We start from the raw sequence: 57,671 nt of genomic DNA, 5'->3' as shown, positions 1-57,671 counted from the left end.
GAGGTGGACTCGGAGGAGCTTGCAGGCCGCTTGGCAGCGGACGGCTGGGAGCTCGTCGAGGAAGCCTCCGACGCGGATGTCGCAGTCGTCAACACCTGCGGATTCGTCGAGGCCGCCAAGAAGGACTCCGTCGACGCCCTTCTCGAAGCCAACGATCTCAAGGACCACGGGCGGACGCAGGCCGTGGTCGCCGTCGGCTGCATGGCCGAGCGGTACGGCAAGGAACTGGCCGAGGCGCTGCCCGAGGCCGACGGTGTGCTCGGTTTCGACGACTACGCCGACATCTCCGACCGCCTGCAGACGATCCTGAACGGCGGCATCCACGCCTCGCACACCCCGCGCGACCGCCGCAAGCTGCTGCCGCTGAGCCCGGTCGAGCGCCAGGAGGCAGGCACGGATGTGGCGCTGCCGGGACACGGCGCACCGGCGGATCTCCCGGCAGGCGTCGCGCCCGCCTCCGGGCCGCGCGCCCCGCTGCGCCGACGGCTCGACACCAGCCCCGTCGCCTCGGTGAAGCTGGCATCCGGCTGCGACCGGCGCTGCTCCTTCTGCGCCATCCCGTCCTTCCGCGGCTCCTTCATCTCGCGGCGGCCGAGCGATGTGCTCGGTGAGACGCGCTGGCTGGCCGAGCAGGGCGTCAAGGAGGTCATGCTCGTCTCCGAGAACAACACCTCCTACGGCAAGGACCTGGGCGACATCCGCCTGCTGGAGACTCTGCTGCCCGAACTCGCCGAAGTCGACGGCATCGAGCGGGTGCGGGTCAGCTATCTGCAGCCCGCCGAGATGCGGCCGGGGCTGATCGACGTCCTCACCTCGACCCCGAAGATCGCCCCCTACTTCGACCTGTCCTTCCAGCACTCCGCGCCCGACGTGCTGCGTGCGATGCGGCGCTTCGGCGACACCGAGCGCTTCCTGGAACTGCTCGAGACCATCCGCGGCAAGGCTCCGCAGGCGGGTGTGCGGTCCAACTTCATCGTCGGCTTCCCCGGTGAGAGCGAGGCGGACTTCGCCGAACTGGAACGCTTCCTCACCGAGGCTCGCCTGGACGCCATCGGCGTCTTCGGCTACTCCGACGAGGACGGCACCGAGGCGGTCTCGTACGACAACAAGCTCGACGCCGACGTCATCGCCGAGCGCCTCGACCACCTGTCCCGGCTCGCCGAGGAGCTGACCGCCCAGCGCGCCGAGGAGCGTCTCGGGGAGACGCTCGAAGTGCTCGTGGAATCGGTGGACGGCGAGGACGGTGCGGTCGGCCGTGCGCTGCACCAGGCTCCCGAGACCGACGGCCAGGTCGTCTTCACCACGAGCGAGGGGCTTGTGCCCGGCCGTATCGTCATGGCCAAGGCAGTGGATACGGAAGGCGTCGACCTGGTGGCCGAACGTCTTCCCGAGGAGGCAGGCAGGTGACCGGAGTGCCGGCATCCGCGGGGGGCGGCACGAAAAGGCCGGCGCCCGGCGGCAAGCTGGGCGCTGCGGCCGTGAATCAGGCCAGCCTCTGGAACATCGCCAACATCCTCACGATGGTGCGGCTGGTGCTCGTGCCCGCCTTCGTCGTGCTGCTGCTCCAGGACGGCGGCTACGACCCGGCCTGGCGGGCCTGGGCGTGGGCGGCATTCGCCGTCGCCATGATCACCGACATCTTCGACGGCCACCTGGCGCGGACGTACAACCTCGTCACCGACTTCGGGAAGATCGCCGACCCGATCGCCGACAAGGCGATCATGGCGGCCGGGCTCATCTGCCTGTCCGCGCTCGGCGATCTGCCGTGGTGGGTGACCGGAGTGATCCTCTTCCGGGAGCTCGGCGTCACCCTGATGCGGTTCTGGGTGATCCGGCATGGAGTAATTCCCGCCAGTCGCGGTGGCAAAATGAAGACCCTCGCGCAGGGTACGGCCGTCGGAATGTATGTGCTGGCACTGACCGGAGCGCTGGCCACACTCCGCTTCTGGGTGATGGCAGTGGCGGTGGTGCTGACGGTGCTCACCGGCCTCGACTATGTGCGACAGGCGATTGTTCTGAGGCGCAGGGGACTGGCGGCGGAACGGGCCGCGGCGCTGGAGGCGCGGTGACGACCGCGGCTCGGCTGCTGGCTCTGCTGGCGGAGCGTGGCGAGACGCTGGCTGTCGCCGAATCGCTCACCGGCGGTCTGGTGGCCGCCGAGCTCACTGCCGTACCCGGAGCCTCGAAGACCTTCCGCGGCTCCGTGACGGCGTACGCAACCACTCTGAAGAGGGATGTTCTCGGCGTCGACGGGACCCTCCTGGCGGAGCGCGGCGCGGTGGATCCCGAGGTCGCGCGGCAGATGGCGGCCGGTGTGCGGGAGGTGCTGGGCGCTTCCTGGGGCATCGCGACGACGGGTGTGGCGGGCCCCGAACCGCAGGACGGGCAGCCCGTCGGGACGGTCTATGTGGCGGTCGCGGGACCGGAGGGCACCGGGAAGGTGGCCGCTCTGCGATTGAACGGTGACCGGGTGGACATCCGTAGAGAGAGTGTGCGGAGCGTGCTCGAACTGCTCTCCGGCGAACTGCACGAAAATGCGCGGACACAGGATACGGAACAGAACGGGGGGACTTGATGTTTGCAGCCCTGAGTGAACACGACATCGCTCCCCGCACGGCCGCGGCACGAGGCGGTACGGTGGGGCGTGAAGGATGCGGCTACGCGGTCCGAGGAGGGAGCCACCGATGATCCTGCTCCGTCGCCTGCTGGGTGACGTGCTGCGTCGGCAGCGCCAGCGCCAGGGCCGTACTCTGCGCGAAGTCTCCTCGTCCGCCCGAGTATCGCTCGGCTATCTCTCCGAGGTGGAGCGGGGGCAGAAGGAGGCTTCCTCCGAGCTGCTCTCCGCGATCTGCGACGCGCTTGACGTACGGATGTCCGAGCTCATGCGAGAAGTGAGCGACGAGCTGTCGTTGGCCGAGCTGGCCGAGTCGGCAGTGGCCAGTGAGCCGGTGCCTGCGCCAGTACGCCCGATGCTCAATTCCGTCTCCGTTACGTCGGTGGCGGGTGTGCCGACGGAGCGGGTGACGATCAAGACGCCTGCGGAGGCGGTCGACGTGGTCGCCGCCTGATCCGTACGGCTCTGTACGGCTTGGTTTGGGCTGAGCCCCGACTGGTACTCGAGTGCCGGTCGGGGCTTTTGCTTGCCCCGGATGTCCCGTTTGCGGGGCTGTGCCATCGTGAGCGGGTAGCTGCGAACCGAGTGGAGGACATGGATGTCTGTCGTGAAGAGCACTCTGTCCGAGACGGACCTCAAGACGGTCGGCGATGCTCTCAGGGGCGCGCTCGTCGATCTTGTGGATCTCGCGCTGGTGGCCAAGCAGGTTCACTGGAATGTCGTGGGCCCGCGCTTCAGGTCCGTACATTTGCAGCTCGACGAAGTGGTGGACACCGCGCGGCAGCACTCGGACATAGTGGCCGAGCGTGCCTCGGCGATCGGGGTGACGCCGGACGGGCGGGCCGCGACGGTGGCGGCTCAGAGCGCGATCGGCGCGGTGCCTGAGGGGTGGATCAAGGACGGCGACGCCGTGCGGACGCTGGTGGACGCGCTTGGTGCGGTGATCGGGCGCATGCGGGAGCGGATCGAGGTGACCGCCGATCCGGATCCGGTGAGCCAGGACCTGCTGATCGGACTGACGGCGGATCTGGAGAAGCATGCCTGGATGTTCCAGGCGGAGAGCGCGTAGGGCCGTCCGGCGGGTGGCGGGCGGACCGCGTGCGGCTGCGGACCCTGGCGTCCCGGACGCACCCTGGAGTGAGGCGGTCGATCGGCGCCCCGTGCGCCGGGGTCGGCCTCCGGTGCGCCCTCCCCGAGGGCGAATGCGCCGGTCTAGCGTGGACCGGAGGAGGCAGCCATGGCAGTACGCGGGGTCGCGCCGGTGGTCGCCCTGGGGCTGGCGGCGGGCGGCCTCTGGTGGTGGGCCGTGCTGCGGCTGGTGATCGTGCCGGAGCAGACGGGACTTGTGGAGGGCGCGGTGGCAGCGGGCGGATGGGGGCTGAGCCTGCTGCCCGTGCATGTGACGGCGTCCCGCGGGAGCTCGGCCGGGATCGCCAGGATCGGTACGGTGCGTGATGCCGGGTTCACCAGGGCATCGCGACGCCGCCGTTCGGGCGGAGGATCTGGCCCGTCGTGAAGCTGGACGCGTCCGAGGCCAGATGAAGCACCGTGTGGGCGATGTCCTCGGGCTCGCCCACGCGGCGGAGCGGCGACAGCCGGACCATGGCCGCCTCGGCCTGGTGCTGGAGCGTCGCGTCGTGGCGGTCGGTCATCGGGGTGCGGACCCAGCCGGGCGCGACGGCATTGACCCGGATGGAGTGCGGGCCGAGTTCGGTCGCGAGCGTCCTGGTCAGCTGGACGACGGCCGCCTTGGCCGCGCTGTAGCAGAGCAGACCGGCACTCGCGGCGTCCACGGCGGCGGATGCCATGGTGACGATGGACCCCGGGGTGCCCGCGGCGATCATCACGCGGGCCGACTCCTGGCAGGCGTACAGGATCCCCTTGAAGTTGACCGCGAGGACGCGGTCCAGGTCCTCGTCTCTCGTCTCCAGCACCGTGCTGCTGTGCATGATTCCGGCGACGGCGGCCAGGATGTCCAGCCTGCCGGTGCTCGCGGCGTACTCGATCGCCGACTTCAGCTGGGCGCGCTCGCTGACGTCGAGGGGATGGGTGTGCGCGGTGCCGCCCGCCTCGGAGATCAGGGACGAGGTCTCGTCGAGTCCCTTCTCGTCGATGTCCGCGCAGTGGACGGCGGCTCCCGCCCGGGCCAGCAGGACGGCACAGGCGCGGCCTATGCCGCTCGCCGCGCCGGTGACGAACGCCGTGCGGCCCGTGAGGTCGTACGCGGTGAGGGGCATGCGGGGACCGTACGACTGGATCTGACGGATCGTCAACTGGTGTGACGGGATCAGGGAATGGGGCCTGACTGGCAGCCCGGGCACCAGTAGGTGGGGCGCTCGCGGCTGCCGTCGCCCTGATTGGCCCTGCGGATCGCTGTGCCGCAGCGCAGACAGGGCCGGCCCTCGCGGCCGTACACATGGAGGCGGTCGCCGGGTCGACGGCTCGCCGCGGTCGTGGTGCGGCGGTCGAAGCTGTTCCTGTTCGCTTCAAGGAGGCGGTGGGCGGTGGCCACCAGGCGCGCGGGAGTGTCGGCGGGGAGTTCACCGATGGGCAGCCAGGGCGTCACTCGGGCCAGAAAGGCCAGCTCCGACTTGTAGACATTGCCGATGCCCGCCAGATTGCGCTGGTCGAGCAGAGCCTCGCCGAGGGCGCGGGCCGGGTCGGCGAGCAGGTTGGCGGCGGCGACGTCCGGGTCCCAGTCGGGGCCGAGCAGGTCCGGGCCGAGATGGCCGACCGCTTGGTTCTCGTCGGCTGTACGCAGCAGCTCCAGAACGGGCAGCCGGTATCCGACTGCGGTGTGGGCGGCAGTGCCGAGGACCGCGCGGACCTGATGCGTGGGGCCGCCGCGCCAGCGCTCGCCTGAGCCGTACACCTGCCATGAGCCCTCCATCCCCAGGTGCGAGTGAAGGGTGAGGCCGCCCTCGACGCGAGTGAGCAGATGCTTGCCGCGCGGGGTGACGTCGAGGACGGTCCGCCCGGTGAGATCGGCGGTGGCGAAACGGGGCACGCGGAGGTCGGACCGGGCGAGGGCCTGCCCCGCGAGGGCGGTGTCCAGGCGCTTGGCGGTCTGCCAGACGGTGTCTCCTTCGGGCATGACATCCATGATGCGGGGCGCGGTCGCCTGCGGTGGGCCTTGTCCCCTACCACCGACTCCCAACCCGCACCATGCCCAGCGTCATGGCCGCAGCCGCAACCCCCTCGGCGTCGCGTGGAAGCCCGCCGACTCCAGCGCACGGCCCAGCGGCGACGTCAGCGCCGGTATGCCGTTGGTCCGCTCGACCGTCACCGTCCCCAGCGCACCTGCGCCCGCCGCCTGGGCCAGCGCCCCTGCCGCCGCGTGGAGCGCGGGAGAGTCCGGGTCCGTGGCCCAGGCCAGGAGGGTCTTGCCGCCGCGTTCCATGTACAGGGTCAGCTCGCCGTTGACCAGGACGACCAGGGAGCCCGCCTTCCGGCCGGGCTTGTGGCCGGCGCCGGTCGGCGGTTCCGGCCAGGGCAGCGCGGCGCCGTACGCATTGGCCGGGTCGGCGGCGGCCAGTACCACGGCCTGCGGTGCCGTCTGCGTATCGGCCCGGTCCCTGGCCGTGGCCGCCGCCCGGAGACGGTCGACCGCGCCGTCCATCGCGAACTGTGCCGCGCCCAGCCCCTCCACGACATAGCCGCGCCGCGCCTGACCGCTGTCCTCGAAGGCGGAGAGGATGCGGTACGTCGCGGAGAAGCCGCCCTCCACACCCTCCGCGGCCACCGCCCCCCGGGTCACCACGCCATGGCGGTCCAGGAGCGTGCGGGCGATGGCGTGCGCGCGATGCGTGGGGTCGGGCTCGGCGCCCGGGAGCAGCGACCAGCGGCCGCTGACCGTCGGCGGGCCGGTGCGGGAAGCGGGGCGGGCCGCGGCCGTGATGCTGCCGTACCGCCCCCGGGGTACGGTCCGTCGGGCGCGATGGGCCGTGGATCCGGCGGTGCGGCCAGAGCCGAGCAGTGAACGGAGCGGCGCCAGACTGTCGTTGGTGAGCCGTCCCGACCAGGCGAGGTCCCAGACGGCGTCGGCCAGTTCGGCATCGGCGGCGTCGGGGTGAGTCGTGGCCCTGATCTGGTCGGCGATCTGGCGGAAGAACAGTCCGTACCCGGGGGCAAGGGCGCTGAGGACCGACTCGTGGAGCGCGGTGAGTTCCAGGGGGTGGGGCTGGGGGAGGAGCAGTGGGGCGGCGTCGGAGAGGTAGAGGGACATCCAGCCGTCCTTGCCCGGGAGGGAGCCCGCTCCGGCCCAGATGACTTCGCCGGTCGTGGTCAGTTCGTCAAGCAGGGCCGGGGCGTATCCGGAGACACGCGACGGGAGGATCAGCTTCTCCAGCGCAGAGGCCGGCACCGCGGCACCCTGGAGCTGCTCGATTGCGCGGGCGAGTCCGTCGATACCGCGCAGGCTGTTGCTGCCAAGGTGCTGCCACTGCGGAAGGAAGGTGGCGAGGGCGGCGGGCGGGACCGGCTCGAGTTCCTGGCGCAGCGCGGCCAGCGAACGTCGGCGCAGTCGGCGCAGCACGGCCGCGTCGCACCACTCCTGGCCGATGCCCGAGGGGTGGAACTCGCCCTGGACGACCCGCCCGCTCGCGGCGAGCCGGTGCAGCGCGCCGTCGGTGACCGCCGCGCCGAGGCCGAAGCGGGCCGCAGCCTCAGTCGAGGTGAACGGACCGTGCGTCCGAGCGAACCGGGCCAGCAGATCGCCGAGCGGATCCCTCACCGGCTCGGTGAAGGCCTCCGGAACGCCCACCGGCAGCGCCGTTCCCAGGGCGTCCCGCAGTCTGCCCGCGTCCTCGATCGCCGCCCAGTGGTCCGCGCCCGCGATCCGCACCCGGATCGCCCGTCGGGATGCGGCAAGATCCCGGGGCCACCGTTCATTCCCGCCGCGCTCGGCCAACTCCGCGTCCGTCAGCGGGCCGAGGATCCGCAGCAGGTCGGCGACGCCCTCGACGTCCTTGATCCGGCGGTCCTCGGTGAGCCACTGCAGCTCACGCTCCAGCTCAGCCAGCACCTCGGGGTCGAGCAGCTCACGCAGTTCGGCCTGACCGAGCAGCTCCGCCAGCAGCCTTGAGTCCAGGGAGAGGGCCGCGGCCCTGCGTTCGGCGAGCGGTGAGTCGCCCTCGTACAGGAACTGGGCGACGTATCCGAACAGCAGCGAGCGGGCGAAGGGCGAGGGCTCGGGCGTCGTGACCTCGACGAGGCGGACCCGGCGGGACTCGATGTCGCCCATCAGCTCGGTGAGACCCGGTACGTCGAACACGTCCTGCAGGCACTCGCGGACCGCTTCAAGGACGATGGGGAAGGAACCGAACTCGCTTGCCACCTGGAGGAGTTGGGCCGCGCGCTGGCGCTGCTGCCACAGCGGCGTGCGCCTGCCCGGACTGCGGCGGGGCAGCAGCAGCGCCCGCGCGGCGCACTCGCGGAAGCGGGAGGCGAAGAGCGCGGAGCCGCCCACCTGGTCGGTGACGATCTGATTGATCTCGCCCTTGTCGAACACGGCGTCCGCCGCGCCGACCGGAGCCTGCTCGCTGTCGTAGGTCGTATCGAGATGGACTGGGTCCTGGTCCAGGAGGTCGAGGCCCATCAGATCGGCGTCGGGCAGCCGCAGCACGATGCCGTCGTCGGCGTGCATGACCTGCGTGTCCATTCCGTACCGCTCCGCCAGGCGGGCACCGAGCGCCAGCGCCCAGGGGGCGTGCACCTGGGCGCCGAAGGGGGAGTGGATCACGACCCGCCAGTCGCCGAGCTCGTCGCGGAACCGCTCGACCAGGATCGTCCGGTCGTCGGGGACATGGCCACAGGCACGGCGCTGCTCATCGAGATAGGCGAGGACGTTGTCGGCGGCCCAGGCGTCCAGGCCCGCGGCCAGCAGACGCAGCCGGGCGTCCTCGGGAGTGAGCCCGCCCACCTCGCGCAGGAACGCGCCCACCGCACGGCCCAGTTCGAGCGGGCGCCCCAGCTGGTCGCCCTTCCAGAAGGGGAGCCGGCCCGGAACCCCGGGGGCGGGGGAGACCAGCACCCGGTCACGGGTGATGTCCTCGATCCGCCAGGAGGTGGTGCCGAGGGTGAAGACGTCGCCGACCCGGGACTCGTACACCATCTCCTCGTCGAGCTCGCCGACCCGGCCGCCGCCCTTCTTGGGGTCGGCCCCGGCGAGGAAGACTCCGAACAGTCCGCGGTCCGGGATGGTGCCGCCCGACGTGACCGCGAGCCGCTGCGCACCCGGCCGGCCCGTGACCGTACCGGCGACGCGGTCCCACACCACGCGTGGGCGCAGTTCGGCGAAGGCGTCCGAGGGATAGCGGCCCGCGAGCATGTCGAGGACGGCGGTGAAGGCCGACTCCGGCAGCGAGGCGAAGGGCGCGGCCCTGCGTGCCAGCGCCAGCAGATCGTCGACCTGCCAGGTGTCCAGAGCGACCATCGCGACCAACTGCTGGGCCAGCACGTCCAGCGGGTTGGACGGGATGCGCAGCGCCTCGATGGAACCGCTGCGCATCCGCTCGGTCACCACGGCCGACTGCACCAGATCGCCACGGTACTTGGGGAAGACGACACCCGTGGAGACAGCGCCCACCTGGTGTCCGGCGCGGCCGACCCGCTGCAGACCGGAGGCCACGGACGGGGGCGACTCGACCTGGACCACCAGGTCCACCGAGCCCATGTCGATGCCCAGCTCCAGGCTGGACGTGGCGACAACCGCGGGCAGACGGCCTGCCTTCAGATCCTCCTCGACCAGGGCGCGCTGCTCCTTGGAGACCGAGCCGTGGTGTGCGCGGGCGAGGAGTGCAGGTGCGCCCTGCGCGGCTCCGGACTGCGCCATGATCTCGGCCGGTGGCGGACCGTCGGGCATGGCTTCCCCGGTGGCGCGTTCATACGCGATCTCGTTGAGGCGATTGCACAGTCGCTCCGCCAGGCGCCGGGAGTTGGCGAAAACGATCGTGGAGCGGTGCGCCTGGACCAGGTCGGCGATCTTCTCCTCGACATGCGGCCAGATCGAGGGCTTCTCACCGTTGTCCGACTCGGATGCGGGGGAGCCGCCCAGCTCGCCCAGATCCTCCACCGGCACGACCACCGAGAGGTCGAACTCCTTGCCCGAGGGCGGCTGCACGATCTCCACCTTGCGCTGAGGTGACAGATAGCGCGCCACCTCGTCCACCGGGCGCACCGTCGCCGAGAGCCCGATCCGACGGGCGGGGCGCGGAAGCAGTTCGTCGAGCCGCTCCAGCGATACGGCGAGGTGCGCTCCGCGCTTGGTCCCCGCGACGGCGTGCACCTCGTCCAGGATCACCGTCTCGATGCCCGACAGCGCGTCCCGCGCCGAGGAGGTGAGCATCAGGAACAGCGACTCGGGTGTCGTGATCAGGATGTCCGGCGGCTTGGTGGCCAGCGACCGCCGCTCGGCGGCCGGGGTGTCGCCCGAGCGGATGCCGACCCGTACATCCGGCTCAGGCAGACCAAGACGCACGGATTCATGGCGAATCCCGGTCAGCGGACTGCGGAGATTGCGCTCCACATCGACGGCGAGAGCCTTGAGCGGAGACACGTACAGCACACGGCAGCGCATCTTCGGGTCCGCGGGATGGGGCGTCGACGCGAGACGGTCCAGGGCTGCGAGGAAGGCGGCCAGGGTTTTGCCTGATCCCGTCGGGGCGACCACCAGCACGTCCGACCCTTCGCCGATGGCCTGCCAGGCCCCCTCCTGCGCGGCGGTGGGCGCGCTGAAGGCTCCCGTGAACCAGCTCCTGGTCGCGGGGGAGAAGGTGTCGAGCGCTGAAGCCGTCATGCCCCCCATCGTGCACCGCACCACTGACAACGGGGGCTCCCGCGGCCCTGGCGCTGTGAAATCGGGCACCACAGTCGTTACGGAACACGACTCCTGTCCCTTATGGCACAGAATGCAACCGCAGAGCCGGCGGACGCACGGTCGGCAATTTGAGTATCGCAGCCGGTTTAATTGCAAATGCTTCCAGAACGATATTGGATCTTGCTAAAGTTATCGTGCTGGACTTGTAGGCTTGGAGGGGCGATGGGTCGGGTCTTCATCTCGTACAGTCATGCCGATAAATTGTATGCGGAGCGAGTCATTCGGCAGCTGAGGTCGGCTCGGTTCGACGTTGTCGTGGACCAGGACGCTCTGCAGGCCGGGCAGGAATGGCGTACCGAACTGTTCCGGCTGATCAGGTCGTCGCAGGCAATTCTTGTGATTCTCACCGAATCGGCGCGGAATTCTGAGGAAGTCGCATCGGAATGGGCTTATGCCCTGGGAGTCGGTGTTCCGGTTTTCCCGCTCCGCTTCGAGATGACATCCCGACCGTCCAGGCTGGATCAGCTGCACGGATTCGATTTCCGTCGGCACTCCGCCCCCTGGGGCGACCTGATCAAAACGCTGAACTTTCTGCCGCCTGCCCCTCAGGAGTTCACGGAGGGGCTTGAGGAGGTGCAGAGCACGGCTCAGCAGATTCGCGCGAACCTCGACTTCCAGAGCAACAGATGTTTTCAGCACATCGTCAGTCAGTCGTTACGTGAAATGGGCAGTCAGCTTCAGTCGATCGGGTCCGGTTCGCAGTATATGGTGCCTGCCACCCAGTACCCGTTCTATTTGATTTCTGCTCAGAATGTCCTGAGGGCTCGCGTCAAGGCGCTGGCGCTGGTGGACCAAGAGGAATTATTCTGGCAGCAGGGTGTCGGGAGGGTCATCAACGAGAGCGCCCAACCGGAAAGCGTTCGAGTATTCGCGTTCACTTCGTCCGGCGATTTTCACCGAATGTTCGAGACGCTGACGTACTATGCCGGCATCTATCGGGTGTATGCCATCAGTTATGAGCACTTGGTGGCTAAATTCAGCGCCTTCGGCAAGGATTTCTCGATCATCGAGGCGGATGGTGACCGAGTTCTCGGCAGCTATGCCGGTCCGGTCGGAGAAAAGGTAATACGCTTTTCTGCCGATGTCGACGAAGTCATCGATCATGAACGCGCACTGGATAGGATTGTTGCCGTGGCGCGCCCGATCGCCCCGGATGATCGAGGGAAAGTTGTGGCTGCAAGTAAGCAGATCTTCGAAGACTGGAAGCTCTCACCGCTCATGCTCAAAACGGCAGAGATGTCGCTGTACATTGCGATCGACGACTATGACGAGTTCGAAGAGCGGCATGCCTACTATGTCGAGATGATGGCCGAAATGCTGGCCGTTTTCCGCGCTCGGCGCGGCCGTAGGTATTCACGTGATCATGAACGTTGTCAGGCTCTGGAACTTGGTGCCGGAACAGGGATCTTCACCCGCCGTCTCGCGAACGAACCCGATGTGGAATGCGTCGCGGTCGAGATCGACTTCGCGTGCAGCAATAAGCTGGAGCGCAATCTGCGCGCCCAGTCGAACGCGGTCGCGGTGAATGCCGACAGTCGCACGTACCGGGAGGGTGGCGACGGCGGGCGTTTCCAGTTCATCTTCTCCTCCTTCGCGGATCACCACATCAAGCTGGAAGACAAGAGCCGCTATTTCGAGAACATCAAGAACAATCTGGCGCCCGGCGGCCGGATCGTCATCGGTGACGAGTTCCTGCCGGAATACGACCCGAACGACGACGAAGCTTGGCAGGCAGCCCTGCGCGGGTACCACGGGCACATCATCGAATTCGCCGCCGCCCGTGCTGCCGAACATGAGAGCCGGGGCGAGGATGAGCAGGCCCGTGCGCACCGGGAACTGATCAAGCTGGAATCCGCCGCACTGGAATCCGGCTTGGCCAAGCAAGGCGACTTCAAGCTGTCACGTTCTCTGTACGAGCAGATCCTCAAAGAGCAGGGGTTCCAGTTCCAGGCGAAGAAGATCGGCCCTCTGGACGACGACTCGGTGGGGGGTATCTACGTGTACGAGCTGTGGCTCGACTGAGACGTCATTCAGTCGTCAGTCGATGGCGTGACCGTGCGCGCGGAGGGTTCGGAGCGCCTCGATCGTCACGATCGGCCGCGCCTCCAGCGCCGTGCCCGGCGCCCACTGGCGCCAATTGAGCAGCCAGCCGCCGTCCTCGCGCTGCTCGCTCGCCAGATGCTCCAGCGAGCGCGTCATCTCCTCGTCCGTGAACCAGCGGCGGGCGAGCGACTGCGGCGTTCGGGCGTAGTGATACGGGAAGTGGTGCTCACCCGGCGCATAGCCGGGCGAGACCGGATAGTCCTCGGTCCGTCGCGGGTCGAGGACCGCCAGGCGCTGCTCACGCACCAGCCGTCCCAGCCGGTCCGCCACAATTTCGGCGCGTGAGCGGTCCGGCACCCCGTCGAGGAAGGCGACCGCGGCCTCGATCTCGTACGGATGCGACTTCTCGAGACTCTCGACCGCCGCCCAGCAGAAGTCCGTGGCTCGGAACAGCCATGCGTGCCACACCTGATTGTGGTGCAGCAATCCGACCACCGGACCTGTCGCGAGCAGTTCGCTCGGCGGATCGTCGACGATCGGGATGAACGGTGCGGCCGGATATCCCCGCTGCGAGGGGTGGATCGCGGGCAGCGCACCGTCGGGTGTTGACACCTCGGTGAGGTAGCGGCACATCCGCTCCACGCGCAGTCCGCTGCAGCGTCCGATGGAGTCGAGGATGCGCAGGGCGTGTGCCGTGTGCAGCGGCTGGCTGACCGGGCCGCGCAGATCGGGTTCGAGGGCGTGGCCGTAGCCGCCGTCCTCATTGAGATACGCGGCCAGGGCGGTCTCCACGGGATCCTCGTCACCGCCCAGGAAGTGGTAGGCGAACCTCCGCTGTTCCAGCACGCGGGCGGTCAGCCAGATGAAGTGCTCCGCACGGGCGAGAGGTGACGCGAGCGAGGGCACGGGGGTTGCTCCGGTTCCAGCCATGCTCCGACCGTAGGGCGGAAAGGGCTTTCGTCACGTGGGACGGGCGAGGCTGCACCCCAGGGGCGGGATACTTGCTTCATGCGGTTGACGATTTTCTGGGAGCGCATGGCGGATCACTTCGGTCAGGCCTACGCGGACTCCTTCGCGCGCGACCATGTGATGGCCGAGCTCGGGGGCCGTACGGTGCACGAGGCCCTGGCCGCCGGCTGGGAGGCCAAGGACGTGTGGCGCGGGGTCTGCGCGGCGGTGGGGGTCCCGGCCGAGAAGCAGTGACACCGGCAGGAGCATGGGGGTGGGACGAAGGTTCGGCCCCGGTGCCGGGATTTCGGTCTGGGACCGGGGGGACCTGTAGCGGAGCCCGTAGGCGACACTGACCGGGTGGCCGAGACCGACAAGACCGAGCAGGACATGGCCGAGCCGGATGTGACCGCTGAGGACACCGCCGCTCGGGACGCCGGCGCGCAGGACACGAGCGCCTGTGTTCCGAACCCGCCGCCCCCGGCGCCCGGAGCCGGAGCGCCCGGGCAGGTCGGTATGCCTCGGTGGCTTCCGCGCGCCATGGTGCTCGGGCTGGCGCTCTACGCCTGCTTCCAGCTGGGCAGTTGGGCTTTCCACCAGCTCATTGGGCTGCTGATCAACATCCTGATCGCATTCTTCCTGGCGCTCGCGATCGAGCCCGCGGTCGGCAGAATGTCAGCGCGCGGCATGCGCCGCGGCCTCGCCACTTTCCTGGTCTTCTTCGCGGTGTTCACCGCGGCCGCCGGCTTCGTCTTCCTCCTCGGATCGATGCTGGCCGGCCAGATCGTCGACATGGTCGAGGGATTCCCCAAGTACCTCGACTCGGTGATCCGCTGGATCAACGACACCTTCCACAGCGAACTCTCGCGTGTCGAGATACAGGACAGCCTGCTGCGCTCCGCCTGGCTGCGGAAGTACGTCCAGAACAGCGCGAGCGGAGTACTGGACATCTCCGCCACCGTGCTCGGCGGGCTCTTCAAACTGCTGACGATCTTCCTGTTCTCGTTCTACTTCGCGGCCGACGGGCCCCGCCTGCGCCGCACGCTGTGCTCCGTACTGCCGCCCGCCAAACAGACCGAGGTGCTGCGCGCCTGGGAGATCGCCGTCGACAAGACGGGCGGCTATCTCTACTCGCGCGGCCTGATGGCGCTGATCTCGGGTGTCGCGCACTACATCCTGCTGGAGGTCCTGGGCGTGCCGTACGCCCCGGCCCTCGCCGTCTGGGTCGGGCTGGTCTCGCAGTTCATTCCGACCATCGGCACGTATCTTGCGGGCGCGCTGCCCATGCTGATCGCGTTCACGGTCAATCCCTGGTACGCGGTGTGGGTGCTCGGATTCGTGGTGATCTACCAGCAGTTCGAGAACTATGTGCTGCAGCCCAAGCTCACCTCCAAGACGGTGGACATCCATCCCGCGGTGGCCTTCGGCTCGGTCATCGCGGGAACGGCGCTGCTGGGCGCGGTCGGCGCACTGATCGCGATTCCGGCGGTCGCCACTCTGCAGGCGTTCCTGGGTGCCTATGTGAAGCGGTACGCCGTGACAGACGACCCGCGTGTCCACGGCCACCGGTGGCGTGGTGGCCGGGCGCTCGACCGGCTGGGCGGGCTACCGCGCAGCCGGGACGGGCGCAGCCGGGACGGGGGCAGCCGGGACGGGGGCAGCCGGGACGGGCGCAGCCGGGACGGGGGCGAGGAAGAGGACACCTCCGCCCGGTCCTCCGGATCCTCTGGGGCCTCCGGGACCGACGACCGGCCCTGAGACCCACCCGCGGTGCCTCGAGTGGTGCGCTTGACACCAAAATCGAACATCCATTCTTATGGGATTCCGGCCCGGGTTTCCCAGCGGCTTGCCAGAGTTATCCACAGGCTGGACGGACGTCGGGGCCCATTGTCAGTGGCAGGGGTTAGCGTCTTTGACGTGAAGCGATCGACTCAAGCAAATCGGGTGGAACCCATGGCAGGAACCGACCGCGAGAAGGCGCTCGACGCCGCGCTCGCACAGATTGAACGGCAATTCGGCAAGGGCGCTGTGATGCGCCTCGGCGAGCGGCCGAACGAGCCCGTCGAGGTCATCCCCACCGGGTCGACCGCGCTCGACGTCGCGCTCGGCGTCGGCGGCCTTCCGCGCGGCCGTGTGGTGGAGGTGTACGGCCCGGAGTCCTCCGGTAAGACGACCCTCACCCTGCACGCCGTGGCCAATGCCCAGAAGGCGGGCGGCGCCGTGGCCTTCGTGGACGCCGAGCATGCCCTCGACCCCGAGTACGCGAAGAAGCTGGGCGTCGACATCGACAACCTGATCCTGTCCCAGCCGGACAACGGCGAGCAGGCGCTCGAGATCGTCGACATGCTGGTGCGCTCCGGCGCGCTCGACCTGATCGTCATCGACTCCGTCGCCGCGCTCGTACCGCGCGCGGAGATCGAGGGTGAGATGGGCGACTCGCACGTGGGTCTGCAGGCGCGGCTGATGAGCCAGGCGCTCCGGAAGATCACCAGTGCGCTGAACCAGTCGAAGACCACCGCGATCTTCATCAACCAGCTCCGCGAGAAGATCGGCGTGATGTTCGGCTCGCCGGAGACCACGACCGGTGGTCGCGCGCTGAAGTTCTACGCCTCGGTGCGGCTCGACATCCGCCGCATCGAGACCCTCAAGGACGGCACCGACGCGGTCGGCAACCGTACCCGCGTCAAGGTCGTGAAGAACAAGGTCGCGCCGCCCTTCAAGCAGGCCGAGTTCGACATCCTCTACGGCCAGGGCATCAGCCGTGAGGGCGGTCTGATCGACATGGGCGTGGAGCACGGCTTCGTCCGCAAGGCCGGCGCCTGGTACACGTACGAGGGTGACCAGCTGGGCCAGGGCAAGGAGAACGCCCGCAACTTCCTCAAGGACAACCCCGATCTCGCCAATGAGATCGAGAAGAAGATCAAGGGGAAGCTGGGCGTCGGCGTGAGGCCACAGGCCCCTGCGGCCGAGCCCGGCGCGGACGCCGCCGGCACCGGTGCGGCGGCTCCGGCCGAGGACGCGGCGAAGTCGGTGGCCGCGCCCGCCTCGAAGGCCAAGTCGGCCAAGTCGGCGGCGGCCAAGGGCTGAGCCATGGCCCGGCGAACCGAATGGCCGGGTGACAGCGCCTCCTCGTCGAGGGCCGAGAAGGAGCTGTCGCCCCAGGACCCGGCGGAGCGGGCGCGGGCGATCTGCCTGCGTCTGCTCACCGGGACCCCACGCACCCGTAAGCAGCTCGCGGACGCGCTGCACAAGCGTGAGATCCCCTCGGAGGTGGCCGAGGAGGTTCTCTCGCGCTTCGAGGATGTGGGACTGATCAATGACGCGGCCTTCGCGGACGCGTGGGTGGAGTCCCGGCACCACGGCAGGGGGCTTGCCAGGCGCGCACTTGCGCGGGAGCTGCGCACCAAGGGCGTGGAATCCGCCCTGATCGACGAGGCGGTCGGGCAGCTCGACTCCGATCAGGAGGAGGAGACGGCGCGCGAGCTGGTCGCCCGCAGGCTCGCCTCGACGCGGGGCCTGGACCGCGACCGGCGACTGCGCCGCCTGGCGGGCATGCTGGCCCGCAAGGGCTACCCGGAGGGCATGGCCCTCAGGGTGGTAAAGCGCGCGCTGGAGGAAGAGGGCGAGGACCTGGGGGGCTGGCCGGAGGAGGGCGGGATCTAGAGGTGTCGCTTCGGATCGTGCTGGGGAGAGCCGCCCGGCGGAGCATGCCGGGCTCGCCCGGCCGGAGGGTGAGCAGGGACGGCCCCTTCGGCACGGGGTGACTGGCGGTCCGTCCTCCCCTTCGCACCGGTCGTCACCCGGCTGCCGTCGGGCGAAAGGCCCTTCTCAGATCTGAACCGTCACTGTTCCACCGGGAGGCCGGCCGACTTCCATGCCTGGAAACCGCCGATCAGATCCGTCGCGCGGTGCAGGCCCAACTGGCGCAAGGACGCTGCCGCCAGAGACGAGGCATAGCCCTCGTTGCAGATCACGACGACCCGCAGATCGTGGCTCACCGCCTCCGGTGCGCGGTGGCTGCCCCGGGGGTCAAGGCGCCACTCCAGCTCATTGCGTTCCACGACCAGCGCACCGGGGATCAGGCCGTCCCGCTCGCGCAGGGCCGCGTACCGGATGTCCACCAGGAGCGCGCCGTCCGCGGCCGCCGCATGAGCCTCCTTCGGCTCGACGCGGTCGAGATCCTCGCGGATCCGTTCCAGAAGTTCGTCGATTCCTGTCCGCTCGCTCACTGCCAGTCCTCCGGACGCTCGACCTGCTCAAGGCGGAGCACCGCACCGGACCGGCTGAAGCGGCGGATCAGCGGCAGCGGCGGGTAGTACGCATGCACCGAGACGGCGTGTTCGGTGACCGACTCGTTCAGCACCTCGTGCACATGGTGCTGCCCGAAGGCCCGGCCGCCGCCCGGCCCCAACTGCCTTTCGCGGTCAACCCCTTCGTCCAGCTCCAGAGTCCTCCAGCCGCTCGCGGGCAGGCGTACGGCGAGGGAGTTCTCCTTCAGTTCGCCGGCGGCCGTGGCGAACGCGCCGTGCGACTCGGCATGGTCGTGCCATCCGGTACCCGTGCCCGGGGGCCAGCCGATCAGCCAGGCCTCGCTGCCCCCCGGGCCTTCGAGCCGTACCCAGGTACGCCCTTCCGGGTCGAGGGGGAGCGAGGCGATGAGCTCTTGGTCGGCGGCGGAGCGCCGTACAAAATCGAGCAGCTCAGCGGCCGTCGGCGCGCTCGAGTCACGGGTGGCGACCGGTGGGGAGTCAAAAGGAGCGGAGACAGACTGGGACACGGAAACCGTCCTGGAGGTTCGCGGGAAAGCGCGCCGGCTCAGCGGGTCACAGCGCGCGGGAAAAGCGAATTCAGCAGGACGGACGACACACGCAGCCCGCGTAGCGGACGAGGTCCATATGGACCCTCCGCCACAGGCGCACATCGGTGTCAGTCACGCTCCGGAGTACACCATGTGCGCGTTCGACGGTCAATTGATGTCCGCAGTACGGTCACTGCGCACCGTTGAGGGGGCGCCACCGCGCGCCGTGTCCGCCGCTGAGTACAGCTCGGCGGGCCGCACGCCCGCGAACGACGCGACCAGGTGCCCGTCGGGCCGCACCAGCAGCACTGTGTGGGCCGAAGCCCCTGGGTAGCCCTCCGTGACCAGCAGCTCCGCCCGCACCGGCAGCGCACTGACCGCCGCGGCCAGTCGCGGCATCACGCCCGCGCTCACCCAGTGCCGCCGGTCCCACACTCCCGTTCCGGGTGCGACGAGAATCACCACCAGCTGCCCCTGCCCCAGCCGGTCGCGCAGCCGCGCGCTCGTCCCGTCCGGCACGGTTACCCGCACATCCGCGACGGGCGCGCCCGCCTCCGTACCGACGAGGGTCTGCGAAGGAGCGCGTTCGGGCGCCAGGGGGGAGTGCGTGTATACGGGGGGCGCGCCCAGCGGGCCGTACCCCAGATGGCCGTCAGCAAGCAGGATGTCGTGCCCGCGCGCGGCACCCGGGAGGTACGTACGCAGCGCGCCGCTGCTGCGGAGTATCGGCAGCGACTGGTCGGCGGCGCGCAGCCGCGAGGCCACAGCCGTCCGCCGCTCCGCCTGATAACTGTCGAGCAGCGGCTCGGACGGGCCGTGGTGCCAGCAGTGCGCCAGCTTCCAGGCCAGGTTGTCCGCGTCCCGCAGCCCTTCGTCGAGCCCCTGCGTGCCGAGCGCCCCCAGCAGATGCGCCGCGTCGCCCGCGAGGAAGGCCCGGTCGACCCGCCAGCGCCGCGCGAGCCGGTGGTGGAGGGTGTAGACGCCGGTGTCGAGGAGTTCGTACGCCGGTGCCTGATCGCACCAGCCCGCCAAGGTGTCGCGCAGGCGCGCCACCAGGGAGTCGGGCGTGACCAGTTCGCCGCGGGGCGCCAGCAGCCAGTCCAGCCGCCATACGCTGTCCCGCAGCGGCCGGGCGGTGACCTCCTCGCCGCCTGTGCGCCACGGCGGCTGACGGTGTAGCAACGCCTCGTTGGGCCAGGGGAGTTCGGTGCGCAGGGCGGCGACCGCATGCCGTTCCACGGCCGTACGCCCGGGAAAGCGGATGCCGAGGAGCTTGCGGACCGTCGACCTCGCACCGTCGCACCCGACCAGGTGGCTTCCGCGCCACCATGTCGCCGCGGGCCCACGGGTGTGCACGCTGACGCCGCTCGCGTCCTGCTCCAGCGAGTCGACGCGACTTCCTGTGGCGACCCGGATGAGTTTCTGTCCGGCGGCGGCGTCCCGCAGGCCGCGCGCAAGGGCGTGCTGGGGGATGTGCAGCGGCGCGGGGGCGGCCTCGTCGCCGAGAGGGAGCTGCCGTACGTCCTGGCGCCGGCGCATCGAGCGCCAGCCGGTCCAGCGGGCTCCTTCGTCACGGACGGTGGTGCAGCCGAGCCGTTCCACCATCGCCGCAGTGTCGGAGCGCAGCACAACGGTGCGAGCGGGCCGCGGCTCGTCCTTGCCTGCGCCTTCGTCGAGTACGACGGAGGGCACGTCCTGCTGCGCCAGCGCCAGCGCGAGCGCGAGCCCGACGGGCCCGGCGCCGACGATGATCACCGGGTCCACGGCGTGACTCCTTCTGACTTGCTGACGGAACGAAAGATAGCAAGGGGAGCCCGGTGCACGATCACAGCACGCATGCAACCCACTACACCCGCCCGCGTCAAGCGACGAAGGAACGCGGCGTTGGTCGGCTTTGCGCGGCCGAGGGTGGGTGGTTGCTTGCTGCACCGGGTTCAGTTGCGGTTGCCCACCGAGCTCTAACGGCGACAAGCCCTTTGAAAGCGCGCCTGCCACTGACTACGGCAGACATGCGAGTCGGTGAGCCTTTTCAGCGTTGCCGCTCCAGGGTGGGGATGGCTGCGGCGACTGACGTCATTGGTTTGGGCTGCTGCGTGACCTGCGCAAGATGTGCCAGGACTTCAGCCGTGCCATCCCTCGTTCGACGTGTGCCAGGGCCTGGGCCAGTGCGCGGTTGACCGTGCGCTGGGTCGGGTGAGTTCGCCGCCGGGCGTCAGACCTGCCCGGTCGCGCCCTCTACCAGGCGAGCTCCGCGACCGCATCGAGCGCCAGCCGGCCCAGCGGGCGCCTTCGTCACGGACTGTGGCGCAGCCGAGCCGTTCCACCATGGCCGCCGTGTCGGACCGCAGCACGACGGTGCGAGCGGGCCGCGTCTCGTCCTTGCCGGTGCCTTCGTCGAGTACGACGGAGGGCACCTCCTGCTGCGCCAGGGCCAGCGCGAGCCCGACGGCCCGGCCCCGACGATGATCACCGGGTCCACGGCGTGACTCCTGGGGCCCGAAGGGGCAGGCGGAAAGGTGAGGTGGGGCCCGGTGCGCCCGCCCGCGTCAGCCCGCCGGGGCGGGCATGAAGAAACGGCGGGTGGCAATTACTCTGCCACCCGCCGTCCGTGCTCAGAATTCAATTGTTCTGCTTGTGCTGCCATCGAGCTGGGCCAGGGGCAGGTCCCCAGTGCTGTCAGCTCTCGGCGCCGCCCCCTCCGGCCTCTTCGCCCGCGTGGGGCACGTTGAGCTCATCGACCTCCTCGGCGCCGAGGACCGCGCCGGTGCCCTTCTTGGTGCGGCGCGCCCTGCCCTCCAGCCAGCTCGCAAGCGTGGTGAGCAGGTAATTGAGAGCGATGAAGATCAGCGAGATCACGGTGAGCGTGGCGATGGTGTTCGCGCCGTAGTTCGCCGGGATCGTGCGGGCCTGCGACAGCAGCTCGGCGAGACCGAGCAGCGCGCCGCCCAGTGCGGTGTCCTTGACGATAACGACGAGCTGGCTGACGAGGGCCGGCAGCATCGCTGTGACGGCCTGCGGCAGCAGAACGTGCGAAAGGATCTGGCCTTTGCGCATGCCGACTGCCTTCGCGGCATCGGTCTGCCCCTGCGGCAGCGAGAGGACGCCCGCCCGGACGATCTCGGCGATGACCGAGGCGTTGTAGAGCACGAGACCGGTCACCACGGCGTACATCGGCCGGATCTCCGACTCGATGTCCGTGAACTGCACGAACAGCGCGCTGGCGAAGAACATCAGGATCAGCACCGGGATGGCGCGGAAGAACTCGACCACGGCACCCGCCGGAACGCGGATCCACCTGTGGTCGGACAGCCGACCGATACCGAGCAGCGCGCCGAGCGGCAGCGCGATCACGATGGCGAAGAATGCCGCTTTGACGGTCAGCCAGAGACCGGGCAGCAGATAGGTCGTCCAGACCTGGGAGTCCGTGACGAACGGCTTCCACTTGTCCGCAGTCAGCTGGTCCTTGTCGGCCATGACCGACAGCGCCCACCAGATGGCAAGACCGAGCGCGACGAGGAACACGATCGTGTAGATGATGTTCCGCCGCTTGGCGCGGGGGCCGGGGGCATCGTAGAGAACGGAGGTCATCGCTTCACCGCCACGCGCTTGGCCACCCATCCGAGCAGCAGACCGGTCGGGAGGGTGAGAACGATGAAGCCCAGAGCGAAGATCCCAAAGACGGCGAAGAGCGCGTCGGCCTCGTTCTCGATCATTTCCTTCATCAGCAGTGCTGCTTCCGCCACGCCGATCGCCGCGGCCACCGTGGTGTTTTTCGTCAGTGCGATGAGCACGTTCGCGAGCGGCGCGACGACCGAACGGAACGCCTGGGGGAGGACGATCAGCGTCAGCACCTGGAAGAAGCTCAGCCCCATCGCACGGGCAGCCTCCGCCTGGCCGACGGGCACGGTGTTGATACCGGACCGCAAGGCCTCACAGACGAAGCAGCCGGTGTAGGCGATGAAACCGAGGACGGCCAGCCGGAAGCCGATGTCCTTGAAGTTGTCGCCGCCGAGTGCGAAGCCCAGCGTCTGGTTCAGGACCAGCGAGCAAGCGACGATGATCACCGTCAGCGGGGTGTTGCGGACGAGGTTGATGTAGAGGGTGCCGAAGCCCCGCATCAGCGGAACCGGGCTGACCCGCATGCCCACCAGGATCGTGCCCCAGATGAGGGACCCGACGGCGGAGTAGAGGGTGAGCTGAACCGTCACCCAGAAGGCTCCGAGCACGTCGTACTGCCCGGAATCAAGAAAATCGAACACGTTGCCCCGCGCTCTCCCAGGTTGGCTGGTGGGAACGCGCCGCCAGCCTCGGCCGGCGGCGCGTCACTGCTGACTCAGCTGCCTTCAGTGATTTTCGGGGCAGGCTCTGCCTTGTAGTTGGCCGGACCGAAGTTCGCCTTCACGAACTTGTCCCAGGAACCGTCGTCGACCATCTTCTTGAGGGCCGCGTTGATCTTGGTCTGAAGTTCGGTGTCGCCCTTCTTCAGACCGATGCCGTAGGGCTCGTCGCTCAGGTTGAGGCCCACCAGCTTGAACTTGCCCTGGTGCTCTTTCTGCGCGGCGAAGCCGGCCAGGATGGAGTTGTCGGTGGTGAGTGCGTCGACGGCCTTGTTCTCCAGGCCGGTGATGCACTCCGAGTAGCCGCCGTACTGCTGCAGGTCGGCCTTGGGCGCGAGCTTCTCCTTGACGTTCTGCGCCGAGGTCGAGCCGGTCACCGAGCACAGCTTCTTGGCGTTGAGGTCGGTGGCCTTGGTGATGGAGTTGTCGTCCGCGCGGACCAGCAGGTCCTGGTGGGCCAGGAAGTACGGACCGGCGAAGTCGACTTCGGCCTTGCGCTTGTCGTTGATCGTGTAGGTGGCGGCGACGAACGTGACGTCACCGTTCTTGATCAGGTTCTCGCGCTCGGCGCTGGGGGCCTGCTTGAAAGTGATGTCCTTGGCGTCGTAGCCGAGTTCCTTCGCGATGTACGTGGCGACATCGACGTCGAAACCGGTGAACTTGCCGTCCGGCGTCTTCAGGCCGAGGCCCGGCTGGTCGTACTTGATGCCGACGGTGATCTTCTTGCCGCCGCCGTCGCCCGAGTCGCTGTCGCCACCACAGGCGGTCGCGGTCAGGGAGAGGACGAGGGCCGCGGCGGCCGCGGCGCTTGCCTTGTGCAGCTTCATGATGAACATCCCTTGTGTCGTAAGTCGCCGGTCGTCGGTTGTGCGGGAGCGCCGGTCGTCAGTGGTGCAGGATCTTCGACAGGAAGTCCTTAGCACGGTCGCTGCGCGGATTGCTGAAGAACTCGTCCGGAGTGGCCTCCTCGACGATCCTGCCGTCCGCCATGAAGACGACGCGGTTGGCGGCAGAGCGGGCGAAGCCCATCTCATGGGTGACAACCACCATCGTCATCCCGTCGCGCGCAAGTTGCTGCATGACCTCGAGAACTTCGTTGATCATCTCGGGGTCGAGGGCCGATGTCGGCTCGTCGAAGAGCATGACCTTCGGGCCCATTGCCAGTGCACGGGCGATCGCGACGCGCTGCTGCTGACCACCGGAGAGCTGCGCCGGGTACTTGTCGGCCTGCGAGCCGACCCCCACCCGGTCGAGCAGCGAGCGCGCCTTGTCCTCGGCGGCCTTCTTGTCGGTCTTGCGGACCCTGAGCTGGCCCAGCATCACGTTCTCCAGCACCGTCTTGTGTGCGAAGAGATTGAAGGACTGGAAGACCATTCCGACGTCGGCGCGCAGGCGGGCGAGTTTTTTGCCCTCGGCGGGCAGCGGCTTGCCGTCGATCGAGATCGCGCCGGAGTCGATCGTCTCCAGGCGGTTGATGGTGCGGCACAGCGTGGACTTGCCGGACCCGGAGGGTCCGATGACGACCACGACTTCGCCACGGGCGATTGTCAGGTCGATGTCCTGGAGCACATGCAGCGCGCCGAAGTGCTTGTTGACGTTGCTCAGCACGACCAGGTCGCCCGCGGGTACAGCGTCCTCGACGCCCTTGGTCACTGAAACTCCGCTCATCGGCTTCTTGCTCCGTCCTCCTCGGTTGGGAGGACGTTATTCATGCACTGCGACCAGTGTCATTACATCTGAGCGGAAATTGAGCATAACGATCCGGCTTCAGTCGGACACTATGCGTGAACAGGGTCGTGGACGGCGTACCGGGTGGGTAACGGAAACGGGCAGGTATCGGGTACCCCCTTGACTGGCCGGGTGGGCATCGGCCTTGATTCCCTGGTACATCCTTGACTGCATCCGTGACCGGGATGCCCGACCGTGCGACCGTAGGGGGGCCATGAGGCTGCTGCTCGTCGAGGACGACGACCACGTCGCCGCCGCGTTGTCCGCGGTGCTCGCCAAGCACGGTTTCCAGGTCGTCCACGCCCGCAACGGCGAGGAGGCTCTGCAGGCCGTGCTGCCCGCCACGCATCCCGAAAAGCCGCCGTTCGGAGTCGTACTCCTCGATCTGGGTCTGCCCGACCAGGACGGCTACCAGGTGTGCGGCAAGCTCCGGAAGCTCACCTCCACGCCCGTGATCATGGTGACCGCGCGCGCCGACGTCCGCTCACGGATCCATGGGCTCAACCTCGGGGCCGACGACTACGTCACCAAGCCGTACGACACCGGGGAGCTGCTGGCCCGTATTCACGCCGTCAGCCGCCGCACCGCGAGCGGTGACGACGCCGCCGCGGCCGAGCCCGAGCATGCGCTGCGCCTCGGTCCGGTCACCATCGAGCTGCCCACCCGGCGCGTCAGTGTCGACGGCGAGACCGTATCGCTGACCCGCAAGGAGTTCGACCTGCTGGCGCTGCTCGCGCAGCGGCCCGGCGTCGTCTTCCGCCGGGAGCAGATCATCAGCGAGGTGTGGCGCACCAGCTGGGAAGGGACAGGCCGCACCCTTGAGGTGCATGTGGCGTCCCTGCGTTCCAAGCTGCGGATGCCCGCTCTGATCGAGACCGTGCGCGGAGTCGGATACCGGCTCGTCGCGCCGGCCACCCCGTAAGGCCCGTACACCCCGGTGCGTACCCGACTTCTCCCGCTCCTCATCGTCCTCATGGCGGGCGTGCTGCTCGCGCTCGGCTTCCCGCTCGCCGTGAGCGTCGCGGCCGCGCAGCAGCAGCGGGTCGTCGTGGACCGTATTGACGACACGGTGCGTTTCGCGGCCCTGGCCCAGTACGTCGCCGAAGGTACGGGACCGGACGAGCGGCGCTCCACGCTCCAGGAACAGCTCGACCGCTACCACGGGACGTACGACGTCAGGGGCGGCGTCTTCTACCGCGACGACGGCGTCATGGCCCGCGCACCCGAGACCTGGGCGGTACCGCCGATCGGCCGGGGCCGCGAGGCCTTCGAGGAGGCCCTGTCCGGCCGGCGCAGCCAGGATCCGCCGCAGGTCTGGCCGTGGCAGCAGGGCGCCCGGCTGATCGTCGCCTCTCCGGTCGTACGGGACGGGGACGTCGTCGCCGTCGTGGTCACCGATTCGCCCACCGGCCAGATGCGCTCGCGCGTGCTGAACGCCTGGATGCTGATCGCGGCGGGCGAGTGTGCGGCGATGCTGCTCGCCGTCGGGGCCGCCTTCCGCCTCACGGGATGGGTGCTGCGGCCCGTACGGGTCCTGGACGCGGCCACCCACGACATCGCCACCGGGCAGATGAACTCCCGTGTCGTGGCGGCCGGCGGCCCGCCGGAACTCAGACGCCTGGCCCGCTCGTTCAACGAGATGGCCGACAACGTCGAAGAAGTACTGGAACAGCAGCGGGCGTTCGTCGCCGACGCCTCCCACCAGCTGCGCAACCCGCTGGCCGCACTGCTGCTGCGCATCGAGCTCCTCGCGCTCGAACTCCCCGAAGGCAATGAGGAGATCGCCTCGGTCCGCACCGAGGGCAAGCGCCTGGCCCAGGTCCTCGACGACCTGCTGGACCTGGCGCTGGCCGAGCATGCCTCGGCGGACCTCAAGCTCACCGACATCGGTGCGCTCGCGGCCGAACGGGTCGCCGCCTGGCGTCCCCTGGCCGAGGAGAAGGGGGTGCGGCTCACCGAACACGCTGCTGCGATCACCGCCTGGGCCGACCCGATCGCGCTCTCCAGCGCCCTGGACGCGGTGATCGACAACGCCCTTAAGTTCACGCCCAGCGGGGAGCAGGTCACCGTCTCGGCCGCGTCCAACGGCGGAGCGTCGAGCATCGTGATCACCGACCGCGGCCCGGGCCTGAGCGACGAGGAGCTGACCCGCATCGGTGACCGCTTCTGGCGCAGCGGCCACCACCAGAACGTCAAGGGCTCGGGCCTTGGCCTGTCCATTTCGCGCGCCCTGCTGGCGGCGGGCGGCGGCTCGATTACGTACGCCCATCACGAGCCGCACGGTCTGCGGGTGACCGTGACCGTCCCGCGTACATGCCCTACGGCTTGACCGAGCGGTAGTAGCGCCGGGCTCCTTCGTGCAGGGGCAGCGGATCGGTGTAGACGGCGGTCCGCAGATCCACCAGCTGCGCCGGGTGCACGGTGTTTCCGATCCGGTCCCGGCTCTTGATCACCGTGCGGGTGAAGCCCTCCGCCATCGCCGGGTCGATCCGGTCGGTCGTGACCAGCAGATTCGCCACTGCCACCGTCGGTACCGGCAGTCCGCCCTGGGCTTCCAGATAGGCGTCGGCGGGCATCACGGCCGCGCGGTAGTAGCTCGTTGTGTCGCTGCTGGTGGAGTGCAGCTTCTCGACGAGCGCGGCGTCCAGTGGCACCAATTGGATCTGGAAGCGCTCGGACAACGCCTCGACGGCAGCCGTGGGCAGTCCCCCCGACCAGAAGAAGGCGTCCAGCTCGTGCGCCTCCAGGCGCCCGAGGACGGTGTCGATCCCGGCCGGGAGCGGGGTGATGTCCTTCTTCGGGTCGATGCCGGCGGCCGTCAGCAGCCGCTCGGCGATCAGCCGCACACCGGAGCCCGCCTGCCCGATGGCCACCCGCTTGCCGCGCAGGTCACGCACCGACTGCACCTGGGAACCGCGCGGGACGACCAGCTGAACGTAGTCGTCGTACAGCCGGGCACAGCCGCGCAGCCGGTCGGCGCCGGGCTTCCTGTCCCGTTTGTACTTGGCGACCGCGTCGGCCGTGGCGATGGTGAAGTCGGCCTCGCCGGTGGCCACGCGCGCGAGGTTCTGCTGCGAGCCCTCGCTGGTGCGCAGGTCTATCGACACATCCGGCAGATCGCGGGCGAGTGCGTCCTTCAAGAGCACGCCGTACCGCTGGTAGACGCCGTTCTGAGAGCCCGTGCTGAAAGTCAGCTTCCCCTTCGGGGAGGTCTGCCCGATGGGCAGCAGCCACCACGCGAGCAGCCCGAACACCACGAGGGCGGCCGCGGACACCTGCAGGGCGCGGCGGCGGCTGATGCGGGAGGGGGCGGGGAACATGGCCGCGATCCTGCCAGTTCACTCCCTGTGATGGCCAGGCCCCTCCTCGCGGACGGGAGACGCGGGGCGTCAGTGCGACCCCGTACCCTGGTTGGCGCGATGAGTGCGAAAACTTACGAGGTGCGCACCTACGGGTGCCAGATGAACGTCCACGACTCCGAGCGCCTGTCCGGCCTCCTGGAGGAGGCGGGCTATGTCCGCGCGCCCGAGGGCGCCGACGGCGACGCCGACGTCGTCGTCTTCAACACCTGCGCGGTGCGGGAGAACGCCGACAACAAGCTCTACGGCAATCTCGGCAGGCTCGCGCCGATGAAGACCAAGCGGCCAGGGATGCAGATCGCCGTCGGCGGCTGCCTGGCCCAGAAGGACCGCGACACCATCGTCACGAAGGCGCCCTGGGTCGACGTCGTCTTCGGCACGCACAACATCGGCAAGCTGCCGGTCCTGCTGGAGCGCGCCCGCATCGAGGAAGAGGCACAGGTCGAGATCGCGGAGTCGCTCGAGGCATTCCCCTCGACGCTGCCGACCCGCCGGGAGTCGGCGTATGCCGCCTGGGTGTCCATTTCGGTCGGCTGCAACAACACCTGCACCTTCTGCATCGTGCCCGCGCTGCGCGGCAAGGAGAAGGACCGCAGGCCCGGCGACATCCTGGCTGAGGTGGAGGCGCTCGTCGCCGAGGGCGTCTGCGAGATCACCCTGCTGGGACAGAACGTCAACGCGTACGGCTCCGACATCGGTGACCGCGAGGCCTTCAGCAAGCTGCTGCGGGCCTGCGGAAAGATCGAGGGACTGGAGCGGGTCCGCTTCACCTCCCCGCACCCCCGCGACTTCACGGACGATGTGATCGCCGCGATGGCCGAGACGCCGAACGTGATGCCGCAGCTCCATATGCCGCTCCAGTCCGGCTCGGACACGGTGCTCAAGGCCATGCGCCGCTCGTACCGGCAGGAGCGGTTCCTCGGCATCATCGAGAACGTGCGCGCCGCGATTCCGCACGCCGCCATCTCCACGGACATCATCGTGGGCTTCCCCGGCGAGACCGAGGAGGACTTCGAGCAGACCATGCACACCGTGCGGCAGGCGCGCTTCGCGAACGCCTTCACCTTCCAGTACTCCAAGCGCCCCGGCACCCCCGCGGCGACCATGGAGGGGCAGATCCCCAAGGAGGTCGTCCAGGACCGGTACATGCGCCTGGTCGCTCTCCAGGAGGAGATCTCCTGGGACGAGAACAAGAAGCAGGTCGGCCGGACCCTCGAGGTGATGGTCGCTGAGGGCGAGGGCCGCAAGGACGGGGCCACACACCGTCTTTCCGGGCGTGCGCCCGACAACCGGCTCGTTCACTTCGCGAAGCCGGACCAGGACGTGCGCCCCGGCGATGTGGTGACGGTCGAGATCACGTACGCGGCACCGCACCACCTGCTTGCGGAGGGCGCTGTGACATCCGTACGGCGCACCCGCGCGGGCGACGCCTGGGAGAAGCGCAACGCCGAGGCTGCTGTGAAGCCCGCCGGAGTGATGCTGGGCCTGCCGAGGATCGGCGTTCCTGAGCCGCTGCCGGCCGCCGCGGCGCCGGGGTGCGGCTGCGACTGACCGGCGTCGGTGAGCCACTCATGAGCGCGCATTAGGCTGCCGATCATGCTTGTCGCCGCCGCCGTGTGCCCCTGCCCACCGCTGCTCGTGCCCGATGTCGCCGCCGGTGCCGCGCCGGAACTCGACGCGGCGCGTACCGCATGCTCCGACGCCCTCGCGGTGCTCGCCGCTGCCCGTCCCGATCTGCTGGTCGTGGTCGGGCCCGCCGGCGAGCACGGCCGTGGTCCGCATTCCGCGGGCGCGGCCGGTTCCTTCCATGGCTTCGGCGTCGACATCGACGTGACGCTGGGGACGGGCGAGGGTCAGGAGCGGCCGCTCCCGCCGTCCCTGGCCGTCGGAGCCTGGCTGCTGACCCGCGCCCGGTGGGACTCCCCGGTGGAGGGCCTGGGTGTCCGCGAGTCACTCGCCCCGGAGCGCTGCCTGGCCGTCGGCAGGGAACTCGGCGCCCGGGCCGCGCGCGTCGCACTGCTGGTGATGGGCGACGGCAGCGCCTGCCGCACGCTGAAGGCACCCGGCTATCTGGACGAGCGGGCGGCCGGCTTCGACGCGCGGGCCGCTCAGGCACTGGGCGCGGCTGACGTGGAGGCACTCGCGGCGCTGGACGTGACACTGGCGTACGAAGTCAAAGCGGCGGGCCGCGCGCCCTGGCAGGTGCTTGCCGGGGCGGCCGAGGGGGCAGGCATGGCAGGGCAGTTGCTCTACGAGGACGCCCCCTATGGCGTCGGGTACTTCGTGGCCGCCTGGTCGTAGCGGAGGAGCACCCGCGGACAGCAACCGCGTCCCGCAACCGCAGCCGGCAACGGCGGACGGCCGCGGAAAGAAAGCGTTCCGCGGCCGTCCGTCGATGTGCTGAACCGGTCAGGCAGGCGGCGGCATGGTGCCGTCGTCCTTGTGTGGGGTCCCGGACTTGTGAGCAATGCGGTCCAAGGCGTCCTTGGCCTTGCCGGTGCCAGACTCGATCTTGCCGCTGTACCGGCCCTTGGTCTTGGCGTCGACCGTCCTCGCGGCCTTTTCCAACCCGTGCCCGATCTTGTCCCCGTGCTGCTGCGCGAAGTCGGAGACCTTGTTCCTGGCCGGGGTGAGCTTGACCTTCAACGAGTCCATGAAGCCCATGGGTCACTTCCCTCGTATGGGGACTGCGGAACTATTTGCGGGCGCCCTCGTCGGCTTCGTTGTCCGCCGCCTCGTCGGCCGACTGCTGCTTGGGGATCTCCACGCTCTCGGCGACCGGGGCATCGGCGACCGTCGCCTCCCCAGCTTCGGTGACCTCCGCCGCCGCGTCCTTCGCTGCTTCCACTTCCGGACCCGACTCGGGGCCCGACTCGGGAACGTTGTCGTTACCCGACGTCTCGCTGCCGGCGTCGCAACCGCTCGCGATCGAGGATTCGGCCGTCAGCGTTCCGGCGGTCGACTCTTCGGTTGACGCCTCGACAGTCGTGCTGGACTTGCGACGAAATCGTGAAAAAACACCCATATCTACTCCATAGGCTACTCGTGTGGGCGAAGTTCCTTGCCGCCCGGAGCGTTCCATTGCGTCGCTCGCGGGCACCGGTCGGGAAACCGGCGATCGGAACCTCGCAACAGGCAACGAACCTTGTCCCGTGCCGTCACCTCGCTCGTTCGGGGACATGCCCGCGGGTTTGCGAGACTGGGGCAGTGAGAAGTGCAGCTCCCGCGCCGCGGGTCATCGCCGTCGTCGGTCCCACCGCGGCCGGAAAGTCCGATCTGGGCGTCTTCCTCGCCCAGCGACTGGGCGGCGAAGTCGTCAACGCCGACTCCATGCAGCTCTACCGGGGGATGGATATCGGCACCGCCAAACTGACGGCCGAGGAGCGCGGCGGTGTCCCGCACCGGTTGTTGGACATCTGGGACGTCACCGAGACAGCGAGCGTCGCCGAGTACCAGAAACTGGCCAGGGCGGAGATCGACCGGCTGCTGGCCGAAGGCCGTACGCCCGTCCTCGTCGGCGGCTCCGGGCTGTACGTACGCGGCGCCATCGACGCCCTCGAATTCCCCGGCACCGACCCGGTGATCCGTGCCCGGCTGGAAGAGGAGCTGACGGTGCGCGGCCCGGGCGCCCTGCACGCCCGGCTGGCCGCCGCCGATCCGGAGGCCGGAAAGGCGATCCTGCCGAGCAACGGCCGCCGCATCGTGCGGGCGCTCGAAGTCATCGAGATCACCGGCAAGCCCTTCACCGCCAACCTTCCCGGACACGACGCCGTCTACGACACCGTTCAGATCGGCGTCGATGTGGCCCGCCCCGAGCTCGACGAGCGCATCGCGCTGCGCGTCGACCGGATGTGGGAGGCGGGCCTCGTCGAGGAGGTGCGCGCGCTGGAGGCTCAGGGTCTGCGGGAGGGGCGCACAGCGTCGCGCGCGCTCGGCTACCAGCAGGTGCTCACGGCGCTCGCGGGGGAGTGCACCGACGGTCAGGCGCGTGAGGAGACCGTGCGCGCAACAAAGCGCTTCGCGCGCCGCCAGGACTCCTGGTTCCGCCGGGACCCGCGAGTGCACTGGCTGAGCGGCGCCGCCGATGACCGGGCGGAACTTCCGCACCTGGCGCTGACGTTGGTCGAACGAGCGGTCACAGCCTGATCACGTGATTGCATCGGGACGCTCTGCGCGTCATGTCGGCACCTGGGAGCGTGCCATCATCGCAGCATCGATCGACGTGGAGTCCGAGTTGGGAGGCGCGTGGCGATGGAGGCCGGCCCTCGCGACAGAGAACGGGAAGCACAGCAGGCACGGGACGCAGCGGACAGCGCGTCCCGTCTCAGTCCCGACGGTCCTGATGACCAGGACGTGATTCCCGACGAGGTCGAGGTCGAACTGCGGCCGCAGCGCAGGCTGCGGATCTGGCAGCTCGCCCCCATCGTGGGGCTCGCCGCTGTCGGCTCGCTGATGTTCGCGTTTCCCCTCGCCTTCGGCACCGGCGACGGCGGTGCCGTCGTCGCCATGCTGGGCCTGCTCATCAGCTGCTGCGCCGCGGGCTGGGGTGTGATGGCCGCCCGTCGCGTGGGTCACACCTGGCCCGGTCTGCCGCCCCTCGGCTCCGGCGAACGCCCCGACTGGCGAGTGATCGCCCTGTACGTCGGGGTGGGCGCCGCGCTCGTCGCACTCGCCGTGTGGCGTGTGGCGCGCCTCCGCTGACCGCGTTGTCGGCGGGCCCTCGTACAGTTGATCCGTGAGCACCTCGCAGATCGCCTTCCTCAAGGGCCACGGGACCGAGAACGACTTTGTGATCGTCCCCGACCCGGACAACGCCATCGACCTGCCCGCCTCCGCGGTCGCCAGACTCTGTGACCGCAGGGCCGGCATCGGCGGCGACGGCCTGCTGCACGTCGTACGGTCAGCGGCTCACCCCGAGGCGCGCGCCATGGCCGGCTCGGCCGAATGGTTCATGGACTACCGCAACGCGGACGGATCGATCGCCGAGATGTGCGGCAATGGCGTACGCGTCTTCGCGCGGTATCTCGAACGGGCGGGACTCGTCGAGGCCGGCGACCTGGCGGTGGCGACCCGCGGCGGCGTCAAGAAGGTGCACCTTGCCAAGGCCGGGTCGGGCAGCGGCTCCGCCGCGGGTGACATCACGGTCTCCATGGGCCGCGCGCGGTTCCCGCAGGACGGCGTCACGGTCACCGTCGACGGCCGCAGCTGGCCCGCCCGCAATGTGAACATGGGTAATCCCCACGCGGTCGCCTTCGTCGAGGACCTGGACCACGCGGGCGATCTCTTTCGCGCACCGGCCTACAGCCCGGCGTCGGTCTATCGGGACGGCGTGAACGTCGAGTTCGTCGTCGACCGCGGCGAGCGACATGTCGCCATGCGCGTTCACGAGCGCGGCTCCGGCGAGACCCGCTCGTGCGGCACGGGCGCCTGCGCCGTCGCCGTGGCGGCGGCCCGCAGGGACGGCGTGGACCCCTCGGTCACCGGCGCCCCCGTCGCGTACACCGTGGATCTGCCCGGCGGGCGGCTCGTGATCACGGAGCATCCGGACGGAGAGATCGAGATGACCGGGCCCGCGGTCATCGTCGCCGAGGGCCACATCGAGCCGGGGCTCCTCGCTTAGCCGGGGCTCCTCGCTCAGAGCCTGTTGTTTGGATCTTGCCGTGCCCTCGCGCAGCCCTTCAGGCGTAGCTTCTCCTCGCCCGGAGGCGAAACGGTGATCGCATAGAGCTTCGCTCGAATGGGTGATCCGTTTCACGCTGAGCGAGAGACGGACTGCGCCACGTGGTGGGCTCGGTAGCATCAAGCACCGGCCCGGATGGCACACCTGCTCCTCCCACCGCCGGTCGAAGCTGCCGGAGGTGCCCCATGAGTGCAGAGGCCACGAACCCTGGTGCCCACAGTCGCAGGCGCGGCCGTCCCAGGATCGACCTCCGCCGCCTGGGTCGCGCCGCGCTCCTCGGGCCCGCAGCCCGCGACCGGCTGCCCGACGCGATCGGTCATGTCGCCGATGCGCACCGCGCGCACCACCCCGAGGCGGACCTCGCCATCCTGCACAAGGCGTATGTCCTGGCTGAGTCTTCCCACCGCGGGCAGTTCCGCAAAAGCGGCGAGCCGTACATCACGCATCCCCTCGCCGTCACCCTGATCCTCGCCGAACTGGGCGCGGAAACAACGACTCTGACGGCCTCACTCCTTCACGACACCGTCGAGGACACCGAGGTGACGCTCGATCAGGTAAGGACGGAGTTCGGCGCCGAAGTCTGCTATCTCGTCGACGGCGTCACCAAGCTGGAGAAGGTCGACTACGGTGCGGCGGCCGAGCCCGAGACCTTCCGCAAGATGCTCGTCGCCACCGGCAACGACGTCCGCGTGATGTCGATCAAACTCGCCGACCGGCTGCACAACATGCGGACGCTCGGCGTCATGCGGCCCGAGAAGCAGGCACGCATCGCCAAGGTCACCCGCGATGTCCTCATCCCCCTCGCCGAGCGCCTCGGCGTCCAGGCACTCAAGACCGAGCTGGAAGACCTGGTCTTCGCGATCCTGCACACGAAGGAGTACGAACGCACCCGCGCCCTCATCGCGGAGAACCCGACCGCCTGGGACGCGCTCGACGCCATCGCGGAGAACTTCCGGACCGTGCTGAGGGAAGCCGACATCGCCGCCGAAGTACTCATCAGGCCACGGCACTTCGTCTCCGTGCATCGCATCCGCATCAAGCGCGGCGAGCTGCGCGGTACCGACTTCGGGCGGCTCCTCGTGCTGGTCGGCGAGGACGCCGACTGCTACGGCGTGCTGGGCGAGCTGCACACATGCTTCACCCCGGTGATCTCCGAGTTCAAGGACTTCATCGCCGCGCCCAAGTTCAACCTGTACCAGTCGCTGCACACCGCCGTCGCCGGCCCGGACGGCGCGGTCGCCGAAGTCCTCATCCGTACGCACCAGATGCACAAGGTCGCCGAGGCCGGAGTGATCGCCCTCGGCAATCCCTACGTACCCGTCGAGGGTGCGGAGCCGGCCGACGGCGAGCGCGCCGACCCGACCCGGCCCGGCTGGCTCTCCCGCCTGCTGGACTGGCAGGAGTCCACCCCGGACTCCGACACCTTCTGGACCTCCTTGCGCGCCGAGCTGGCCCAGGACCGCGAGATCACCGTCTTCCGCGCCGACGGCGGCACGCTCGGACTCCCCGCCGGTGCGAGCTGTGTGGACGCCGCGTACGCGCAGTACGGCGAGGAGGCACACGCCTGTATCGGCGCGCGCGTCAACGGCCGCCTGGCGACGCTGAGTACGGTGCTGAGCGACGGCGACACCGTGCATCTGCTGCTGGCCCAGGACGCCGCGTCCGGCCCCTCGCCCGACTGGCTCGACCACGCCCGCACACCCGCCGCACGCATCGCCATCACCTCCTGGCTCGCGGCTCATCCGGAGGGCACGAAAATCCCGGCCGCCGCCCCTCGCAGACCCGCCCCCGTCATGGCCGACCGGCCCGCCGCGGCCAACGCCGTCGTCGACCTCCCGGACGCCACCGTCCGGCTCGCGGGCTGCTGTACGCCCGTGCCGCCGGACGCCGTCACCGGCTTCGCGGTCCGCGGCGGCACGGTGACGGTTCACCGTGAGGAATGTCCCGCCGTGGCCCGTATGAAAGGACTCGACCGGGAGCCCGTCCCGGTCACCTGGGGCGACTCGGCCGAGTGCAGAGTCACCCTGATCGCCGAAGCCTTTGGCCGCCCCAGGCTGCTCGCCGACCTCACCGAGGCCATCGCCGCCCAGAGCGCGGCCATCGTCTCGGCGACCGTCGAACCGCCCACCCAGCAACGTGTTCGGCACACGTACACCCTTCAACTCCCGGACTCCGCAGGCCTTCCCGCCCTGATGCGGGCCATGCGGGATGTGCCGGGGGTGTACGACGTGAGCCGTGCCCAGCATCCGGCGGCCACCGCCTGACCTCGTTCGGGTGGGCACGGCGCGCGCCGTCACGGCCTGCGCCGGGCACGCTGATAGCCGTAGGGCATGCTGCTCACTCCCCGCCGCCTGCGTGCCGCTCTGCTGGCCGCCGCCTCGGCCACCCTCGTCGCCGCGGCCCTGCCCCCGCCCGCACCGCTCGGCATCGGTGATGCGCTCTTCCCACACCTGGGCAACCCCGGATACGACGTCCTCACATACGACATCGCCCTCACCTACGGCGGCAGCAACGCCAAGCCGCTGGACGCCGTCACGAGGATCGATGCCCGGGCGACGGAGCGACTGGAGCGGATCAACCTCGACTTCACCCACGGCACGGTCCGCAGGGTCGAGGTGAACGGCCACCCGGCCACTTTCACGGCCGCCGGAGAAGACCTGGTCGTCGAGCCGGACGCAGCCGTCGCGCCGGGCTCCCGGCTGACCATCACGGTCACCCACACCAGCGACCCGGGCGGCCCGCCGACCGCCGGGGGCTGGGTGCGCACCGGCGACGGGCTGGCCATGGCGAACCAGGCCGACGCCGCACACCGGGTCTTCCCCTCCAACGACCACCCCTCCGACAAGGCGTACTTCACCTTCCGCGTCACCGCGCCGAACGAGTACACGGTGGTTGCCAGTGGTGCCCGGACCGCGCAGGCGCGGACGGGCTCCACCACCACGTGGGCGTACCGGACCCAGCACCCCATGGCCACCGAGCTGGCCCAGGTCTCGATCGGCCGCTCCGCCGTCGTCAGGCGCCTGGGGCCTGGCGGGCTGCCCGTACGCGATGTGGTTCCCGCCGCGGACCGGGAGAAGCTGGAGCCCTGGCTGAACAAGACACCGGCGCAGCTGGAGTGGATGGAGCAGAAGGTCGGCCGCTACCCCTTCGAGACGTACGGAGTGCTGATCGCCGACACCACCACGGGGTTCGAGCTGGAGACGCAGACCCTCTCGCTCTTCGAGCGCCGGCTCTTCACCACCACGGACTTCCCCGAGTGGTACGTCGACTCGGTCATGGTGCATGAGCTGGCCCACCAGTGGTTCGGCAACAGCGTCACGCCCCGCAGCTGGTCCGATCTGTGGCTCAACGAAGGGCACGCCACCTGGTACGAGGCGCTCTATTCGGAGGACAAGGGGCAGCTGCCGGTTCAGACGCGGATGAGAGAGGCCTACGAGCTGTCCGACCAGTGGCGGGCGGACGGCGGCCCGCCCGCGGCACCGAAGCGTCCGGTGGCGGGGCAGAAGATCAGCCTGTTCCGGCCGGTGGTCTACGACGGCAGCGCACTGGTCCTCTACGCGCTGCGGCAGACGATCGGGACGGACGCCTTCGAGCAGCTGGAACGAGCCTGGGTGCGAGAGCACCGGGCCGCCACGGCCACGACCGCGGACTTCACGGCGCTCGCCTCGCGGATCGTGGGGCGTGATCTCTCCGCGTTCTTCGATGCGTGGCTCTACGCGAAGCGAACGCCGCCGATGCCAGGGCACCCGGACTGGCGCAGCACAGCTCCCATGCTCCCTGCGGCAGGCTGAAACCCGGGTGACGGCCCTGGCAGGAGCGTGCGACCATCAACAGGTCGGCGACGCGGCCGGGGCCGGAACCCTCGGGAATCATCCGGATCCGTTACGCGTTGTGACTGGTGTACCGGATGTCCCTCCGGCACCGATCTTCACATTTCCCAGCGACGTAAGGATCCAATGACCTCCTCTTCATCCCCTTCCCAGGACGAGCAGAGCTTCGCGGAGACGCGCACCGAGAGCCTTCGGGCCGATGCCCTGATGGAAGAGGACGTCGCCTGGAGCCACGAGATCGACGGCGAGCGGGACGGCGATCAGTTCGACCGCACCGACCGCGCCGCTCTGCGGCGTGTGGCGGGCCTGTCCACCGAACTCGAAGACGTCACCGAGGTCGAGTACCGCCAGCTGCGCCTTGAGCGTGTGGTGCTGGTCGGCGTTTGGACCTCCGGGACGGTGCAGGACTCGGAGAATTCCCTCGCGGAGCTGGCGGCCCTCGCCGAGACGGCGGGCGCGCTGGTGCTCGACGGCGTCATCCAGCGCCGTGACAAGCCGGACCCGGCCACCTTCATCGGCTCGGGCAAGGCACGGGAGCTGCGGGACATCGTGCTCGAAACCGGCGCCGACACCGTTGTCTGCGACGGTGAGCTCAGCCCCGGTCAGCTCATCGCACTCGAAGACGTCGTCAAGGTGAAGGTGGTCGACCGGACCGCCCTGATCCTCGACATCTTCGCCCAGCACGCCAAGTCCCGAGAGGGCAAGGCGCAGGTCGCGCTCGCGCAGATGCAGTACATGCTGCCGAGACTGCGCGGCTGGGGTCAGTCGCTGTCCCGGCAGATGGGTGGCGGCGGCGGTGGCGGCATGGCCACCCGTGGTCCCGGTGAGACCAAGATCGAGACGGACCGGCGCCGGATCCGCGAGAAGATGGCGAAGATGCGCCGTGAGATCGCGGAGATGAAGACGGGCCGCGAGATCAAGCGCCAGGAGCGCCGTCGCAACAAGGTGCCTTCGGTCGCGATCGCCGGTTACACCAACGCAGGAAAGTCCTCACTGCTCAACCGCCTCACGGGCGCCGGTGTCCTGGTGGAGAACGCACTGTTCGCCACCCTGGACCCGACCGTCCGCCGGGCCGAGACGCCGAGCGGCCGGATCTACACCCTGGCCGACACCGTCGGGTTCGTACGGCATCTGCCGCACCACCTCGTCGAGGCGTTCCGCTCCACCATGGAGGAGGTCGGTGAATCCGATCTGATCCTGCATGTGGTCGACGGGTCGCACCCGGCGCCGGAGGAGCAGTTGGCCGCCGTGCGCGAGGTGATCCGCGATGTGGGCGCTCTGGACGTGCCCGAGATTGTGGTGATCAACAAGGCGGACGCGGCCGATCCGCTCGTCCTGCAGCGGCTGATGCGCATCGAGCGGCACGCGATCGCGGTGTCGGCGCGTACCGGCAGAGGCATCGACGAGCTGCTGGCGCTGATCGATGACGAACTGCCGCGGCCCGCGGTCGAGATCGACGTTCTCGTGCCGTACACCGAGGGTGGGCTGGTCTCGCGGGTGCATGCCGAAGGCGAGGTCCTCTCCGAGGAGCACACCTCGGACGGGACGTTGCTCAAGGCTCAGGTGCATGAGGAGCTGGCCGCCGCGCTGGCGCCGTACGTACCGGTGATCCGCTGACCTCGTCCCCGCGCAACGCGAGAGGCCCGCACCCTGCTCGGGGTGCGGGCCTCCCGCATTCGTGCCGGCCGCCGGCTTTGTGTCGCCTACTTGTCGCCGTACTTCTCGCTCATCACGGTGAAGAGCTGCTCGGCGCCCTTGCCCAACTGGGGGCCGGCCAGCCAGCCGTTGGTGACCGGGCCGATCGACGTGTTGGAGACCAGTACGGTGTTCTTGCCCTGGACCCGGAACCACCCGCCGCCGGACGAACCGCCGGTCATGGTGCAGCCGATGCGGTACATCGCGGGCGTACCCGGGACCACCGTCAGACGGCCGGGACGGTCGATGCACTTGTGCATGATCAGGCCGTTGTAGGGCGGAGCGGCCGGGTAGCCCCAGGCGCCCATGGCGCTCACGGTCGAGGCCGCCGGGGCGGAGAAGTCGACCGGCAGGGCGTTGCCCACCGTCTCCTCGAGGGACTTGGTGCCGTTCTCGGGCTTCACGTGCAGGACGGCGTAGTCGTACGGGGCACCCCCGGCGCCCGTCGGGCCGCCCGCGCTGATCCACTCGTTGGACGTCGAGGCCCAGTCCGCCCAGTAGGAGCCGTACGGCGCGATCTCCTGCGGCTTGGCGTTCGCCAGTGCGGCCGGTGACTTGCCCTTGTCGTTGTACGCGGGCACGAAGACGATGTTGCGGTACCAGCCGCCTGCCTGACCGGCGTGCACGCAGTGGCCCGCGGTCCACACGAGGTTGGACTTGCCCGGGTTGCGCGGGTCCTTCACGACGGTGCCGGAGCAGACCATCGAGCCCTGGGGGGAGTCGAAGAAGACCTTGCCGACCGGGGCCGCGTAGTCGTGGTACGGAAGCTTCTCCGGCACGGCCTTGACCGGCGCGGGCTCCGGGTCGGTGCCCGAGTCGACCGGGGCGTCCTTCGTGGCGAGCGTCTTCGAGGGGTCCTTGGCCTCCTTCATCCGCTCGGTCTTCCACAGGCCGTCGATCACCGGGTTGGCGAAGTCCTGCGCCTCACGCAGCCACTTGTCCTTGTCCCAGTTCTTCCACTCGCCGCTCTTCCACTTGTCCAGGTCGATGCCGTGTTCTTTGAGCTTGTCGGCCAGGCCCGGAAGGTCGGCGCCCTTGTCGGCGGCGGTGCCGGAAGCCGCGGGCGTATCGGCGCCCTTGTCCTCGCCCGGGCCACAGGCGGTGGCTGTCAGCGCGAGTGCTGCGGCCATGCCGGCGGCAGCCAGCAGTGGGCGTATGGATCGCATGGAAAGGATTCCCCCTGATGTGCAATGCCTGATGTGCAATGTGATTTATGCCATGAACGTGTCACGCGAAAGGGCGGCCTTCCGGGGCCGCCCCTTGCTGCGGCACCACTCTAGGCGGGTGCCTCGCCGCGCAGTTGAGATGGGTCCCCACCTGCACGGAGTCTCCACGAGACAACGGGCAGGGGCCCGCCGCCAACCGGCCGCGGGCCCCTGTCCGTCCGTGAGTGCGTATGCCCTCCTGGGGCAACTCGCCTACTGGCTCGCGTACTTCTTGCTGACCGCGTTGTAGACGCCCTTGGCCTCTTCGCCCAGTCGCGGACCCGCCAGCCAGCCGGCGGTGACCGGTCCGATGGAGGTGTTGGAGACCAGCGCAGGCTTGCCGTCCGGGCCCTTGGCCACCCAGCCGCCACCGGAGGAACCGCCGGTCATGGTGCAGCCGATGCGGTACATCGTCGGGTCATTGGCCGTGATGGAGAGCCGACCCGGCTTGTCGGAGCACTGGAACAGCTTCTGGCCGTCGAACGGCGGCGCCGCCGGGTAACCCGTGGCGGTCATGCTGTCGATCTTCGGCACGGCCGGGGCGTTGAAGTTCACCGGAAGCGCCGAACCGACCGTCTCCTCAAGGGACTTGCCGGTGCCACCCTTCTCCGGGGTGACATGGATCACGGCGAAGTCGAACGGGGCGCCCTGGCCGCCGGTCGCCGCGCCCTGGGAGATCCACTGCTCGGAGGTCTGTGCCCAGTCGCCCCACCACAGGCCGTACGGAGCCACCTCCTCCTTCGGTGCCTTCCTCAGCTTGGAGGTGGGCCTGGCGCTGTCGTTGTACGCGGGCACGAAGGTGATGTTGCGGTACCAGCCGCCCTTCTTGCCCGCGTGCACGCAGTGGCCCGCCGTCCACACCAGGTTGGATTTGCCCGGGTGTGCGGGGTCCTTCACCACGGTCGCGGAGCAGACCATCGAACCCTCGGGCCCGTCGAAGAAGACCTTTCCGGCCTCGGCGGCGTTGGAGTGGTACGGAGCCTTCACGGCCTGCGCGTTGACCGGCGGGGGCGTCGGGTCGGTGACACCCTCGTCGCCCGAGATGTCATTGTCGACGGGCTTCTCCGGCGGCTTCTCGGCGTCACGCATCCGGTCCGTGTCCCACAGACCCTCGATGATCGGGTTGACGAAGTCCTGCGCCTCACGCAGCCACTTGTCCTTGTCCCAGTTCTTCCACTCGCCGTTCTTCCACTTGTCCAGGTCGATCCCGTGCTCCTTGAGCCGGTCCTTGAGATCGTCCGGGATGGTGATCTTGCCGTCGGCGGACTGGCTGGCGGGCGCGCTCGGCTTGTCGCCCGCGTTGTCCTCGCTCGGACCGCAGGCGGTGGCAGCCAGCGCGAGGACGGCGGCGATGGAAGCCGCTGCCAGCGTCGGGCGAATGGGTCGCATGTCGTGATCCCCCTGGGACTTCAGTACTGCTGAACTGATTTGACCGTCTGAATTGCGCCCGGCGCCGGTGACCCGAGCCGGAGCGCGGCCCCCACTATGCCGGTGCCAATGGGGACGGCGCGCACCAGGTCCGCGGTTCCCTCCCCGCAATGATCTTCCGATGGCCCGTGATCTCCGGCTTCCGGCGTCGTTGGTACGTACGGAGTACGCAAGGTCAGCCTTCAGACCGGCCGGGCGGGTGTGCCAGTGCTGTGCCGATGTGGAACGCAACTGTTACAGCGGGAGGACCAACAGCCGTGGCCGTGACCGAACCTGCTCCGGTGGCACCACTCGCCGTACATGAGTCGATCCTGCGACGGCAGTCGCTGCGAGAGTCCGCGGCCCGTACGTACGCGCGCTCGCTGCCGATCGTTCCCGTACGTGCGCGCGGGCTGACGATCGAGGGAGCGGACGGCCGGCGCTATCTCGACTGCCTCTCGGGGGCGGGGACTCTGGCACTCGGACACAACCATCCCGTGGTCCTCGAAGCGATCAGGAAGGTGATCGACTCCGGGGCGCCGCTGCATGTCCTGGACCTCGCCACACCGGTCAAGGACACTTTCACCACCGAGCTGTTCGCCACGCTGCCACGGGAGTTGGCCGACGACGCCCGCATTCAGTTCTGCGGGCCCGCCGGCACGGACGCGGTCGAGGCGGCTCTCAAACTCGTCCGCACCGCGACCGGCCGCACCGGCCTTCTGTCCTTCACCGGCGCCTACCACGGCATGACGGCCGGAGCGCTCGGAGCCTCGGGAGGTGCCACCGACGTACGGGTGACCCGGCTGCCATTCCCGCACAACTACCGTTGTCCTTTCGGGATCGGCGGCGAGCGCGGCGCCGAACTCGGCGCCCGCTGGACCGAGAGCCTCCTCGACGACCCCAAGGGCGGGGTGCCCAGGCCCGCCGGCATGATCCTGGAACCGGTGCAGGGAGAGGGCGGAGTCATCCCCGCCCCCGACACATGGATGCGCAGGATGCGGCAGATCACCGCCGCCCGCTCCATCCCCCTGATCGCCGACGAGGTGCAGACAGGGGTCGGTCGAACCGGCAGCTTCTGGGCGGTCGAGCACAGCGGTGTCGTGCCCGATGTCATGGTCCTTTCCAAGGCGATCGGCGGCTCTCTTCCGCTTGCGGTGATCGTCTACCGGTCCGAACTCGACATCTGGCGACCCGGCGCCCACGCCGGCACCTTCCGCGGCAACCAGCTCGCGATGGCGGCGGGTGCGGCCACCCTCGCCTTCGTGCGCGAGAACCGGCTCGCCGACCGTGCCGCGACCCTCGGCGCACGCATGCTGGGCCGCCTGCAAGGCCTGGCCGCCGCCCACGCGTGCATCGGAGACGTACGCGGGCGGGGTCTCATGATCGGCGTCGAACTCGTCGACCCCGACGCGGCCGCCCCGGACGCACTGGTCCCGCCGCCCGCCCCAGCACTTGCCGCCGCCGTCCAGCAGGAGTGCCTCAGCCGCGGACTCATCGTCGAACTCGGCGGACGCCACTCGGGCGTCGTGCGACTGCTGCCTCCCCTCACCCTCACCGACGAACAGGCCGTGGCCGTCCTCGACCGTTTTGCCGACGCCCTGGCTGCCGCCGAGCGCTCGGTGCACCGCCGCACCGACAGCGGGCAGTCCTGCTGACCCGGACACTCAGAAGGAAGACCCGTGAACACCACTCCCGCACCCGAAGTGCCCGGGGCCGACGGCCGCCCCACCGCCGACCACTGTGGACAGAGCGGACGCCGCCACCCCACCACGGCCGGGTCGGCGACGGTGCCGCGCCAGCAGACAGGGGGTCACACCGACCAGCACATCACCGCTCCCACGCTCGGCCCGCCGGCGGCAGCGGGAGCCGTCGAGCACCTCGACCACCCGGATCCTTACCGCGCCGCGGACGCGGCAGGTGTCGAGAACCTGCTCCGCTGCTGGGTACGGGAGAGCAACCTCGCCAAGCCCGACGGACACACCCTGCGCATCCCGCTGCATGCCACCGGTACCGCACTGCTCGTCCCCGTCCTCTACTGGTCGGCCGGCGGCTGGCACCGCTTCGGTCCGCCTGCTCTCGAAGGAGCACTGCGCGACGCGCCGACCGCCGACGCCGTCACCGTCGCAGCCCTCCTCGGCCGGGAGGCGGGCCAGAGTGAAGTCGGTGACCTGGCAGGCCGGGTCGCCGACTCCGTACGACACACCGCCGACTTCATCACCGACCGCCGCGCCCACCCCGAGCCCGGTGCCGAAGCCGACCTCTTCCTCACCGCCGAGCAGTCGCTCCTGCTCGGCCACCCGCTGCACCCGGCACCCAAGAGCCGTGAAGGCCTCTCCGACGCCGAAGCCGAGCGCTACTCACCTGAGCTGCGCGGCTCTTTCCCCCTTCACTGGATGGCCGTCGACCGGTCGGTACTGGCCACCGATTCGGCGTGGACCGAACAGGGCCGCACCCTGCCGGCCGAGCAGCTCGCCGCGCGCCTCTGCGGGGGCCTCCAACTTCCCGACCACACCGTTCCCTTGCCGCTTCACCCCTGGCAGGCTCGCGAAGTAAGGCACCGCCTCACCGTCACCGCCCTCCTCGACGCCGGTCTCCTTCACGACCTCGGGCCCTGTGGAAACCTCTGGTACCCCACCTCGTCGGTCCGCACCGTTCACCGTCCAGGCGCCCCGGCCATGCTCAAGCTGTCCCTCGGCGTACGCATCACCAACTCCCGTCGCGAGAACCTCCGCAAGGAACTCCACCGCGGCGTGGAGGTCCACCGTCTCCTGCGCACCGGACTCGCCAAGCAGTGGCAGTCCGCACACCCCGGCTTCGACATCGTGCGAGACCCCGCCTGGCTCGCCGTCGACACCACCGACGGCGAACCGGTGCCCGGACTCGACGTCATGCTGCGCCACAACCCCTTCGGCCGGGGAGACGACGCCGTCTGCATCGCGGGACTGACCGCACCCCGCCCCTGGCCGGGCCGCCCCGGCATGCACTCACGCCTCGCCGACATCGTGGCCCGGCTCTCCGCACGCACCGGCCGGCCCATCGGAGCGATCGCGGCCGAGTGGTTCCTGCGCTACCTCGACCACGTCGTACGCCCGGTGCTCTGGCTGGACGCCACGGTGGGCATCGCCCTCGAAGCCCACCAGCAGAACACCCTGGTGATCCTCGACCCCGACGGCTGGCCCGTCGGCGGCCGCTACCGGGACAACCAGGGTTACTACTTCCGCGAGTCCCACCGCGACGACCTGGAACGCCGTCTTCCCGGCATCGGCTCGGCCAGCGACACCTTCGTCTCCGACGACGTGACCGACGAGCGGTTCGCCTACTACCTCGGCATCAACAACGTCTTCGGCCTGATCGGAGCCTTCGGCTCGCAGCGCCTGGCAGACGAGCGCGTACTCCTCGCCGCCTTCCGGCAGTTCCTCACGGCGACGGCGGGGCTCGGCTCGCCCCTGCCGGCGCAGCTCCTTCAGGCCCCCACTCTGCGCTCCAAGGCCAATCTGCTCACCCGGCTGCGCGGCCTCGACGAGCTCGTCGGTCCCGTCGACACCCAGTCCGTCTACGTCACGATCACCAACCCCCTCCGTTCCTGAGCCACACGACCGACCTGTGAGAGGAGAGCGCCACTGTGTCCCCCACCGACGCGAGCACCGACACCGGAGCCGGTCCGCCAACCCCGCTCGGCGCAGGTGCCGAGGACACCTTGGACCTGCGCATCCCTGATGAACTCCTCGCGCTCTTCCGGGAGGGCAAGCCGTCGGCGGACTGCGACGAGTCGGAGGCCGCGGCAGCCGGTGATCTGCTCGGCACCCCCGCCGACTGGGGTCCCGCCGCCACCTCCGCGGGTTCCTTGCAGCTCGTTCCCGCACACATCGAACGCGACGTGGCGCTCATCAGCCGCTGGATGAACGACCCGGCCGTGGCCGCCTTCTGGGAACTGGCGGGCCCCCTCTCCGTCACGGCCGCCCATCTGCGCAAGCAGCTCGACGGCGACGGCCGGAGCGTCCCCTGCCTCGGTGTCCTCGACGGCATCCCCATGAGCTACTTCGAGATCTACCGCGCCGACCTCGACCAGCTCGCGCGGCACTATCCGGCTCGTCCCCATGACACCGGCATCCACCTGCTCATCGGCGGCGTCGCCGACCGCGGCCGCGGTGTCGGCTCGGCCCTCCTCAGAGCAGTGGCCGACCTGGTCCTCGACCATCGCCCCCGCTGTGCACGCGTCATCGCGGAACCCGATCTGCGCAACACCCCTTCCGTGTCCGCCTTTCTGAGCGCCGGCTTCCGCTTCTCCGCCGAAGTCGACCTCCCCGACAAGCGAGCTGCCCTCATGGTCCGAGATCGCGCGCTTCGCATCCTGCTGTGAGCGACCCGCCGCCCCACGTGCACCGCTCGACCCGCATCGGTTCCACCCGAGGAGTCCCCGTGCCGAAGTCCCCTGCCACCCGCGACTCCGCACAGCCACCCGCGATCCCCTTCGCTCCGCCGGGCCTGACCCCGGGGACCTGGGACCGGGCGGCCGGGCGCCTCCTCGCCAAAATGCTCGGGGAGTTCGCCTACGAAGAGATCATCGAGCCGGTCCCGGCGTCCCCCGCCCGCTACACACTCGCTCTGGACGACGGTGGCAGCATCTCCTTCCGGGCCCGGCGCGGAGCGTACGGAAGCTGGCGAGTCGATCCGGATTCCATCGAGCACGAGGGCCGGCCCTTCACCGACCCGCTCGCGTTCCTCGTCCGGGCCCGCGAGCGGCTCGCCGTCGACGGCCCCACCCTCGGCCATCTCCTCCGCGAGCTGAGCACGACCCTCGTCTCCGACACCGGACTCGACCACGACGCACTCACCGCGCGGGAGCTCGCCGACCTCGGCTACGCCGAACTCGAAGGCCACCAGACCGGCCACCCATGGATCGTCCTCAACAAGGGACGCATCGGTTTCTCCGCCACGGACACCGCCCGCTGGTCGCCCGAGTCCCGCCGGCCCGCCCAGCTCCCGTGGATCGCGGTCAGCTCCAGCCTCGCCGCCTACCGAGGCGTCTGCGGGCTGTCCCGCCCCGAGGATCTGTACGCACGTGAGCTGGACGCGCCCGTCGCCGCGTCCTTCGCCGCCGTGCTGCGCGCCAAGGGCCTCGACCCCGACGGGTATCTCTATCTCCCCGTACATCCCTGGCAGTGGGACGAGGTGCTCCTGCCTCTCTTCGCCCCCGTGATCGCACACGGAGCCATCGTTCCGCTCCCCACGGACGGTGATCTGCGGCTGCCGCAGCAGTCCATCCGCACCTTCGTGAACCTGGACCGCACCGACCGGCACACCGTGAAGCTGCCGCTGTCCATCCTGAACACCCTGGTCTGGCGCGGCCTGCCCACCGAGCGGACCCTCGCCGCTCCCGCCGTGACCTGCTGGGTTCATGGACTGCGCGACACCGACCCGTTTCTGCGCGACGAGTGTGGCGTGATCCTGCTCGGCGAAGTCGCATCGGTCACCGTCGAGCACCCCTTGTACGACCACCTCCCCGAGGTGCCGTACCAGTACAAGGAACTCCTCGGCGCGATCTGGCGCGAGCCCTTGCAGCCCCGTCTCGCCCCCGGCGAGCGGGCGCGCACTCTCGCCTCACTGCTGCACGTCGACCGTGAGGGCCGGTCCTTCACTGCCGAGCTGGTCTCCCGCAGCGGCCTCGCTCCCGCGGTCTGGCTCCGGCGGCTCTTCTCGGCGCTGCTCCCGCCCCTGCTGCACTTCCTCTACCGCTACGGCACCGTCTTCTCCCCTCACGGCGAGAACGCCATCGTCGTCCATGACGAGCACGACGTACCGGTCCGTCTGGCGATCAAGGACTTCGTCGACGACGTCAACGTCAGTGCCCAGCCGCTCCCCGAGCACGACTCCATGCCCGAGGACGTACGCGAGACGCTTCTGACCGAGGAGCCCGCCTTCCTGACGCAATTCATCCACTCTGGGCTCTTCGTCGGTGTCTTCCGCTTCCTCGCACCTCTGTGTGAAGAGCAACTGGTTGTGCCGGAGGAGGAGTTCTTCTCGCTCGTACGGGCGGAGATCCTGCGCTATCAGGCCCGCTTCCCGCAGCTCAAGGAGCGCTTCGAGATGTTCGACCTGCTCACACCGGACATCGAGCGCCTGTGTCTCAACCGCAACCGGCTGCATCTGGACGGCTACCGTGACCGCCCCGACCGTCCTCATGCAGCAGTCCACGGCAGGGTTCCCAATCCGCTGAGCCCGGCCCGATGAACGGATCCTGGACCGGGCTGTCAGTGGCGCCCCGTAGGGTGGACTGGCTATGACGAAGCCATCCCTCCCCGAGCTCCTCCACGCCGCCGTCACCGCCGTCGGTGGCGTGGAACGGCCAGGCCAGGTCACCATGGCCGAGGCTGTCGCCGAAGCGGTCGACAACAATTCCCACCTGCTTGTCCAGGCCGGGACCGGCACCGGAAAGTCGCTCGGTTATCTGGTGCCTGCCCTGGCACATGGTGAGCGTGTTGTGGTGGCCACGGCCACCCTCGCCCTGCAGCGGCAACTCGTGGAGCGTGATCTTCCGCGGACGGTCGAGGCGCTGCACCCGCTGCTGCGCCGGCGGCCGGAGTTCGCCATGCTCAAGGGGCGTTCCAACTATCTGTGTCTGCACCGCCTCCACGAGGGAGTGCCGCAGGAAGAGGAGGACGGCCTCTTCGATCAGTTCGAGGCCGCCGCACCCACCAGCAAGCTCGGGCAGGATCTGCTCCGGATGCGAGACTGGGCCGACGAGACCGAGACGGGGGACCGCGACGATCTCACCCCTGGCGTCTCCGACCGGGCCTGGTCCCAGGTCTCCGTCTCGTCCCGGGAGTGCCTGGGGGCGTCGAAGTGCGCATACGGCGCGGAATGCTTCGCCGAGGCGGCCCGCGAGCGGGCGAAGCTGGCCGATGTCGTGGTCACGAACCACGCCCTTCTCGCGATCGACGCGATCGAGGGCGCCCCGGTGCTCCCGCAGCACGAGGTGCTGATCGTCGACGAGGCCCATGAGCTGGTCTCCCGGGTGACCGGCGTGGCGACCGGCGAGCTCACCCCCGGCCAGGTCAACCGCGCCGTGCGCCGCGCCGCCAAGCTGGTCAACGAGAAGGCGGCGGACGCTCTGCAGACGGCGTCCGAGATCTTCGAGCGGGTGATGGAGCTCGCGCTCCCCGGTCGGCTCGAGGAGATCCCCGAGGATCTCGGATACTCGCTGATGGCGCTGCGCGACGCGGCACGCACGGTCATCTCGGCCCTCGGCAGCACCCGTGACAAGTCGGTCCAGGACGAGGACGCCGTCCGCAAGCAAGCGCTCGCGTCCGTCGAGAACATCCACGACGTCACCGAGCGCATCACGCAGGGCTCCGAGTACGACGTCGTCTGGTACGAGCGACACGATCGTTTCGGTGCGTCCCTGCGGGTGGCACCTCTCTCTGTCTCCGGTCTGCTGCGCGAGAAGCTCTTCGCGGAGCGCTCGGTGGTGCTGACTTCGGCCACGCTCAAGCTCGGCGGTGATTTCAACGGAGTCGGGGCCTCGCTCGGCCTGGCCCCCGAGGGCACAGCGGAAGCGGCGACGGGCGAAGGGGCCGAGGTCACGAGCCCGCAGTGGAAGGGGCTCGACGTCGGCTCGCCCTTCGACTATCCGAAGCAGGGCATCCTCTACGTCGCCCGCCAGCTGGCGACGCCCGGCCGGGAAGGCTCCCGCGGCGACATGGTGGACGAGCTCGCCGAACTGGTCGAGGCGGCCGGCGGTCGTACGCTCGGTCTCTTCTCCTCGATGCGTGCCGCCCAGGCGGCGGCCGAGGAACTGCGCGGCAGGATCCACAAGCCGATCCTTCTCCAGGGCGAGGAGACGCTGGGCGAGCTGATCAAGGCCTTCGCCGCCGACCCGGAGACCTGCCTGTTCGGCACCCTCTCTCTGTGGCAGGGCGTGGATGTGCCGGGGGCCAGCTGTCAGCTGGTGGTGATGGACCGGATCCCGTTCCCACGCCCCGACGACCCGCTGATGAGCGCCCGGCAGAAGGCTGTGGAGGAGGCGGGCGGCAATGGCTTCATGGCCGTCGCCGCCACGCACGCCGCCCTGTTGATGGCCCAGGGCGCTGGCCGTCTCGTCCGCGCCACGGGCGACCGGGGCGTCGTCGCCGTCCTCGACCCGCGGCTGGCCAATGCCCGGTACGGCAGCTATCTGCGGGCTTCGCTGCCCGACTTCTGGTACACGACGGACCGTAACCAGGTGCGCCGTTCGCTGGCTGCGATCGACGCTTCGGCCAAGGCGGACGGCAGGTAGGACGCGGTCGGCAGTTGGGTGCAACGACCGCGGGCAGGAACAACTGGGCCCCGGGACCGGCGCAGTGGGTCCCGGGGCCGGTCAGAGCCGACGGGCCTGTCACACCCGCCGCAGCACCGCCACCACCTTGCCGAGGATGGTCGCCTCATCACCGGGAATCGGCTGGTACGCCGCGTTGTGCGGGAGGAGCCACACATGGCCGTTCTCCCGCTTGAAGCGCTTGACGGTGGCCTCGCCGTCCAGCATCGCGGCCACAATGTCGCCGTTCTCCGCGACGGGCTGGCGGCGCACGGTCACCCAGTCGCCGTCACAGATCGCGGCCTCGATCATCGAGTCGCCGACGACCTTCAGCACGAACAACTCGCCGTCACCCACCAGCTGGCGGGGGAGCGGGAAGACGTCCTCGACGGACTCTTCGGCGAGGATCGGGCCACCGGCCGCGATCCGGCCGACGAGCGGCACATACGAGGCGGCGGGCTTGCCGGTCGTGTCGGTCGGCTGCGTGCTGGGCTGGTCGGAGCCGCGCACCTCGTACGCCCTGGGGCGGTGCGGGTCCCGGCGCAGGAAGCCCTTGCGCTCCAGAGCCATGAGCTGGTGTGCCACGGAGGACGTGCTGGACAGCCCGACCGCCTGGCCGATCTCACGCATCGACGGCGGGTATCCCCGACGCTGTACGGAGTCACGGATCACCTCGATGACGCGCCGCTGCCGATCCGTGAGACCGGAGCTGTCGGCCCGGATCCCTGGAGGTCGGCCGGGCAGCGAACGCGTGGGCTTGGGCCCCTCGGGTGTCGTGGCTGCGTCATTCATGGCATGCACCGGCTCGAATCGGTTCTGGGAGCGGTCCTGGGCAGTGATGGTGGCACTGTCTGCGGTGGTGGTCACGTCGGCCCCTCTCGAATGGTCTCCCTAGCTGGACAACGGTAGTGGGTTTCGAAAGGTTGCGCCAAACACACGTTCGAGTGAAAAATCGCAGATTGCCTTACATGAGCTCCGGGCTGGGTGTATGTGCGAACGATCGGGCCGTCAGGCAATTCGGGCCATTACGGTAACCCTCCACCGCCGGTACGCGGTGGAGCGGGGTGCTACCGGGTGATTCCCAGTCTTGCACTCGGGGCCCCGGAATCCACGGAGCCGCGCGATTCCCGTAATCTCGTGGATCTCGCGGCCGGTCCCAGCCGGCGTGCGCGCCACATTTTCGTGCCCGTCCCGGCCCGTCCGTACCCGTCCGTGCCGCGTGCCGCGTCGGTGCCCGGCCGGTCCTGCCGCTTCGATGGCGCGGTGTCACCACCCGTACGCCTGCTGTGTACAGGCGGAGCCGCGCGACACGCGCTGACAGCAGAAAAAGCGGCCGAACCCCAGATCTAGTGGTTGGATTGTGTCCGCAGCCCAGAAGTTGTGGTCCCCGGTCCTACAAGACCTCGGCCATCGCCTATGCTTGGGGCTGCTTCGAAGGGCTTCGGCCAGCCTGTCGGGGCTATTCAGTCATGCTGTGAAGGAGGGGGTTGGGAGCCATGCACTGCCCCTTCTGCAGGCACCCCGACAGCCGTGTCGTCGACAGTCGCACCACCGACGACGGAACGTCGATCCGGCGCCGCCGGCAGTGTCCTGACTGCTCCCGCCGCTTCACGACGGTGGAAACCGCCTCGCTGATGGTGATCAAGCGCAGCGGCGTGACCGAGCCCTTCAGCCGTACGAAGGTCATCTCCGGCGTGCGCAAGGCGTGCCAGGGGCGGCCGGTCACCGAGGACGCCCTCGCCAAGCTCGGCCAGCGGGTCGAGGAAGCGGTGCGCGCCACTGGCAGTGCCGAGCTGACCACCCACGACGTGGGTCTGGCCATACTCGGCCCCCTGCAGGAACTCGACCTCGTCGCGTACCTGCGCTTCGCGTCCGTGTACCGGGCTTTCGACTCACTCGAAGACTTCGAGGCCGCCATCGCGGAACTTCGCGAACACCGGCCTCCCGCAGAGAAATGCGGGAGCGGCGAGACCTGTGAGGTCCCCGTGCCCGCCACCGCCGCCGACTGAGCAAGACCTGGCTGAGCGGTTCGGCCCGCCCCGGTGGCCCGCCGATCGCCGGCAGAGCGGCAAAAGACCTGTCACGGGCGCTGTGAGCGGCGCCCGGGGCATCAGACACAGAACTGTGCCACGGGAAGAACTGGGCACTTCAGGGCGTTTTTGCCCATGTATGGGAGGCGGCATGACAGAGACGACGAGCGGTCCGGCGCGAGGATCCCGGGCCAAGGGATCCAAGGGGAGCAAGGGCCTGCGTATCGAGCGAATCCACACCACTCCCGGCGTGCATCCGTACGACGAGGTGGTCTGGGAGCGTCGTGACGTCGTCATGACCAACTGGCGCGACGGCTCGGTCAATTTCGAGCAGCGTGGCGTCGAGTTCCCCGACTTCTGGTCGGTGAACGCGGTCAACATCGTCACCAGCAAGTACTTCCGCGGAGCCGTCGGCACCCCGCAGCGCGAGACCGGTCTCAAGCAGCTCATCGACCGGATCGTGAAGACCTACCGGAAGGCCGGCGAGGACTACAGCTATTTCGCCTCGCCCGCCGACGCCGAGATCTTCGAGCACGAACTGGCGTACGCCCTCCTGCACCAGATCTTCAGCTTCAACTCGCCGGTGTGGTTCAACGTCGGCACGCCCCAGCCGCAGCAGGTCTCCGCCTGCTTCATCCTGTCCGTCGACGACTCCATGGAGTCGATCCTCGACTGGTACAAGGAAGAGGGCATGATCTTCAAGGGCGGCTCCGGCGCCGGGCTGAACCTCTCCCGGATCCGTTCCTCCAAGGAACTGCTCTCCTCCGGCGGCAACGCCTCGGGTCCCGTCTCCTTCATGCGTGGCGCCGACGCGTCCGCAGGAACGATCAAGTCGGGCGGTGCCACCCGCCGCGCGGCCAAGATGGTCATCCTCGATGTCGACCACCCCGACATCGAGAACTTCATCGAGACCAAGGTCAAGGAAGAGGAGAAGATCCGCGCGCTGCGTGACGCGGGCTTCGACATGGACCTGGGCGGCGACGACATCACGTCCGTCCAGTACCAGAACGCCAACAACTCGGTCCGTGTGAACGACGAGTTCATGAAGGCCGTCGAGGCCGGCGGCAAGTTCGGGCTGCGCGCGCGCATGACGGGCGACGTCATCGAGGAGGTCGACGCCAAGTCGCTCTTCCGTAAGATGGCAGAGGCCGCCTGGGCCTGCGCGGACCCCGGCATCCAGTACGACGACACCATCAACCACTGGCACACCTGCCCCGAGTCCGGCCGGATCAACGGCTCGAACCCGTGCAGCGAGTACATGCACCTGGACAACACCTCGTGCAACCTTGCCTCGCTGAACCTCATGAAGTTCCTGAAGGACGACGGCGAGGGCCACCAGTCCTTCGACGTCGAGCGCTTCGCCAAGGTCGTCGAGCTGGTCATCACCGCGATGGACATCTCCATCTGCTTCGCGGACTTCCCCACGCAGAAGATCGGCGAGAACACCCGCGCCTTCCGTCAGCTGGGCATCGGTTACGCCAACCTCGGCGCCCTGCTGATGGCGACGGGCCACGCGTACGACTCGGACGGCGGGCGCGCGCTCGCCGGTGCCATCACCTCGCTGATGACAAGTACCTCGTACCGGCGCTCCGCCGAACTCGCCGCGGTCGTCGGTCCGTACGACGGATACGCCCGCAACGCCGCTCCGCACAAGCGCGTCATGAAGCAGCACGCCGACGCCAACGCCGTGGCCGTGCGCATGGACGACCTGGACACGCCGATCTGGGCCGCCGCAACCGAGGCCTGGCAGGACGTGATCCGTCTCGGCGACAAGAACGGATTCCGTAACTCCCAGGCATCCGTCATCGCCCCGACCGGCACCATCGGTCTCGCGATGTCCTGCGACACCACCGGCCTGGAGCCCGACCTCGCCCTGGTCAAGTTCAAGAAGCTGGTCGGCGGCGGCTCGATGCAGATCGTCAACGGCACGGTCCCGCAGGCGCTGCGCCGTCTCGGCTACCAGCCGGAGCAGATCGAGGCGATCGTCGCCCACATCGCAGAGCACGGCAATGTCGTCGGCGCCCCCGGCCTGAGGCCCGAGCACTACGAGGTCTTCGACTGCGCCATGGGCGAGCGTTCCATCTCCGCGATGGGTCACGTCCGCATGATGGCCGCCATCCAGCCGTGGATCTCGGGCGCGCTGTCCAAGACGGTCAACCTCCCTGAGAGCGCCACCGTCGAGGATGTGGAAGAGGTCTACTTCGAGGCGTGGAAGATGGGCGTCAAGGCGCTCGCGATCTACCGCGACAACTGCAAGGTCGGCCAGCCCCTCTCCGCCAAGACCAAGGGCAACCAGAGCCCCGAGGCCACCGCGGCCGCCGAGAAGGCCGAGGGAACGATCCGGGCCGCAGTCGAGAAGGTCGTCGAGTACCGCCCCGTCCGCAAGCGCCTTCCCAAGGGCCGTCCCGGCATCACCACCTCCTTCACGGTGGGCGGCGCCGAGGGCTACATGACGGCCAACTCCTACCCGGACGACGGTCTCGGCGAGGTCTTCCTGAAGATGTCGAAGCAGGGCTCGACCCTCGCGGGGATGATGGACGCCTTCTCGATCGCCGTGTCAGTGGGTCTTCAGTACGGCGTGCCGCTGGAGACGTACGTCTCGAAGTTCACCAACATGCGCTTCGAGCCGGCCGGCATGACGGACGACCCGGATGTGCGGATGGCCCAGTCGATCGTCGACTACATCTTCCGCCGCCTGGCGCTGGACTTCCTGCCCTTCGAGACACGCTCGGCGCTCGGCATCCACTCGGCCGAGGAGCGTCAGCGCCACCTGGAGACCGGTTCGTACGAGCCGACCGACGAGGAGATGGACGTCGAGGGTCTGGCCCAGTCCGCTCCGCGCTTGCCGCAGGAGACGCTGAAGGCGGTCGTCGGCCCCAAGCTGGAGGCCCCGGCTCCGAAGGAGGCGCACACCTCTGCGGAGCTCGTCGAGATGCAGCTGGGCATCAGCGCGGACGCGCCGCTGTGCTTCTCCTGCGGGACGAAGATGCAGCGTGCGGGCTCCTGCTACATCTGCGAGGGCTGCGGCTCGACCAGCGGTTGCAGCTGACGGCGCAGTGAACGGGAGGGAGGGGCGTCCGGCCTTCGTGCCGGGTGCCCCTCCCTTCTTCCCCGCTGCTGATCAGCTGCCCATCAGCTCGACGAAGGACTGAGGGTCGGCGTCGAAACCGCGGACAGTTTCGTGGAATTGCCACTCGCCCGCCTCGCCCCGGACGAACTCGCCCACTACTGCCGCGGTGGATCCCGAGACGGCTGCGAAGTCGTTCTGGCCCAGCTCGGTGTGGCCTTCGAGGATGCGGACGAGGGGGTTCGCTATGTCGGCGAACACCCGGCGTCCGTCCCGCTGCTGGATGACCACTCCGACGACGACCCGGGCATACGTGGCAGCCAGCCGGTCGAACTCGAGCGTCATGACCTCGTCCGCGCCGAAGCCCTGACCGGTCTTGCTGTCCCTGGTCAGGATGATGGTGCCATCCGGTGACCGGCTGTCGAAGTGGACGACGTAGGCCGGTTCACCGTGCGGCCCGTCCGCCCGGTACGTCGCGGCGACGATGTCGAGATCATGCGCCGGTTCACCCAGCGGACTCGGATCCCATCGGAGGTCCACCTCAGCCTTCTGAACCCCCTTGTTGATACTGCTCACCAGATTCCCCTTCCCCGTAACTGCCGTGAGGTTTGCGTCGGTTGACCATGCTGTCACGGCTCGCTGCCCTCGAAGGGGTGAGTGCGCAGGGCGGCCGCCAGTGCTGGTCCGGGCGGACTCCGCCCGACCGTGACCGGGGCCACGTTCTGCGCCGTACGATGGCGCGGTGCTGGTCAAGTGGATTCGCTGCACCGTCGTGGACCGTCGTGGGTTCGAGCGGGGGCAGCGGAAGTGGGCGGGGCTGCTGGGTGAGCCGGGATTCCGGGGACAGGGCGGCGGGTGGAGCAAAGGGCGGCCGCATGTCGCGCATGTCTTTGCCTTCTGGGAGAGCCGGGCGTTCTACGACTCGTTCATGGCGCGCTCCCATGACCGACTGGCGTCCGGGCAGACAGGAACGTACAAGGACAAACAGGCCAAGATCTTCGACTATCGCTTCGATGTGAAGACCGGGTTCGAGCCGCGGTTCACGGACGCCGATGTCATACGGGTCGCACACTGCCGGGTGCGCGAAGACCGGGTCGAGCACTACGCGCTGATGCAGGAGAAGGTGTGGAACCCGGCGATGGCCGGGTCGCCGGGAATGGTGCGCGGGCTGTTCGGGGAGGCGCCGGGGAGCGAGTTCCTGGTGATGTCCATGTGGCAGTCGGCGGCGGAGCACGGGAAGTACCGCAGAGAGCGGGTCGAGCGGCTCCTGCTGCGTGCGCAGACCGAGGCGGATGTCGCTGCGCTCGCCGGTGATGTCGTGCAGCTCGAACCGTCCTGGACGGTCTGAACCCGACCGCCGCGCCCCTTCACCGGCCCGATACGCCGGTCGGACCCGCCCCGACTGCTCGGCCGAGTCCGGACCGATCTACTGTCGTGACATGGCACGACCGCAACGCATCGTTCTCGTCCGGCACGGTGAGTCGGAGGGAAACGCCGATGACACCGTGTACGAGCGCGAGCCCGACCATGCGCTGCGGCTGACCGCGACCGGCTGGAGGCAGGCCGAGGAGACGGGCGCGCGGCTTCGTGAGCTGTTCGGACGCGAGCGCGTCAGCGTCTACGTCTCGCCCTACCGCCGTACCCATGAGACCTTCCGCGCCTTTGCCCTCGACCCGGAGCTGGTGCGAGTCAGGGAGGAGCCGCGGCTTCGCGAGCAGGACTGGGGGAACTGGCAGGACCGCGAGGACGTCCGGCTGCAGAAGGCCTACCGCGACGCCTATGGGCACTTCTTCTACCGCTTCGCCCAGGGGGAGTCGGGAGCGGATGTCTACGACCGGGTCGGGGCGTTCCTGGAGAGCCTGTACCGGAGCTTCGAGTCGCCGGATCATCCGTCGAACGTTCTCCTGGTGACGCATGGACTGACCATGCGGCTGTTCTGCATGCGCTGGTTCCACTGGTCGGTCGCGGACTTCGAATCCCTCTCCAATCCGGACAACGCCGAGACCAGGATTCTGCAGCTCGGCAAGGACGGCCGCTACACCCTTGACCGGCCCTTCGAACGGTGGCGCACCCCCGAGCCCTACGGCGTCACCGGCTAGAGTGGCAGGAAGATGACCGATTCCTCTCGCGACCGGCGTTTCGAACGCGCCCTGGACAGCCTGCGCGGACTGTCCGTGGGAGACGCCCTGGGCTCCCAGTTCTTCGTACCCTCGAACTATCCCTTGTTGAAACAGCGTGCCCTTCCGCCGGGCATCTGGCAGTGGACGGACGACACCGAGATGGCCTGCTCGGTGCTGTCCGTGCTGGCGGCCTATGACCGGGTGGACCAGGACGCACTCGCCCAGTCCTTCGCCGAGCACCATGACTTCGACCGAGGTTATGGCCCTGCCGTCAACCGTATGCTCCGGCTGATCAGGGAGGGCGGCGACTGGCGTGAACTCGCCGCCGCGCTCTTCAAGGGCCAGGGGTCCTGGGGCAACGGTTCCGCGATGCGCATCTCGCCCCTCGGAGCCTGGTACGCCGACGATCCCGAGCAGGCCACCCACCAGGCGGAGATCTCCTCGTACACCACGCACCAGCACCGGGAGGCCGTGGTCGGTGCGATGGCCGTGGCGGCCGCCGCAGCACTGGCCGCCGGTGCGGCCGGGCCGCCGACGGCCGAGGACCTGCTCGACGGCGTGATCGCGCTGGTACCGCGCAGCGCCGTGGGAGCAGGTCTTCGCCGGGCGCGGGACATGCTCGACTATCACGATGCGGGGAC

The 57,671-nt window shown here is 69.1% G+C and carries 50 protein-coding genes and 2 pseudogenes (2 of these 52 cut by a window edge); 31 read left to right on the top strand and 21 right to left on the bottom strand.

The annotated features are described in order from the left end of the window. From rimO to FBY35_RS09230, 6 genes are all read left to right on the top strand, one after another. On the top strand, positions 1-1,407 hold the 3' portion of the coding sequence (gene rimO, locus FBY35_RS09255; protein ID WP_142213324.1) for a 30S ribosomal protein S12 methylthiotransferase RimO. It extends 51 nt beyond the left edge of the window; the window shows 1,407 of its 1,458 coding nt (coding positions 52-1,458); its start codon lies beyond the left edge, outside the window; its stop codon occupies positions 1,405-1,407. Next, a complete protein-coding gene (pgsA, locus tag FBY35_RS09250) occupies positions 1,404-2,069 on the top strand; it encodes a CDP-diacylglycerol--glycerol-3-phosphate 3-phosphatidyltransferase (RefSeq protein WP_142213323.1) in 666 nt (221 codons plus the stop codon). Before rimO ends, pgsA begins: the two co-directional genes overlap by 4 nt. Further along, on the top strand, positions 2,066-2,575 hold the full coding sequence (locus tag FBY35_RS09245; RefSeq protein ID WP_142213322.1) for a CinA family protein: 510 nt from the start codon (positions 2,066-2,068) through the stop codon (positions 2,573-2,575). The genes pgsA and FBY35_RS09245 overlap by 4 nt, the downstream gene beginning before the upstream one ends. A 109-nt stretch (positions 2,576-2,684) precedes the next feature. After that, the gene (locus FBY35_RS09240; RefSeq protein WP_142213321.1) at positions 2,685-3,068 is read left to right on the top strand and encodes a helix-turn-helix domain-containing protein; all 384 of its coding nucleotides are present in this window, start codon (positions 2,685-2,687) and stop codon (positions 3,066-3,068) included. Between the two features lie 144 nt (positions 3,069-3,212). Next, on the top strand, positions 3,213-3,683 hold the full coding sequence (locus FBY35_RS09235; protein WP_142213320.1) for a Dps family protein: 471 nt from the start codon (positions 3,213-3,215) through the stop codon (positions 3,681-3,683). A gap of 168 nt (positions 3,684-3,851) precedes the next feature. Beyond that, positions 3,852-4,130, top strand: coding sequence for a hypothetical protein (locus FBY35_RS09230; protein WP_142213319.1), 279 nt, complete (start codon positions 3,852-3,854; stop codon positions 4,128-4,130). On the opposite strand, the gene FBY35_RS09225 is transcribed toward FBY35_RS09230, so the two are convergent. The 3 genes from FBY35_RS09225 to FBY35_RS09215 form a co-directional block, all read right to left on the bottom strand. Continuing rightward, entirely contained in the window at positions 4,078-4,851 is a 774-nt protein-coding gene (locus FBY35_RS09225; RefSeq protein WP_142213318.1) for an SDR family NAD(P)-dependent oxidoreductase, read from the bottom strand. The genes FBY35_RS09230 and FBY35_RS09225 overlap by 53 nt on opposite strands. 50 nt (positions 4,852-4,901) lie before the next feature. Further along, positions 4,902-5,708, bottom strand: coding sequence for an Fpg/Nei family DNA glycosylase (locus FBY35_RS09220; protein ID WP_142213317.1), 807 nt, complete (start codon positions 5,706-5,708; stop codon positions 4,902-4,904). 81 nt (positions 5,709-5,789) lie between these two features. Then, on the bottom strand, positions 5,790-10,409 hold the full coding sequence (locus FBY35_RS09215) for an ATP-dependent helicase (protein WP_142213316.1): 4,620 nt from the start codon (positions 10,407-10,409) through the stop codon (positions 5,790-5,792). 177 nt (positions 10,410-10,586) lie between these two features. Between FBY35_RS09215 and FBY35_RS09210 the strand changes: the two genes are divergently transcribed. Beyond that, positions 10,587-12,512 carry a TIR domain-containing protein gene (locus FBY35_RS09210; protein WP_142213315.1) on the top strand — a complete coding sequence of 642 codons (1,926 nt, stop codon included), beginning with the start codon at positions 10,587-10,589 and terminating at the stop codon, positions 12,510-12,512. A 15-nt stretch (positions 12,513-12,527) separates the two neighbouring features. On the opposite strand, the gene FBY35_RS09205 is transcribed toward FBY35_RS09210, so the two are convergent. Further along, positions 12,528-13,463, bottom strand: coding sequence for a hypothetical protein (locus tag FBY35_RS09205; RefSeq protein ID WP_142213314.1), 936 nt, complete (start codon positions 13,461-13,463; stop codon positions 12,528-12,530). A 78-nt stretch (positions 13,464-13,541) separates the two neighbouring features. Between FBY35_RS09205 and FBY35_RS09200 the strand changes: the two genes are divergently transcribed. From FBY35_RS09200 to recX, 4 genes are all read left to right on the top strand, one after another. Continuing rightward, positions 13,542-13,736 carry a DUF3046 domain-containing protein gene (locus FBY35_RS09200; protein WP_142213313.1) on the top strand — a complete coding sequence of 65 codons (195 nt, stop codon included), beginning with the start codon at positions 13,542-13,544 and terminating at the stop codon, positions 13,734-13,736. Between the two features lie 261 nt (positions 13,737-13,997). Next, positions 13,998-15,239 carry an AI-2E family transporter gene (locus FBY35_RS09195; RefSeq protein WP_142214983.1) on the top strand — a complete coding sequence of 414 codons (1,242 nt, stop codon included), beginning with the start codon at positions 13,998-14,000 and terminating at the stop codon, positions 15,237-15,239. Positions 15,240-15,434: 195 nt separating this feature from the next. Beyond that, positions 15,435-16,568, top strand: coding sequence for a recombinase RecA (gene recA / locus FBY35_RS09190; RefSeq protein ID WP_142213312.1), 1,134 nt, complete (start codon positions 15,435-15,437; stop codon positions 16,566-16,568). Positions 16,569-16,571: 3 nt separating this feature from the next. Then, positions 16,572-17,144 (top strand): recombination regulator RecX, encoded by a 573-nt coding sequence (gene recX / locus FBY35_RS09185; protein WP_142213311.1) that lies wholly within the window; start codon positions 16,572-16,574, stop codon positions 17,142-17,144. Positions 17,145-17,323: 179 nt separating this feature from the next. Here recX and FBY35_RS09180 read toward each other — a convergent pair whose 3' ends face one another. The 10 genes and pseudogenes from FBY35_RS09180 to FBY35_RS09140 form a co-directional block, all read right to left on the bottom strand. Beyond that, a complete protein-coding gene (locus tag FBY35_RS09180; RefSeq protein WP_142213310.1) occupies positions 17,324-17,716 on the bottom strand; it encodes a rhodanese-like domain-containing protein in 393 nt (130 codons plus the stop codon). Further along, complete coding sequence (locus FBY35_RS09175) at positions 17,707-18,258, bottom strand: cysteine dioxygenase (RefSeq protein WP_142213309.1); 552 nt, start codon at positions 18,256-18,258, stop codon at positions 17,707-17,709. The genes FBY35_RS09180 and FBY35_RS09175 overlap by 10 nt, the downstream gene beginning before the upstream one ends. 70 nt (positions 18,259-18,328) lie before the next feature. Further along, positions 18,329-18,400 (bottom strand): putative leader peptide, encoded by a 72-nt coding sequence (locus tag FBY35_RS37710; protein ID WP_309544753.1) that lies wholly within the window; start codon positions 18,398-18,400, stop codon positions 18,329-18,331. Positions 18,401-18,447: 47 nt separating this feature from the next. Further along, positions 18,448-20,043 (bottom strand): FAD-dependent monooxygenase, encoded by a 1,596-nt coding sequence (locus FBY35_RS09170; RefSeq protein ID WP_142213308.1) that lies wholly within the window; start codon positions 20,041-20,043, stop codon positions 18,448-18,450. 265 nt (positions 20,044-20,308) lie between these two features. After that, a pseudogene (locus tag FBY35_RS09165) lies at positions 20,309-20,489 on the bottom strand (transposase family protein); the annotation flags it as partial. A gap of 39 nt (positions 20,490-20,528) precedes the next feature. Further along, positions 20,529-20,758, bottom strand: a pseudogene (locus FBY35_RS09160) (monooxygenase); the annotation flags it as partial. A 197-nt stretch (positions 20,759-20,955) separates the two neighbouring features. After that, positions 20,956-21,867, bottom strand: coding sequence for an amino acid ABC transporter permease (locus FBY35_RS09155; protein ID WP_142213307.1), 912 nt, complete (start codon positions 21,865-21,867; stop codon positions 20,956-20,958). Next, entirely contained in the window at positions 21,864-22,538 is a 675-nt protein-coding gene (locus tag FBY35_RS09150; RefSeq protein ID WP_142213306.1) for an amino acid ABC transporter permease, read from the bottom strand. The genes FBY35_RS09155 and FBY35_RS09150 overlap by 4 nt, the downstream gene beginning before the upstream one ends. A 74-nt stretch (positions 22,539-22,612) precedes the next feature. Next, positions 22,613-23,443, bottom strand: coding sequence for a glutamate ABC transporter substrate-binding protein (locus tag FBY35_RS09145; protein ID WP_142213305.1), 831 nt, complete (start codon positions 23,441-23,443; stop codon positions 22,613-22,615). A gap of 58 nt (positions 23,444-23,501) precedes the next feature. After that, positions 23,502-24,284, bottom strand: a complete 783-nt coding sequence (locus FBY35_RS09140; RefSeq protein WP_142213304.1) for an amino acid ABC transporter ATP-binding protein — start codon at positions 24,282-24,284, stop codon at positions 23,502-23,504. A gap of 274 nt (positions 24,285-24,558) precedes the next feature. Between FBY35_RS09140 and FBY35_RS09135 the strand changes: the two genes are divergently transcribed. After that, positions 24,559-25,266 (top strand): response regulator transcription factor, encoded by a 708-nt coding sequence (locus FBY35_RS09135; protein WP_142213303.1) that lies wholly within the window; start codon positions 24,559-24,561, stop codon positions 25,264-25,266. A gap of 15 nt (positions 25,267-25,281) precedes the next feature. Beyond that, positions 25,282-26,673 carry a HAMP domain-containing sensor histidine kinase gene (locus tag FBY35_RS09130; protein WP_142213302.1) on the top strand — a complete coding sequence of 464 codons (1,392 nt, stop codon included), beginning with the start codon at positions 25,282-25,284 and terminating at the stop codon, positions 26,671-26,673. Here FBY35_RS09130 and FBY35_RS09125 read toward each other — a convergent pair. Then, positions 26,663-27,664 (bottom strand): TAXI family TRAP transporter solute-binding subunit, encoded by a 1,002-nt coding sequence (locus FBY35_RS09125; RefSeq protein ID WP_142213301.1) that lies wholly within the window; start codon positions 27,662-27,664, stop codon positions 26,663-26,665. The genes FBY35_RS09130 and FBY35_RS09125 overlap by 11 nt on opposite strands. A gap of 99 nt (positions 27,665-27,763) precedes the next feature. Between FBY35_RS09125 and miaB the strand changes: the two genes are divergently transcribed. Then, the gene (miaB, locus tag FBY35_RS09120) at positions 27,764-29,254 is read left to right on the top strand and encodes a tRNA (N6-isopentenyl adenosine(37)-C2)-methylthiotransferase MiaB (RefSeq protein WP_142213300.1); all 1,491 of its coding nucleotides are present in this window, start codon (positions 27,764-27,766) and stop codon (positions 29,252-29,254) included. A gap of 45 nt (positions 29,255-29,299) precedes the next feature. After that, positions 29,300-30,004, top strand: coding sequence for a class III extradiol dioxygenase subunit B-like domain-containing protein (locus FBY35_RS09115; RefSeq protein WP_142213299.1), 705 nt, complete (start codon positions 29,300-29,302; stop codon positions 30,002-30,004). Positions 30,005-30,112: 108 nt separating this feature from the next. Here the strand turns inward: FBY35_RS09115 and FBY35_RS09110 are convergent, their stop codons facing one another. Further along, a complete protein-coding gene (locus FBY35_RS09110; RefSeq protein ID WP_142213298.1) occupies positions 30,113-30,367 on the bottom strand; it encodes an antitoxin in 255 nt (84 codons plus the stop codon). A gap of 31 nt (positions 30,368-30,398) precedes the next feature. Then, complete coding sequence (locus tag FBY35_RS09105) at positions 30,399-30,728, bottom strand: hypothetical protein (RefSeq protein ID WP_142213297.1); 330 nt, start codon at positions 30,726-30,728, stop codon at positions 30,399-30,401. Between the two features lie 182 nt (positions 30,729-30,910). Between FBY35_RS09105 and miaA the strand changes: the two genes are divergently transcribed. The 6 genes from miaA (at position 30,911) to hflX (ending at position 38,830) form a co-directional block, all read left to right on the top strand. Further along, a complete protein-coding gene (gene miaA, locus FBY35_RS09100) occupies positions 30,911-31,849 on the top strand; it encodes a tRNA (adenosine(37)-N6)-dimethylallyltransferase MiaA (protein ID WP_142213296.1) in 939 nt (312 codons plus the stop codon). Positions 31,850-31,954: 105 nt separating this feature from the next. After that, positions 31,955-32,404 (top strand): hypothetical protein, encoded by a 450-nt coding sequence (locus FBY35_RS09095; protein WP_142213295.1) that lies wholly within the window; start codon positions 31,955-31,957, stop codon positions 32,402-32,404. 34 nt (positions 32,405-32,438) lie between these two features. After that, positions 32,439-33,323: a diaminopimelate epimerase gene (gene dapF, locus FBY35_RS09090; protein WP_142213294.1), complete on the top strand. Its 885-nt coding sequence runs from the start codon at positions 32,439-32,441 to the stop codon at positions 33,321-33,323. Between the two features lie 245 nt (positions 33,324-33,568). Further along, positions 33,569-35,647 (top strand): bifunctional (p)ppGpp synthetase/guanosine-3',5'-bis(diphosphate) 3'-pyrophosphohydrolase, encoded by a 2,079-nt coding sequence (locus FBY35_RS09085; RefSeq protein ID WP_142213293.1) that lies wholly within the window; start codon positions 33,569-33,571, stop codon positions 35,645-35,647. A gap of 66 nt (positions 35,648-35,713) precedes the next feature. After that, positions 35,714-37,174: a M1 family metallopeptidase gene (locus FBY35_RS09080; protein ID WP_142213292.1), complete on the top strand. Its 1,461-nt coding sequence runs from the start codon at positions 35,714-35,716 to the stop codon at positions 37,172-37,174. A 165-nt stretch (positions 37,175-37,339) separates the two neighbouring features. After that, positions 37,340-38,830 carry a GTPase HflX gene (gene hflX / locus FBY35_RS09075; protein ID WP_142213291.1) on the top strand — a complete coding sequence of 497 codons (1,491 nt, stop codon included), beginning with the start codon at positions 37,340-37,342 and terminating at the stop codon, positions 38,828-38,830. An 86-nt stretch (positions 38,831-38,916) separates the two neighbouring features. On the opposite strand, the gene FBY35_RS09070 is transcribed toward hflX, so the two are convergent. Further along, complete coding sequence (locus FBY35_RS09070; RefSeq protein ID WP_142213290.1) at positions 38,917-40,074, bottom strand: serine protease; 1,158 nt, start codon at positions 40,072-40,074, stop codon at positions 38,917-38,919. 252 nt (positions 40,075-40,326) lie between these two features. After that, the gene (locus FBY35_RS09065; protein WP_142213289.1) at positions 40,327-41,502 is read right to left on the bottom strand and encodes a serine protease; all 1,176 of its coding nucleotides are present in this window, start codon (positions 41,500-41,502) and stop codon (positions 40,327-40,329) included. 296 nt (positions 41,503-41,798) lie between these two features. Here FBY35_RS09065 and FBY35_RS09060 point away from each other — a divergent pair, with 296 nt between their 5' ends. The 5 genes from FBY35_RS09060 to FBY35_RS09040 are packed head-to-tail and all read left to right on the top strand — an operon-like array spanning position 41,799 to position 49,795. Then, the gene (locus FBY35_RS09060) at positions 41,799-43,175 is read left to right on the top strand and encodes a diaminobutyrate--2-oxoglutarate transaminase family protein (protein WP_142213288.1); all 1,377 of its coding nucleotides are present in this window, start codon (positions 41,799-41,801) and stop codon (positions 43,173-43,175) included. Between the two features lie 24 nt (positions 43,176-43,199). Beyond that, on the top strand, positions 43,200-45,107 hold the full coding sequence (locus FBY35_RS09055; RefSeq protein WP_142213287.1) for an IucA/IucC family siderophore biosynthesis protein: 1,908 nt from the start codon (positions 43,200-43,202) through the stop codon (positions 45,105-45,107). A gap of 35 nt (positions 45,108-45,142) precedes the next feature. After that, on the top strand, positions 45,143-45,880 hold the full coding sequence (locus tag FBY35_RS09050; protein ID WP_142213286.1) for a GNAT family N-acetyltransferase: 738 nt from the start codon (positions 45,143-45,145) through the stop codon (positions 45,878-45,880). Between the two features lie 59 nt (positions 45,881-45,939). After that, a complete protein-coding gene (locus tag FBY35_RS09045; RefSeq protein WP_142213285.1) occupies positions 45,940-47,751 on the top strand; it encodes an IucA/IucC family siderophore biosynthesis protein in 1,812 nt (603 codons plus the stop codon). 49 nt (positions 47,752-47,800) lie between these two features. Continuing rightward, complete coding sequence (locus FBY35_RS09040) at positions 47,801-49,795, top strand: ATP-dependent DNA helicase (protein WP_142213284.1); 1,995 nt, start codon at positions 47,801-47,803, stop codon at positions 49,793-49,795. Between the two features lie 99 nt (positions 49,796-49,894). Here the strand turns inward: FBY35_RS09040 and lexA are convergent, their stop codons facing one another. Beyond that, the gene (gene lexA, locus FBY35_RS09035; protein ID WP_142213283.1) at positions 49,895-50,680 is read right to left on the bottom strand and encodes a transcriptional repressor LexA; all 786 of its coding nucleotides are present in this window, start codon (positions 50,678-50,680) and stop codon (positions 49,895-49,897) included. A 629-nt stretch (positions 50,681-51,309) separates the two neighbouring features. Between lexA and nrdR the strand changes: the two genes are divergently transcribed. Both nrdR and FBY35_RS09025 read left to right on the top strand, forming a co-directional pair. Continuing rightward, positions 51,310-51,822 (top strand): transcriptional regulator NrdR, encoded by a 513-nt coding sequence (gene nrdR, locus FBY35_RS09030; protein WP_142213282.1) that lies wholly within the window; start codon positions 51,310-51,312, stop codon positions 51,820-51,822. A 172-nt stretch (positions 51,823-51,994) separates the two neighbouring features. Further along, positions 51,995-54,892, top strand: a complete 2,898-nt coding sequence (locus FBY35_RS09025; RefSeq protein ID WP_142213281.1) for a vitamin B12-dependent ribonucleotide reductase — start codon at positions 51,995-51,997, stop codon at positions 54,890-54,892. Positions 54,893-54,964: 72 nt separating this feature from the next. Here the strand turns inward: FBY35_RS09025 and FBY35_RS09020 are convergent, their stop codons facing one another. Continuing rightward, positions 54,965-55,486: a TerD family protein gene (locus FBY35_RS09020; protein WP_142213280.1), complete on the bottom strand. Its 522-nt coding sequence runs from the start codon at positions 55,484-55,486 to the stop codon at positions 54,965-54,967. A gap of 166 nt (positions 55,487-55,652) precedes the next feature. Between FBY35_RS09020 and FBY35_RS09015 the strand changes: the two genes are divergently transcribed. The 3 genes from FBY35_RS09015 to FBY35_RS09005 all read left to right on the top strand — a co-directional run. Beyond that, positions 55,653-56,258, top strand: a complete 606-nt coding sequence (locus tag FBY35_RS09015; RefSeq protein WP_142213279.1) for a YdbC family protein — start codon at positions 55,653-55,655, stop codon at positions 56,256-56,258. A 91-nt stretch (positions 56,259-56,349) separates the two neighbouring features. After that, on the top strand, positions 56,350-57,009 hold the full coding sequence (locus FBY35_RS09010) for a histidine phosphatase family protein (RefSeq protein ID WP_142213278.1): 660 nt from the start codon (positions 56,350-56,352) through the stop codon (positions 57,007-57,009). A gap of 12 nt (positions 57,010-57,021) precedes the next feature. Next, positions 57,022-57,671, top strand: the 5' portion of a protein-coding gene (locus FBY35_RS09005; protein WP_142213277.1) for an ADP-ribosylglycohydrolase family protein. The gene runs 259 nt beyond the window's last position; only the first 650 of its 909 coding nucleotides appear in the window; the start codon lies at positions 57,022-57,024; its stop codon lies beyond the right edge, outside the window.

This window comes from Streptomyces sp. SLBN-118 (assembly GCF_006715635.1).
In the GTDB taxonomy this organism is placed as follows: Bacteria; Actinomycetota; Actinomycetes; order Streptomycetales; family Streptomycetaceae; genus Streptomyces.
Note: the sequence above shows the minus strand (reverse complement) of the source record. Positions and strands in the feature narration are given on the sequence as shown.

Coding starts and splice junctions, on each gene's coding strand:
- hflX (WP_142213291.1), top strand. CDS start 37,340: ATGACCTCCTCTTCATCCCCTTCCCAGGACGAGCAGAGCTTCGCGGAG.
- FBY35_RS09040 (WP_142213284.1), top strand. CDS start 47,801: ATGACGAAGCCATCCCTCCCCGAGCTCCTCCACGCCGCCGTCACCGCC.
- FBY35_RS09210 (WP_142213315.1), top strand. CDS start 10,587: ATGCTTCCAGAACGATATTGGATCTTGCTAAAGTTATCGTGCTGGACT.
- FBY35_RS09010 (WP_142213278.1), top strand. CDS start 56,350: ATGGCACGACCGCAACGCATCGTTCTCGTCCGGCACGGTGAGTCGGAG.
- FBY35_RS09105 (WP_142213297.1), bottom strand. CDS start 30,728: ATGGGTGTTTTTTCACGATTTCGTCGCAAGTCCAGCACGACTGTCGAG.
- FBY35_RS09220 (WP_142213317.1), bottom strand. CDS start 5,708: ATGCCCGAAGGAGACACCGTCTGGCAGACCGCCAAGCGCCTGGACACC.
- FBY35_RS09200 (WP_142213313.1), top strand. CDS start 13,542: ATGCGGTTGACGATTTTCTGGGAGCGCATGGCGGATCACTTCGGTCAG.
- FBY35_RS09205 (WP_142213314.1), bottom strand. CDS start 13,463: ATGGCTGGAACCGGAGCAACCCCCGTGCCCTCGCTCGCGTCACCTCTC.
- FBY35_RS09115 (WP_142213299.1), top strand. CDS start 29,300: ATGCTTGTCGCCGCCGCCGTGTGCCCCTGCCCACCGCTGCTCGTGCCC.
- FBY35_RS09025 (WP_142213281.1), top strand. CDS start 51,995: ATGACAGAGACGACGAGCGGTCCGGCGCGAGGATCCCGGGCCAAGGGA.
- FBY35_RS09085 (WP_142213293.1), top strand. CDS start 33,569: ATGAGTGCAGAGGCCACGAACCCTGGTGCCCACAGTCGCAGGCGCGGC.
- FBY35_RS09135 (WP_142213303.1), top strand. CDS start 24,559: ATGAGGCTGCTGCTCGTCGAGGACGACGACCACGTCGCCGCCGCGTTG.
- FBY35_RS09230 (WP_142213319.1), top strand. CDS start 3,852: ATGGCAGTACGCGGGGTCGCGCCGGTGGTCGCCCTGGGGCTGGCGGCG.
- recX (WP_142213311.1), top strand. CDS start 16,572: ATGGCCCGGCGAACCGAATGGCCGGGTGACAGCGCCTCCTCGTCGAGG.
- FBY35_RS09215 (WP_142213316.1), bottom strand. CDS start 10,409: ATGACGGCTTCAGCGCTCGACACCTTCTCCCCCGCGACCAGGAGCTGG.
- FBY35_RS09110 (WP_142213298.1), bottom strand. CDS start 30,367: ATGGGCTTCATGGACTCGTTGAAGGTCAAGCTCACCCCGGCCAGGAAC.
- FBY35_RS09240 (WP_142213321.1), top strand. CDS start 2,685: ATGATCCTGCTCCGTCGCCTGCTGGGTGACGTGCTGCGTCGGCAGCGC.
- FBY35_RS09080 (WP_142213292.1), top strand. CDS start 35,714: ATGCTGCTCACTCCCCGCCGCCTGCGTGCCGCTCTGCTGGCCGCCGCC.
- nrdR (WP_142213282.1), top strand. CDS start 51,310: ATGCACTGCCCCTTCTGCAGGCACCCCGACAGCCGTGTCGTCGACAGT.
- recA (WP_142213312.1), top strand. CDS start 15,435: ATGGCAGGAACCGACCGCGAGAAGGCGCTCGACGCCGCGCTCGCACAG.
- FBY35_RS09155 (WP_142213307.1), bottom strand. CDS start 21,867: ATGACCTCCGTTCTCTACGATGCCCCCGGCCCCCGCGCCAAGCGGCGG.
- FBY35_RS09065 (WP_142213289.1), bottom strand. CDS start 41,502: ATGCGACCCATTCGCCCGACGCTGGCAGCGGCTTCCATCGCCGCCGTC.
- FBY35_RS09140 (WP_142213304.1), bottom strand. CDS start 24,284: ATGAGCGGAGTTTCAGTGACCAAGGGCGTCGAGGACGCTGTACCCGCG.
- FBY35_RS09195 (WP_142214983.1), top strand. CDS start 13,998: ATGCCTCGGTGGCTTCCGCGCGCCATGGTGCTCGGGCTGGCGCTCTAC.
- FBY35_RS09235 (WP_142213320.1), top strand. CDS start 3,213: ATGTCTGTCGTGAAGAGCACTCTGTCCGAGACGGACCTCAAGACGGTC.
- FBY35_RS09145 (WP_142213305.1), bottom strand. CDS start 23,443: ATGAAGCTGCACAAGGCAAGCGCCGCGGCCGCCGCGGCCCTCGTCCTC.
- FBY35_RS09070 (WP_142213290.1), bottom strand. CDS start 40,074: ATGCGATCCATACGCCCACTGCTGGCTGCCGCCGGCATGGCCGCAGCA.
- FBY35_RS09125 (WP_142213301.1), bottom strand. CDS start 27,664: ATGTTCCCCGCCCCCTCCCGCATCAGCCGCCGCCGCGCCCTGCAGGTG.
- miaB (WP_142213300.1), top strand. CDS start 27,764: ATGAGTGCGAAAACTTACGAGGTGCGCACCTACGGGTGCCAGATGAAC.
- FBY35_RS09225 (WP_142213318.1), bottom strand. CDS start 4,851: ATGCCCCTCACCGCGTACGACCTCACGGGCCGCACGGCGTTCGTCACC.
- FBY35_RS09095 (WP_142213295.1), top strand. CDS start 31,955: ATGGAGGCCGGCCCTCGCGACAGAGAACGGGAAGCACAGCAGGCACGG.